53 protein-coding genes (2 of these 53 cut by a window edge) are annotated in these 56,197 nt (G+C 49.8%); 29 read left to right on the forward strand and 24 right to left on the reverse strand.

Annotated features, from left to right (window positions below):
* The 4 genes from GVJ32_RS13650 to GVJ32_RS13665 form a co-directional block, all read left to right on the forward strand.
* Positions 1-332 carry the 3' portion of an MAPEG family protein gene (locus tag GVJ32_RS13650; protein WP_159240648.1) on the forward strand. 55 nt of this gene lie to the left of the window's left edge, so only the last 332 of its 387 coding nucleotides appear in the window; its start codon lies off the left edge, out of view; the stop codon is at positions 330-332.
* A gap of 5 nt (positions 333-337) precedes the next feature.
* Positions 338-3,091 (forward strand): CehA/McbA family metallohydrolase, encoded by a 2,754-nt coding sequence (locus tag GVJ32_RS13655; RefSeq protein ID WP_159240649.1) that lies wholly within the window; start codon positions 338-340, stop codon positions 3,089-3,091.
* Positions 3,092-3,250: 159 nt separating this feature from the next.
* Positions 3,251-3,919: an OmpA family protein gene (locus GVJ32_RS13660; protein ID WP_159240650.1), complete on the forward strand. Its 669-nt coding sequence runs from the start codon at positions 3,251-3,253 to the stop codon at positions 3,917-3,919.
* Between the two features lie 80 nt (positions 3,920-3,999).
* Entirely contained in the window at positions 4,000-4,473 is a 474-nt protein-coding gene (locus GVJ32_RS13665; RefSeq protein WP_159240651.1) for an LEA type 2 family protein, read from the forward strand.
* 47 nt (positions 4,474-4,520) lie between these two features.
* Here the strand turns inward: GVJ32_RS13665 and GVJ32_RS13670 are convergent, their stop codons facing one another.
* Positions 4,521-5,321 carry a ParA family protein gene (locus GVJ32_RS13670; protein WP_159240652.1) on the reverse strand — a complete coding sequence of 267 codons (801 nt, stop codon included), beginning with the start codon at positions 5,319-5,321 and terminating at the stop codon, positions 4,521-4,523.
* Between the two features lie 100 nt (positions 5,322-5,421).
* Positions 5,422-5,688: a DUF1145 domain-containing protein gene (locus tag GVJ32_RS13675; protein WP_159240653.1), complete on the reverse strand. Its 267-nt coding sequence runs from the start codon at positions 5,686-5,688 to the stop codon at positions 5,422-5,424.
* A gap of 122 nt (positions 5,689-5,810) precedes the next feature.
* On the opposite strand from GVJ32_RS13675, the gene GVJ32_RS13680 reads away from it, so the two are divergent.
* Entirely contained in the window at positions 5,811-6,425 is a 615-nt protein-coding gene (locus GVJ32_RS13680) for a riboflavin synthase subunit alpha (protein WP_159240654.1), read from the forward strand.
* Positions 6,426-6,466: 41 nt separating this feature from the next.
* Here the strand turns inward: GVJ32_RS13680 and GVJ32_RS13685 are convergent, their stop codons facing one another.
* A complete protein-coding gene (locus GVJ32_RS13685) occupies positions 6,467-7,597 on the reverse strand; it encodes a nitronate monooxygenase (RefSeq protein WP_159240655.1) in 1,131 nt (376 codons plus the stop codon).
* 228 nt (positions 7,598-7,825) lie between these two features.
* On the opposite strand from GVJ32_RS13685, the gene GVJ32_RS13690 reads away from it, so the two are divergent.
* Both GVJ32_RS13690 and GVJ32_RS13695 read left to right on the forward strand, forming a co-directional pair.
* On the forward strand, positions 7,826-8,026 hold the full coding sequence (locus tag GVJ32_RS13690) for a YdcH family protein (protein ID WP_159240656.1): 201 nt from the start codon (positions 7,826-7,828) through the stop codon (positions 8,024-8,026).
* Between the two features lie 274 nt (positions 8,027-8,300).
* Positions 8,301-9,080, forward strand: a complete 780-nt coding sequence (locus GVJ32_RS13695; protein ID WP_159240657.1) for a methyltransferase domain-containing protein — start codon at positions 8,301-8,303, stop codon at positions 9,078-9,080.
* Between the two features lie 3 nt (positions 9,081-9,083).
* On the opposite strand, the gene GVJ32_RS13700 is transcribed toward GVJ32_RS13695, so the two are convergent.
* The 4 genes from GVJ32_RS13700 to GVJ32_RS13710 all read right to left on the reverse strand — a co-directional run bounded on the left by GVJ32_RS13700 (position 9,084) and on the right by GVJ32_RS13710 (position 11,477).
* Positions 9,084-9,545, reverse strand: a complete 462-nt coding sequence (locus GVJ32_RS13700; RefSeq protein WP_159240658.1) for a DUF962 domain-containing protein — start codon at positions 9,543-9,545, stop codon at positions 9,084-9,086.
* An 89-nt stretch (positions 9,546-9,634) separates the two neighbouring features.
* Positions 9,635-10,003 (reverse strand): PPOX class F420-dependent oxidoreductase, encoded by a 369-nt coding sequence (locus tag GVJ32_RS13705; protein WP_159240659.1) that lies wholly within the window; start codon positions 10,001-10,003, stop codon positions 9,635-9,637.
* 319 nt (positions 10,004-10,322) lie between these two features.
* Positions 10,323-10,448 carry a hypothetical protein gene (locus GVJ32_RS18415; RefSeq protein WP_286187618.1) on the reverse strand — a complete coding sequence of 42 codons (126 nt, stop codon included), beginning with the start codon at positions 10,446-10,448 and terminating at the stop codon, positions 10,323-10,325.
* A gap of 288 nt (positions 10,449-10,736) precedes the next feature.
* Positions 10,737-11,477: a glycerophosphodiester phosphodiesterase family protein gene (locus GVJ32_RS13710; RefSeq protein ID WP_159240660.1), complete on the reverse strand. Its 741-nt coding sequence runs from the start codon at positions 11,475-11,477 to the stop codon at positions 10,737-10,739.
* 163 nt (positions 11,478-11,640) lie between these two features.
* Here GVJ32_RS13710 and asnS point away from each other — a divergent pair, with 163 nt between their 5' ends.
* Positions 11,641-13,035 (forward strand): asparagine--tRNA ligase, encoded by a 1,395-nt coding sequence (asnS, locus tag GVJ32_RS13715; RefSeq protein WP_159240661.1) that lies wholly within the window; start codon positions 11,641-11,643, stop codon positions 13,033-13,035.
* Here asnS and GVJ32_RS13720 read toward each other — a convergent pair.
* Positions 13,032-13,502 (reverse strand): Rrf2 family transcriptional regulator, encoded by a 471-nt coding sequence (locus GVJ32_RS13720; RefSeq protein WP_159240662.1) that lies wholly within the window; start codon positions 13,500-13,502, stop codon positions 13,032-13,034. The genes asnS and GVJ32_RS13720 overlap by 4 nt on opposite strands.
* A gap of 93 nt (positions 13,503-13,595) precedes the next feature.
* Here GVJ32_RS13720 and GVJ32_RS13725 point away from each other — a divergent pair, with 93 nt between their 5' ends.
* Positions 13,596-13,952: a group I truncated hemoglobin gene (locus GVJ32_RS13725; RefSeq protein ID WP_159240663.1), complete on the forward strand. Its 357-nt coding sequence runs from the start codon at positions 13,596-13,598 to the stop codon at positions 13,950-13,952.
* Positions 13,953-14,038: 86 nt separating this feature from the next.
* Here the strand turns inward: GVJ32_RS13725 and GVJ32_RS13730 are convergent, their stop codons facing one another.
* Positions 14,039-15,928, reverse strand: coding sequence for a VacB/RNase II family 3'-5' exoribonuclease (locus tag GVJ32_RS13730; protein ID WP_159240664.1), 1,890 nt, complete (start codon positions 15,926-15,928; stop codon positions 14,039-14,041).
* Between the two features lie 355 nt (positions 15,929-16,283).
* On the opposite strand from GVJ32_RS13730, the gene GVJ32_RS13735 reads away from it, so the two are divergent.
* Together GVJ32_RS13735 and GVJ32_RS13740 are read left to right on the forward strand one after the other, a co-directional pair.
* Positions 16,284-17,669 (forward strand): PhoH family protein, encoded by a 1,386-nt coding sequence (locus GVJ32_RS13735; RefSeq protein WP_159240665.1) that lies wholly within the window; start codon positions 16,284-16,286, stop codon positions 17,667-17,669.
* Between the two features lie 155 nt (positions 17,670-17,824).
* Positions 17,825-18,073 (forward strand): hypothetical protein, encoded by a 249-nt coding sequence (locus GVJ32_RS13740; RefSeq protein ID WP_103684370.1) that lies wholly within the window; start codon positions 17,825-17,827, stop codon positions 18,071-18,073.
* Between the two features lie 14 nt (positions 18,074-18,087).
* On the opposite strand, the gene GVJ32_RS13745 is transcribed toward GVJ32_RS13740, so the two are convergent.
* The 6 genes from GVJ32_RS13745 to GVJ32_RS13770 form a co-directional block, all read right to left on the reverse strand.
* The gene (locus GVJ32_RS13745; protein ID WP_159240666.1) at positions 18,088-18,471 is read right to left on the reverse strand and encodes a gamma-butyrobetaine hydroxylase-like domain-containing protein; all 384 of its coding nucleotides are present in this window, start codon (positions 18,469-18,471) and stop codon (positions 18,088-18,090) included.
* A 69-nt stretch (positions 18,472-18,540) separates the two neighbouring features.
* Complete coding sequence (gene hslU / locus GVJ32_RS13750; protein ID WP_159240667.1) at positions 18,541-19,857, reverse strand: ATP-dependent protease ATPase subunit HslU; 1,317 nt, start codon at positions 19,855-19,857, stop codon at positions 18,541-18,543.
* Positions 19,858-19,883: 26 nt separating this feature from the next.
* The gene (gene hslV, locus GVJ32_RS13755; RefSeq protein ID WP_103684373.1) at positions 19,884-20,423 is read right to left on the reverse strand and encodes an ATP-dependent protease subunit HslV; all 540 of its coding nucleotides are present in this window, start codon (positions 20,421-20,423) and stop codon (positions 19,884-19,886) included.
* 99 nt (positions 20,424-20,522) lie between these two features.
* Positions 20,523-21,125, reverse strand: coding sequence for an SPOR domain-containing protein (locus GVJ32_RS13760; protein WP_159240668.1), 603 nt, complete (start codon positions 21,123-21,125; stop codon positions 20,523-20,525).
* Positions 21,126-21,129: 4 nt separating this feature from the next.
* Positions 21,130-22,884, reverse strand: coding sequence for an arginine--tRNA ligase (gene argS / locus GVJ32_RS13765; RefSeq protein WP_159240669.1), 1,755 nt, complete (start codon positions 22,882-22,884; stop codon positions 21,130-21,132).
* 104 nt (positions 22,885-22,988) lie between these two features.
* Positions 22,989-25,172, reverse strand: coding sequence for a primosomal protein N' (locus tag GVJ32_RS13770; RefSeq protein WP_159240670.1), 2,184 nt, complete (start codon positions 25,170-25,172; stop codon positions 22,989-22,991).
* Positions 25,173-25,385: 213 nt separating this feature from the next.
* On the opposite strand from GVJ32_RS13770, the gene rpmE reads away from it, so the two are divergent.
* Together rpmE and GVJ32_RS13780 are read left to right on the forward strand one after the other, a co-directional pair.
* Entirely contained in the window at positions 25,386-25,604 is a 219-nt protein-coding gene (rpmE, locus tag GVJ32_RS13775; protein WP_159240671.1) for a 50S ribosomal protein L31, read from the forward strand.
* 341 nt (positions 25,605-25,945) lie between these two features.
* On the forward strand, positions 25,946-27,193 hold the full coding sequence (locus tag GVJ32_RS13780; RefSeq protein WP_159240672.1) for a malic enzyme-like NAD(P)-binding protein: 1,248 nt from the start codon (positions 25,946-25,948) through the stop codon (positions 27,191-27,193).
* Positions 27,194-27,278: 85 nt separating this feature from the next.
* On the opposite strand, the gene GVJ32_RS13785 is transcribed toward GVJ32_RS13780, so the two are convergent.
* On the reverse strand, positions 27,279-28,178 hold the full coding sequence (locus tag GVJ32_RS13785; RefSeq protein WP_159240673.1) for a LysR family transcriptional regulator: 900 nt from the start codon (positions 28,176-28,178) through the stop codon (positions 27,279-27,281).
* 126 nt (positions 28,179-28,304) lie between these two features.
* Here GVJ32_RS13785 and GVJ32_RS13790 point away from each other — a divergent pair, with 126 nt between their 5' ends.
* From GVJ32_RS13790 to GVJ32_RS13810, 5 genes are read left to right on the forward strand one after another with little or no spacing between them, the layout of a single operon-like run.
* Positions 28,305-29,525: an acyl-CoA dehydrogenase family protein gene (locus GVJ32_RS13790; RefSeq protein ID WP_159240674.1), complete on the forward strand. Its 1,221-nt coding sequence runs from the start codon at positions 28,305-28,307 to the stop codon at positions 29,523-29,525.
* A 27-nt stretch (positions 29,526-29,552) separates the two neighbouring features.
* A complete protein-coding gene (locus tag GVJ32_RS13795) occupies positions 29,553-30,368 on the forward strand; it encodes an SDR family oxidoreductase (RefSeq protein ID WP_159240675.1) in 816 nt (271 codons plus the stop codon).
* A gap of 7 nt (positions 30,369-30,375) precedes the next feature.
* Complete coding sequence (locus tag GVJ32_RS13800) at positions 30,376-31,446, forward strand: phosphotransferase family protein (protein ID WP_159240676.1); 1,071 nt, start codon at positions 30,376-30,378, stop codon at positions 31,444-31,446.
* The gene (locus GVJ32_RS13805; protein ID WP_159240677.1) at positions 31,446-32,147 is read left to right on the forward strand and encodes a histidine phosphatase family protein; all 702 of its coding nucleotides are present in this window, start codon (positions 31,446-31,448) and stop codon (positions 32,145-32,147) included. Before GVJ32_RS13800 ends, GVJ32_RS13805 begins: the two co-directional genes overlap by 1 nt.
* Positions 32,148-32,176: 29 nt before the next feature.
* Positions 32,177-32,923: an SDR family oxidoreductase gene (locus GVJ32_RS13810; RefSeq protein WP_123181508.1), complete on the forward strand. Its 747-nt coding sequence runs from the start codon at positions 32,177-32,179 to the stop codon at positions 32,921-32,923.
* Between the two features lie 54 nt (positions 32,924-32,977).
* On the opposite strand, the gene ggt is transcribed toward GVJ32_RS13810, so the two are convergent.
* From ggt to GVJ32_RS13825, 3 genes are all read right to left on the reverse strand, one after another.
* Entirely contained in the window at positions 32,978-34,735 is a 1,758-nt protein-coding gene (gene ggt / locus GVJ32_RS13815; protein WP_159240678.1) for a gamma-glutamyltransferase, read from the reverse strand.
* A 150-nt stretch (positions 34,736-34,885) separates the two neighbouring features.
* Positions 34,886-35,983, reverse strand: a complete 1,098-nt coding sequence (locus tag GVJ32_RS13820) for an NAD(P)-dependent alcohol dehydrogenase (RefSeq protein WP_159240679.1) — start codon at positions 35,981-35,983, stop codon at positions 34,886-34,888.
* A gap of 86 nt (positions 35,984-36,069) precedes the next feature.
* Positions 36,070-37,086, reverse strand: coding sequence for an AraC family transcriptional regulator (locus tag GVJ32_RS13825; RefSeq protein ID WP_235035135.1), 1,017 nt, complete (start codon positions 37,084-37,086; stop codon positions 36,070-36,072).
* A gap of 195 nt (positions 37,087-37,281) precedes the next feature.
* On the opposite strand from GVJ32_RS13825, the gene GVJ32_RS13830 reads away from it, so the two are divergent.
* Positions 37,282-38,340 (forward strand): AraC family transcriptional regulator, encoded by a 1,059-nt coding sequence (locus GVJ32_RS13830; protein WP_159240680.1) that lies wholly within the window; start codon positions 37,282-37,284, stop codon positions 38,338-38,340.
* Here GVJ32_RS13830 and GVJ32_RS13835 read toward each other — a convergent pair.
* Genes GVJ32_RS13835 through GVJ32_RS13845 form a run of 3 tightly spaced genes read right to left on the reverse strand, consistent with a single transcriptional unit; the run spans position 38,301 to position 41,153 of the window.
* Positions 38,301-39,413, reverse strand: coding sequence for an acyl-CoA dehydrogenase family protein (locus tag GVJ32_RS13835; RefSeq protein ID WP_159240681.1), 1,113 nt, complete (start codon positions 39,411-39,413; stop codon positions 38,301-38,303). The genes GVJ32_RS13830 and GVJ32_RS13835 overlap by 40 nt on opposite strands.
* 55 nt (positions 39,414-39,468) lie before the next feature.
* The gene (locus GVJ32_RS13840) at positions 39,469-40,668 is read right to left on the reverse strand and encodes an acyl-CoA dehydrogenase family protein (RefSeq protein ID WP_159240682.1); all 1,200 of its coding nucleotides are present in this window, start codon (positions 40,666-40,668) and stop codon (positions 39,469-39,471) included.
* 2 nt (positions 40,669-40,670) lie between these two features.
* Positions 40,671-41,153, reverse strand: a complete 483-nt coding sequence (locus GVJ32_RS13845; protein WP_159240683.1) for an acyl-CoA thioesterase — start codon at positions 41,151-41,153, stop codon at positions 40,671-40,673.
* Positions 41,154-41,507: 354 nt separating this feature from the next.
* On the opposite strand from GVJ32_RS13845, the gene GVJ32_RS13850 reads away from it, so the two are divergent.
* From GVJ32_RS13850 to GVJ32_RS13890, 9 genes are all read left to right on the forward strand, one after another.
* Positions 41,508-43,064 carry a long-chain-fatty-acid--CoA ligase gene (locus GVJ32_RS13850; RefSeq protein ID WP_159240684.1) on the forward strand — a complete coding sequence of 519 codons (1,557 nt, stop codon included), beginning with the start codon at positions 41,508-41,510 and terminating at the stop codon, positions 43,062-43,064.
* A gap of 259 nt (positions 43,065-43,323) precedes the next feature.
* Positions 43,324-43,827 carry a TlpA family protein disulfide reductase gene (locus GVJ32_RS13855; RefSeq protein ID WP_159240685.1) on the forward strand — a complete coding sequence of 168 codons (504 nt, stop codon included), beginning with the start codon at positions 43,324-43,326 and terminating at the stop codon, positions 43,825-43,827.
* Position 43,828: 1 nt separating this feature from the next.
* The gene (locus GVJ32_RS13860) at positions 43,829-44,041 is read left to right on the forward strand and encodes a DUF4266 domain-containing protein (RefSeq protein ID WP_159240686.1); all 213 of its coding nucleotides are present in this window, start codon (positions 43,829-43,831) and stop codon (positions 44,039-44,041) included.
* 11 nt (positions 44,042-44,052) lie between these two features.
* Positions 44,053-45,252 (forward strand): DUF3570 domain-containing protein, encoded by a 1,200-nt coding sequence (locus tag GVJ32_RS13865; protein WP_159240687.1) that lies wholly within the window; start codon positions 44,053-44,055, stop codon positions 45,250-45,252.
* Positions 45,253-45,297: 45 nt separating this feature from the next.
* Entirely contained in the window at positions 45,298-46,197 is a 900-nt protein-coding gene (locus GVJ32_RS13870; RefSeq protein WP_235035136.1) for an FAD:protein FMN transferase, read from the forward strand.
* Between the two features lie 294 nt (positions 46,198-46,491).
* On the forward strand, positions 46,492-47,136 hold the full coding sequence (locus GVJ32_RS13875; RefSeq protein WP_159240688.1) for a DUF2971 domain-containing protein: 645 nt from the start codon (positions 46,492-46,494) through the stop codon (positions 47,134-47,136).
* Between the two features lie 121 nt (positions 47,137-47,257).
* Positions 47,258-48,094 (forward strand): DUF2971 domain-containing protein, encoded by an 837-nt coding sequence (locus tag GVJ32_RS13880; RefSeq protein ID WP_159240689.1) that lies wholly within the window; start codon positions 47,258-47,260, stop codon positions 48,092-48,094.
* A 166-nt stretch (positions 48,095-48,260) separates the two neighbouring features.
* Positions 48,261-48,761, forward strand: coding sequence for a DUF2505 domain-containing protein (locus GVJ32_RS13885; RefSeq protein WP_159240690.1), 501 nt, complete (start codon positions 48,261-48,263; stop codon positions 48,759-48,761).
* A gap of 230 nt (positions 48,762-48,991) precedes the next feature.
* On the forward strand, positions 48,992-51,451 hold the full coding sequence (locus GVJ32_RS13890) for a hypothetical protein (RefSeq protein WP_200841422.1): 2,460 nt from the start codon (positions 48,992-48,994) through the stop codon (positions 51,449-51,451).
* Positions 51,452-51,579: 128 nt separating this feature from the next.
* Here the strand turns inward: GVJ32_RS13890 and GVJ32_RS13895 are convergent, their stop codons facing one another.
* A complete protein-coding gene (locus GVJ32_RS13895) occupies positions 51,580-53,625 on the reverse strand; it encodes an NADPH-dependent 2,4-dienoyl-CoA reductase (protein ID WP_159240691.1) in 2,046 nt (681 codons plus the stop codon).
* A 341-nt stretch (positions 53,626-53,966) separates the two neighbouring features.
* Between GVJ32_RS13895 and gdhA the strand changes: the two genes are divergently transcribed.
* Entirely contained in the window at positions 53,967-55,322 is a 1,356-nt protein-coding gene (gene gdhA / locus GVJ32_RS13900; RefSeq protein ID WP_159240692.1) for an NADP-specific glutamate dehydrogenase, read from the forward strand.
* A 117-nt stretch (positions 55,323-55,439) separates the two neighbouring features.
* Here the strand turns inward: gdhA and GVJ32_RS13905 are convergent, their stop codons facing one another.
* Positions 55,440-56,197, reverse strand: partial view of a hypothetical protein gene (locus GVJ32_RS13905; protein WP_159240693.1) — the 3' portion only. Its footprint extends 232 nt past the window's final position; 758 of the gene's 990 nt are visible here — the last part of the coding sequence; its start codon lies beyond the right edge, outside the window — the gene reads right to left on this strand; it ends in the stop codon at positions 55,440-55,442.

The raw sequence follows: 56,197 nt of genomic DNA on the forward strand, positions 1-56,197 counted from the left end.
CGTGGGCCTGTGGGTACTTCCGCGGTAAGCAGTTTGGAAAAATAGACAATAAGCATCCTCGTGCACAGTATGCGCAGCTAGAGGGGGCTGGGGCTCGGGCTTATGCTGCGCAGCAAAATGCATGGGAAGCCTTACCTGTGTTTACCGCTGCGGTGCTAGTTGCACATTTGGCGGGGGTTGATCCAAGCAAGTCGGCGATGGCGGCCGAAATATTTATTGTTGCGCGAATTTTGTACCCTATTTTTTATATAGCTAATAAAGATGCGCTTCGTTCATTGGCATTTATTGTTGGCTTGGGTGCCTGTATCGCATTGTTTATTATGGCGGCTTAAAACGAATGATTGCAGTGATGCAAAAGCAAATACGGATATTGTGTTTGTTGCTGGGCTTGGTTCTGTGCGTTAACGCAATGGCGAAAACGGAGCCAGAGCCAGAAGACGACGACGGTTTAGCCGGTTCGGAGGAGTTTTTACCGATAGAAGAGCCGCCACCACCGCCGTCATTGTTACGCGCAGAGCAAATTAAACCAGAAACCTTTGATAGCTTTCCTCGCGGTGGCCCCGACAGTATTGCGGGGCTTGGCGACTGGTGGTTATCTAACGGCAAGATTTGTGTGGTGGTGAGTGACGTTGATCATCACGCAGGCATTGTTGCTGGCGGTGGAACGCTTATTGATGTTGGTCATTGTGAACGCGGTAATGATCAGTGGACTTACGCGAATATTTTAACGGGTTTGGCGAAAGATACCGCTATTCCGGTTTCAAAGGTCAGTGCCGTGATAGACGGCGATCATGCAGATATCATCACTGTGGGTGAGGGCGATGGTATCCGTCAAACCGTCACTTACCGTTTGCTGGAAAATGGTGAGTCCCTTGATATTGATGTGAAGATTGAGCGCATAGGCAAGGGGCGAGAAGTACAAATGAGTGGTTTGTTTACGCTCTATTCTCAGCGCGCCCTAACGCCGTTTAGTTTGTCTAGTTACATGCCTGATGCAACGCTGGGGTTTCAGCATCCTGCTATAGATCGTAATAAAGTGTCGTCGCTATTGGGCGGAATGATGCCTAGCGATTGGAATATTTTGGTGGGTGCGGACACCTACGATTCCAAGATTAGTTATGGCGTGCAGCTGGGTTCGGCCGAGTTAATTAAGGCCAATGGCAGCCGCCAGCCGCTGCCGAGGTTTCTTGCGGTATTTCCTGATTACAGCTTGCATGGCTGGATGACACGCCCCTTGTGGTTTCAAAGCGAGCGGCTGACGTGGCTATCTTTGCTGCAAAATCAGTTTATGGATTTAGAAAAAGGCGAGCAGATGCTTGCCAAATTTAAAGTTTTGCTGGGCGATCGTGCAGATGTTGCTTCGGTTACCGACCAAATTTATAGCGGCCCGCAATTACGGGGTTATGTGAACAATGCTGATGTGTCCGTGGCGGTGTGGGATCAGGACGACCGCCCCGTAACCCAGAGCCGAGTGGCCGCTGATGGCAGTTTTAATATCCGTCTGCCAAAACATGTGCAATGGGTAAAAATGCAAACCACCGCGCCTTGGGGGCAAAAGATTACCCGTGAACTATCGTTGGCCGATGCGCGCAACGACAGCGGTCGCTGGGTGTTTCGCAAAAATGGTGCGCTGCGTTTACCGCGTGGCATCCCCATGAGTATGTATTTCTTTGGTTTTGGCGACACCGCAACCCCTGAGTTTGGCAATGATTTACTGGGGTTTACCGAGCAAGGGGTGTCCTTACCGGGAATGCTGCGTCGTAATCGTATTGATTTGGCGGGGGTGGATTCAGATTTAGAACAAATCGATTTACCGCCCGGGCAATATCGCGTGCTAACCGCGCGGGGGCTGGAGTTTGATGTAAAAGAATATTTGCTCACGGTTGTTGCCGGTAAAACTAGCCAGCTACCCGTTATTCCCTTGAAGCGAATTTGGCATGGCGGTGATTGGCATTCCGCCGACTTGCACGTTCACAGCGGCGCCAGCTTTGACTCGATACTACCCTTCGATGAGCGCCTGCGGAGTTTTGTCGCACAAGGGGCGGAGGTGCTGGTGGCTAGCGAGCATAATCGTTTGATTGACCAGCGCGGTCGGGTGGCTGCAATGGGCTTAGAGGGTAAAGTACAGGTTATTACTGGCGGCGAATTAACAGGTATGTCCCGTACCGAAAACGCGCCAATGACAGTGGGTCATAGCAATGCGTTTCCCCTAGTCGCGAAGCCGATGGAGTTTGCTGGCGGTATCCCGCCGGTAGAGCGCCGCGCTTTGCGAGAAGTTATCGCGGGGGTGCGTGAGCAAGCGCCAGATGCACTATTCCAATTAAATCACCCTCGAGCAGCTAATCCGCTTGATACTGATTTGGCGTTTTTTGATCATCTTTCGGTGGGTAAGAACTATGATCCGACGCAGCCTTTAGATAGTGAGAATAATGCCAGTTTGCTGGTGACCGATGCGGTATCAGGTTTCCGCGATATCGATTTTGATGTGCTGGAAGTGCTCAACGGGGCTGAATTCGCGGTATATACCCAGATTCGCGATGATTGGTTTTCTTTGCTAAATCAGGGTGCACGTCGTGCGGCCACCGGTAATAGTGATTCCCACGGCCTTCGTAGCGTAGTCGCAGCGCCGCGTAATTATGTTTATATTCCTAACTCGAATAAGCAACTGCCATTAGATGAGGCCGCCTTTGTTAATGCTGTGCGAGCAGGGCACAGCTTTGCGACAACGGGCCCATTACTGGCGGTAACCTTGCGAGACGAATATTCAGATGTCGGTATGGGCGATACTTTTTCTGGGCGGCATGGCGAGTTGCATGTACAAATTGATGCGGCGCCTTGGGTGTCGGTTGATACCATGACAATCTGGGTAAATGGGGCGATATATCGGCAGTTGAATGTCGCATCGGGTGACCATAAAGTTGTTGAACTTATTGTAGATTCTGATTCTTATGTGGTTGTTGAGGTTAGCGGTGAGCCTAGTCCGGTATACCGAGCCCTGATGCCTGATTTAATGCCACTGGCCTTGAGTAACCCGATATATATCGATGCAGATGGCAATGGGAAGTGGCGGGCACCCAAGATAATGAACTAGTCTAAGGCTGTGATTGTCATAGTCGACAAATGCTAAATGTGAATTATGGAAGCGCGTTGACCATTTAATGCTGTGAATATTGGCATGTTTTTTTTGATAATAGCTGTGTCATGATTGTCTCAGGACACAAAGATTGATGACGAACGAGGGGACTCACCAATGAATATTTCTATTAACGTTAGCCGTTGGACTACGCTGCTGGTTGCGGCAGTGTTTGCAACTGCATGTAGTATCGATCCGTATACTGGCGAAGAAAAAACAAGTAATACGGCTAAGGGCGCTGGCTGGGGTGCCTTGGGCGGCGCAGTGTTAGGTGCTGCGGTATCTAGTAAGAGCGACCGTAAAAAAGGCGCGCTACAGGGCGCGGCGGTTGGCGCGGCGGCTGGCGGTGGCTATGGCTACTATATGGATCGTCAAGAGGCCAAATTGCGCGCACGTCTTGAAGGGACTGGTGTAGGTGTTGAGCGTGTTGGCGATACCATTAAATTGATTATGCCAGGCAATATCACTTTCGACACGGGTAGCTCAGCCATTAAAGGCGGTTTTACCAACGTATTGGATAGCGTTGTACTAGTTGCTAAAGAGTTTGATAAAACCTTAATGCAAATTAATGGTTTTACAGATTCAACGGGTAGCTTCCAAACTAACCAGTCTTTGTCTGAGCAGCGCGCTGGTAGCGTTGGTCGTTACTTCATGAATCAGGGTGTAGCGGCAAGTCGTATTCGTACGACTGGCTATGGTCCACGCGATCCTGTTGCAGACAATAGCACTGCATCTGGTCGTGAGCAGAACCGTCGTGTAGAAATTGAGATGTTGCCAACTCAGTAATACATGCAGTTAGTTGTAGAGGGGCGTCATTAGTGACGCCCTTTTTTTGTCTAAAAATTGCCTAAACACGGGGCTAAAAAATGATAAATAATATCTATAGATTGCTACTTGTATGCATGGCCGCGTCGGTGCTTGCAGCCTGTGCCTCATTCAATCCCATTGAGAAGCCGAGAGTGGCAATCACAAATCTCAATATGGCGCCGGGCAATGGTTTCCAGCAAAAGCTGCTGGTTGGGTTGCAGCTAGATAATCCTAATTCTTTTGCGGTTAACCTTGGGCGCTTGCGATACACCTTAGAGCTGCAAGGGCAGTCGCTGGCTGGCGGCAGTTTGAACGAAGCGATAAGTCTGCCTGCAAACGGCCAGACGCAGCTCGTGGTACCCGTAGAAGTGAATCTGCTTAGTGGTATTGGGGTGTTAAGTAAGATCTTGGGGAATTTGCAATCTGATCTTGATTACAAACTTAGTCTTACTGCTGCGGTCACCAATTTTGGGCTCGGCGATATCACAATTAATAAGGTGGGTAAGGTCGGTATGGGTACGTCTGCGCCATAAAGTCTAGTTAAAGCCTTGTGGCGGGGGCGCCGCCACAAGGCTTTAACTTAGGCGCTTTTGGCTGCGGCCTTGTCTTTCGTTTTGCCGTCTAGGCTGTCGTGAAGGCTTAGAAGTTGCTGGGTTAATTTATGCGACGGCGCATAGTGAATCAACGGTATTTGCCTGCTGCGAGACTCTTTCATTTTTACTGAACTGCTTAAGTACTGATCAAAAATAGGTAGGCCATCGGCTTTCATATTATCAATGAGTTGGGTCGGCAAGCTGGCTTGGGCCTGGAACTGGTTTACAACAATGCCTTCTAATTTGAGCGCTGGGTTGTGGTCTTCGCGAATTTCTTCGACGGTCTCCATCAAGCCCATAAGTGCGCCCTGAGAAAAACTATCGCAGTCGAAGGGGATTACTAGGGAGTCTGCGGCAATTAGCGCTGAGCGGCTGTAAAAATTCAGTGCTGGAGGCGTATCAATGTATATATGCTCGTATTCCGCCTGGAGTTTGTTTAGCGCATCGCGGAGCTTGTAAATCTTGTGACGGGTTTCTAGCTCCCGTTCGATTATCGCGAGCTCTGGATGGGACGGCATTAAATACAAATTTTCAAATTCGGTTTCGTAGATGCAATCGCTAGCTTCTTTGCTTTTACCGAACAGGGAAAGCTTCTGTTTAAAAAAGTCGGCGGCGTTATCTTCTAGTTCGCGAAACTGAGGGCCGATGAGATATTCACTGCTATTGCCCTGAATATCTAAGTCGATTAGCAGGGTTTTATGTCCCTTCCATGCACTAATTGCGGCCAAATTACAGCTAATGCTCGTTTTACCGACGCCGCCTTTTTGATTGAAAATAACCCGCTTCATAGCTCTGCCCTGACGAAGTGTTACTGGGAAAAGGCAATCCTAGCAGCTCTCGTGCCAAGGTGCTATGGCCGCGCTTGGCACGGCGTTATGGGGCGAGATATCAAGGTGTTGAGCTGGGCTTTTTGCCAATCCATTCACCTGTGCGCAGCACGCCAAACAATAAGACCACCACGTAACCTTCAAGTGGATTACTGTATTCACGGTGGATGTCTTTGCGGAAAACAATGCACTCTAGCGCGTGGGCACTAAGAATGCCGATGCCGCCCCACGTTAACCAGTAACTGTTTTCACCTAATAATGGGTATGCGAAGTTGATCGCGAAGGCGACCCAAAATGCGAGTTGAGCAATTTTCAAAATCGTCGTCATAAACTTTGATCTCTTCGTTATTATTCTAAGTGTAAAGATAATGCAGTATTGATTTCAGGCCTTCAAGTACTGTTACAATCTTGTCACTTTAATTTTTCATATTGAATAGAGACGATCAATTTATGTATACGGGAATTGTGCATGGTGCGTATCCGCTTGCAAAGGTCGTACGTAAAACCGGCCTGCATCAGCTGCTTATCGACTTGCCGCCTCAGCTGCTTGAGGACTTGGTGATCGGCGCGAGCGTTGGTTTAGACGGTGTTTGTATGACCGTGACCAGCATAGATGGCGTGCGGGTGGCCTTTGACGCCATGCAAGAAACTTTGTCCTTAACAACGCTTGGCCAGTTAAATGATGGCGATAGTGTGAACGTTGAGCGTTCAGCTAAACAGGGCGCCGAGATTGGCGGTCACAATATTTCTGGTCATGTAGACGGCTGTGCCGAAGTTATCGGTATTGAAACCTCAGAGAATAATTGCACCTTGCGATTTCGTCTGCCGCAGAGTCTGAGTAAATATGTGTTTAAGAAAGGCTTTATTGGTGTGAGTGGCTGTAGTTTGACGGTAGCAGATTACCAGCGTGAAGCGGCCGAATTTACGGTGTGCCTGATTCCAGAAACTTTACGTGTGACAAACTTTGCGCAAAAACAATTGGGTGATCGGGTCAATATTGAAGTGGATCGGCAGACTCAAGTTATAGTTGATACCGTTGAGCGGGTGTTGGCCGAGCGAGGATAGTGGTGTTTGCCCCAGAATATGCATTCTGGGGCATCGTATGATTACGCCTCCTCGGGCATCAGGTTGTTAATTCGCTCTAGGGCGTCAACGTATTCGGTGACCAAGCGGAATATCACGGCGCGGGTTGATTCAACGTGGTTGATTTGCCCAACAACTTGGCCAACGGGATTGAATGCCACTTTCTGGCAGTCGCCCACTGAGGCATATCGTGATGTGCGGCGTATACCGTCGCCACTTACCATACCTTGTAGTGGCATGCCCAATGGGCTCGGTGCATCAGCGCGTTCCCACGCTTCGGTCCACTCATTTTTAAGCATGCGGCAGGTTTTACCAGTCCATGAGCGCGAGCGCACGGTGTCTTCGCTAGAGGCGTTAAGGAGTGATTCTTTTTGAGCTGGCTCGGCGTGAGCTTCTTCTACCGTTAACCATAACGATCCTGTCCATACCCCTGCGCAGCCCATACTCATTGCAGCCAACATTTGCTGACCATTGCCAATACCCCCCGCGGCGAGTACGGGGACCGGCGCAGCGGCGGCAACAGCTTGTGGCCATAACACCACAGAGCCAACATCACCGGCGTGACCGCCACCTTCACCACCTTGGGCAACAATAAAATCTAGACCGGCTTCTTTGTGCGCTTTGGCTTGTTTAACACGACCACACAATGCGCCGACCAAACGGCCGCTGTCTTGAATCATTTTGATTTTATCGGCAGGAGGTGTGCCTAATGCATTGGCGATGAGTTTGCACTTGGGGCGAGTGAGTGCCTCCATTAAAAGTGGTGTTGCGGTTGCTTCGGTCCAGCCGAGTAAGCCCATATTAGTCGTGCCGTCTGGCCATTCAGGTACGCCAGCGTCCGCCAATAATTTTTGCGCAAAGTCGATGTGCTCCTGTGGCACCATTTTCCACAATTCTTTTTCAAGGTCTTCTGGGCTCATATCGCCCATGCCTTCATATTTTTGCGGAATGACAATATCTACGCCGTAGGGCAGGTCGCCAATATGCTCGTCGATCCAGTCTAATTCGGCTTTTAACTCTTCGGGAGAGAAGCCAACCGCACCTAACACACCAATACCACCGGCTTTACTGACGGCAACCACCACGTCACGGCAGTGTGTGAATGCAAAAATGGGGTATTCAATGCCGAGTTTTTTACATATTTCGGTATACATTATCGGGCCTCTGACTAATTGCGGCGCGAAACACACGGCGCCATGAGTTAACGAGATCAGTATTGCGGACACCCTCGGTGGCGACAATGGCGTAAGTAATCAATCGCCATTGACTAAAAAGATCAGTATTCTTTGTGTAAGCCTGCCTTTGGGCTTGTGCGCTCGAGCCGCACAGAGTAAAAAGTGCTATGAATTTTCGTAAATCCCTTATAGGAATTTGGCTTTAAAATGGACAGAATTCCCTCCGCAAGCGCACGTATTTTGCTTTTACAAATTCGTCATCGTGCTCTGGATACGGAGATAACTGAGCTGGCTTTGAATCCCTACCAAAATCAGTTGTTGCTGCAACGTTTGAAGAAGGAAAAGCTGCGCATAAAGGATGAAATAGCGTGGCTAAAAGACGATTTAATACCTGATTTGGACGCTTAGCGGCGACTGGACAGTATGCTTGTGAGATATGTCTCACATAGCATGCTGCTATTGTCTGCTTTTACTTAGTTAGTAAGTGCCCATAATAGGCACCGTCAGGAAGACTTCAGCATTCAACGGATTGGGTGCGACATAGGATGTCAAAATTTTTAAAAAGCCGGAGCGGATGCTCCGGCTTTTTTTTGCATTGAGCTTTTGTTCCAGCTTGCTTAAGCTGCGGCCTTTTTGGGTAATCCTTTCATGATGTCATTTTTATGGTCGGCAGGTTTAAGCAATGACAGATCGTAACTTTGACGGTATCGCTGCGCGCTTTAAAAAAAATATCTACGGAAACGCAAAAGGCGAATTGCGACTGGCCCTGTGTTGGCGAGAGCTTATCGACAAATTGCCGGCGCTAAGCGACGGACAGCCACAGGCAGTATGGGACGCGGGTGGTGGCTTGGGACAAATGAGTATCCGTCTTGCCGGCCACGGACACTCGGTGCTGCTCAACGATATTTCTGCAGAGATGCTAGACGTGGCGCGTAGTGACATTACGCAGGCCGGTTTGATGTCGCGGCTAGATATTCGCCATGTCGCTATTCAAGAGATCACTACCGAGGAACGCAATCAGCAGGCTTTCGACTTGGTGCTTTGCCACGCGGTATTAGAGTGGGTGGCAAATCCAGAACAAGTGATTGCGGCTTTAGTCGCTGGAATGCGTCCTGGGGGCCATTTGTCACTGATGTTTTACAATCTTAATGCGCTTATTTTAAGCAATATGGCCAAGGGCAATTTATATAAATTACGGGATAGGGATTTTGCCGGACACCCCGGTGGTCTTACACCGCCGTCGCCGCGCCAACCACAGTATATTATTGAGCTGTTACAGCGAGCGGGTGTGGAAATTGTTGCAAAGCGCGGTATTCGTTTGGTCTACGACTTAATGCCGAGAGCGGTGCGGGCTGAACGGAGCATTGATGATGTGCAGGCCCTTGAATGGCAGTACGGCGCAGATGAGCCCTTTTGGTCCTTGGGGCGCTATGTGCACCTGCTGTGCCGTTTGCCGGAGTAAAGCCTAGGTGTTGCGAAAGCGGATGCCGAGTTTGTCGTACGCTGCGCCAAGAATCCAAAGCGGTCCAATCAATAAAAATAAAATATCGGTAAAGAACGATGGCTTCTGTGCCTCTTCTTTATGGCCGACAAACTGAAAAAACCAAGCGATAATCCAAATTGCAGCGGCGGGAATCCACAACGGGAAAGCCACATAACTTTGGTAGGCCATAATGCCAGCGGCAATCAAAATGACAAAAGGCAGCATGCCTAGCGCGAGTCGCCCTGACAGGTAGCCGTAAAAAAACATCGCAGCTATTAATATCACTTGCCCAAGATTCACCGGCGTTGCGGGAATTTGTACTAGCCAAAGTAGTGCGACAGTGCACACTGCAATCGCGGGTACACACCAATAATGAATGCGCTTATTCCGTGGGTTTTGGTGGGAGGCACTATATTCGTCCAGCCATTGAGTCAGGGTGCGCACAGGTGTTCTCCGCTGCTATTCCAAACGTCTTACGCTAAGCGATCTGCGCAAGTGGGTCAATGACTGGGCTGACATGAGGAGCTGGTATTTTAGGTCAGGTCGATGCGGATAAATGCACGAGTTTTTTTGCGGCCACCTAGGCTGGCACCTACATCTAGTAAGCGCATTTGCAAGCCGTATTTTTTTACGAGCTGGCGGTGCGCTAGTTTGCTTTCGGCTTCGTCAATTAAGTAGGCGTTGCCTGTAACATTGTCGCCAAGTGGTTTACCCGTGACGGTGCAGGGGGCGATTTTACATTCGCTAAAATTGCGTACGCGCTTGACTTTGCCCGCTTGCCCAGCAGAAAAAATATAGAGTGTTTTTGCGTCGCCAGCACACCAAACAGGCGTTGCTATAAAACTGCCGTCGCGCTTTTTGGTGCTAAATAAAATATAGCTGGCTTGGTGTAAAGAGCTCATGATGTTAAATCCAAAGAATAAACAGTGTTCGCTAGTGTGCGCGGCGAATGTGCTGCTTGCAATATCGGGATATAAGTCGTGGTAATTGAGCTGTGGTGGGAATGAATTTGCCGCCGATGACTGGCGGCAAATTTTACTTCATATCTGAGTGTGGAGATGGTTGTTAAGTCACTCAGAAGAGTGTGGCGATGCAGTAAAACAAGCCCGTGAAAACGATGGAGATCAGACTAAATTTTGCGCCCTGTTGAGCAATGTCACTAATCGTACACGCCTTGTCGGTGTGCGAATTCATTTTAAAGTCCTCTTAAGTAGATTGCTATTAGATCAAGCTAACAAAGCAAGATGCGATGCCGACAGCAACAATAGTTAGCAGGCTGTATTTGGCAACTAATTCGCCGATTACGTTAGTGTCTTGGTTTAGTACTGCTTGTTGTAATTGAGTCATGGTAGTGCTCCGTCTATAAAGTTTTGTGTGTGTCTTGATGACGGAGCCAGTATACGAAGAATCAATAAATATTTGGGTTACATAGGGTGTGTCATAACACGCTTAAAATATTGCTTTTACACGCTTTTTTAATCATTTGGATAGAATTGCAGAGAAGTAAAAACAAGGACTTAGCGCTTCTATTACCGAATATTTAAGCAATGTTTAAGTGGGTGTAATGATGGCGCGGGGGTTAAATAGTTGTAATAACTGAGAAAAGCCTCTGATTACGATGCCTTGTTGAAATAATTAAGTGATCCCTAAATTGTATTCTTTGAGTAGCTCGCCAATTAAAAAGCTTTCAACCGCGACCGCGCCACGGGCAAACCAATCGTCCGCTTCGGGCTTGCTTCCTACTTCGTAAATAAGGATGGGCCACGGCAGGGTGCGTAGGTCGACGTCTATGGGTACACAATTGCGGTCGCAAAATAAAACTTCAGGCTGTAGTTCGACCAGTGCAGCTGACTGGGGATCTGGCCACGCATCAAATACCGCGCCAAAGCGCTGCCAGCCTTCGTGAAGTGCAAGCTGAAGGGCGCTAAGTTTAAAGCTAATGAGGATGCAGCGCGACGCGACGGCGCGCAGAGTATTGATAACGGCATCGACAACAATTTTTTCACCAAACTGAGTAAGACTCTCTTCTTTAATTTCAACGTAGGCATTCACTGCGGGGTTGGCTTGTAGCAACGCAGCAATGTCGCTGAGTCGGCACATAGGGTTGTTCGGAAATGCATTGCCTAGGCGATAGCTTTCGGTGGCAAACAACGTATCTAGCTCAGCGGCGGGATAATCCCAAATTAATCCTTCGCACTGGCACATACGCATTAAATTGGCGTCATGAAAAACATAGGGAACGTGGTCGGCGCTCAGTTGAATGTCGAGCTCAATGTTTACTGCGCCAGCCTGTATGGCTTGCTCAAAGGCGAGAAGGGTGTTCTCTGGGTAGTGCTGGCGCCAGCCGCGATGGGCAACAAAGTTTTCTGCTTGCATAGGAATTTCACCGCGAATGGAATTTTATAACAGTATCCAATTTATCGTAGTCGGAATAAAGTGCAGGGCAATTGTCTGATCAAAAAACCACGTCGGCAATGACTACTGCTATCGGGTTTGCGAGCCTATAATGCGGGCTTGGTTTATATTTTTTGGAGAACATATGTCTGTGGTATCGATAAAAGCCTTGTTGGCAGGACAGCGTGAACCTGGCTGTGAAGTAACTGTGCAGGGCTGGATTCGCAGTCGTCGAGACTCTAAAGGTGGTTTTTCATTTTTGGCCGTGCATGACGGCTCGGCGCAGTCGGCTATTCAGGTGGTCGCCCCCGGTGAGCTCATGAATTACGAGGCGGAGATTTTGAAGTTAACTGCTGGCTGCTCAGTTATTGTCAGTGGCGAGCTGGTGGCGTCGCAGGGTAAGGGGCAGAATGTTGAAATACAGGCAAGGCAGATTGAAGTCTGCGGCTGGGTCGATGACCCCGATACCTATCCCATCGCAAAAAAGCGCCACAGCTTTGAATACTTACGTACGGTGGCGCATCTGCGACCGCGTACTAATACCTTCGGCGCGATCACGCGGGTAAGGACCGTATTGGCAAATGCAGTGCACCGTTATTTTTATGAGCGCGGTTTCCAATGGATTAACTCGCCGTTGATTACGGCCAGTGACTGCGAAGGCGCAGGCGAGATGTTCCGTGTTAGCACCTTGGATTTAATGAATTTGCCCCGCACTGAGAGTGGTGGAATTGATTTCAGCGAAGATTTCTTTGGTAAAGAAGCTTTTCTTACCGTGTCTGGCCAGTTAAATGCCGAGGCTTATTGTTTGGCCATGTCTAAGGTTTACACCTTTGGGCCGACGTTTAGGGCTGAAAATTCGAACACCAGTCGTCACCTTGCCGAGTTCTGGATGGTGGAGCCTGAAATTGCGTTTGCCAATTTAGACGACGATGCGGCGCTGGCAGAAGATTTTTTACGGTATCTGCTCTCAGAGGTTTTAGAGAACTGCGAAGATGACCTTGCTTTTTTTAATCAGTATGTTGATGACGGTGTACTAGCCCGTTTGCAGAAAGTGGCGAACACGAGTTTTGAGCGCATGGATTACAGCGATGCGATTAAAATTTTAGAAAAGTCGGGCAAGAAGTTTGAGTATCCCGTGCGCTGGGGGCTAGACATGCAGTCCGAACATGAGCGTTATTTGTGCGAAGAACATGTCGGCGGCCCGTTGATCGTGACCAATTACCCTAAAGACATCAAAGCGTTTTATATGCGCATGAACGACGACGAGAAAACCGTCGCGGCCATGGATGTGTTGGCGCCCGGTATTGGCGAGATTATTGGCGGTAGTCAGCGCGAAGAGCGCTTAGATGTTCTCGAACGTCGTATGGCTGAGCAAGGTTTAGACGGGCTGGAGTGGTATCGTGACTTACGGCGCTATGGCACGGTGGCGCACGCGGGTTTTGGTTTGGGTTTTGAGCGTTTACTGAATTACATTACCGGCATGGAAAATATCCGCGACGCTATCCCCTTTCCGCGTACCCCTAAGCACGCTGATTATTAAGTCGGGGGATTCGATGCGTCGGTGTGTGAGCCGGCGCCTGTTTCATCTTCTAGAAAGAGGATAGCTCGCGTCTCGCCATCTAATAGATCGGCCAAGGTATATGTCGTCAATGCGGTCAGAAAAGCCTCAAGTGCGTTATCTAATAAGCCTTTTAATTTACAACTACTGATAATTCGGCAGGGTTGCTCGTTACAATTAATTGGTTTGAGAGTGGTTTCAAAATGTGTCACCACATCTACGAGTGCAATTTCTTCGGCTGATTTACTCAGCCGAATACCGCCACCTTTTCCTCTAGTAGCCTCTACATAACCTAAGCGAACCAAATGCATAACCACCTTGGATATGTGGTTTGCCGAAATGCTGTAATAGTCGCAGATATGCTGGATAGTGCTTTGCTCGCCGGCTGGCAGATGCCCCAAGAATATGAGCGTCCGAAAGGCGTAATCTGTCTGTTTGCTTAATTTCATCGTTAGAGTATTGCGTAGAAACAAAAGATGCGAGTATTATACACCTTTTAAACATGTATAAAAAATGCATATTAAATTACGAGGATTGATGATATGACAACATTGTATGAGCGTATTGGTGGTGAGCCCGCAGTGGACAAAGCAGTAGACATTTTTTACGACAAGATTATGGCGGATGGGCGTATAAGCGCGTTCTTTGAAAATATTGATATGTTTGCCTTGGCCCGTAAGCAAAAGCTATTTTTGACTATGGTGTTTGGTGGTCCAAGTGAATACAGCGGTGAGGATATGCGTACCGCTCATGCGGGGATGGGGATAAACAATGAGCACTTTAATGCGGTGGTAGAAAACCTCGCCGGAACATTGAGTGAGCTTGGTGTTGGTGCTGATGATATTGCTGAAGTCGCAAAAATCGCAGATAGCGTTCGTGATGAGGTGTTAAACCGATAATTGTGTGGATATAAATAACGCGACTCGATTTAGCGGTAAGACTGCCTAAAGCTGAGTCACGTTATTTACCAATACAGCGGTTTGAATTAAACCAATAAGAACATCAGTTTGCGTTGGAAGTCATCTAGCTCTGAGGTTTTTACTTTTACTAGTTGGTCGAGTTGGAATGACTGCTTGTCGTTAAACAGGCGTAAGGTATCGGCGTCGAAGCTCAATTTTTCGGGAATGGTGCGTGCTTCTACAAAGCCGCTAATTCCGGTGTCGAGTAATTCAACCGTAAAGCCGCCGCCGTTAACGTGGGCGATTCGCGCATCGTAATCAGTGTCAGTGGTATTGCGCGCCAGATACTGGTATTGCAGCCATTGTTCCATCTGCTTGCTTGCCTGTCGGCCATTGCGAATGCCTTCTAGCAAGGTACTTAGTTCGTCTTCATTCGGCAGTATTGGCGTCTCGTTATTTAGTTTGGCGCGAATACAGCGTTGCACTAATAAATCGCTGTATTTACGTAGCGGCGAAGTAAAGGTGGTGTAGCGCTCTAGACCAAGTCCAAAGTGCGGTTTGGCTTCAGTGCTAATATCGCCAGGCTGTAGCATACGGGCAAAAACACTGCGCAACGGCAGGGGTGATTCGCTGCTTTCGCAGGCCTTAATTAATGCTTTATAGCCAGGCAGTGTTGCGATGTCGCAGTCTACTAAGCTGGGGATTTCTTTACTTATTACGGTGCGCACATTGTCGTAGCGATCTTCACGTAAGCCGGCGTGGCAGACATACAACGCAGGGGAGTCGGCGAGCCATATCGCGGCGCTGCGGTTGGCGGCCAACATACACTCTTCTACTAGGTGGTGAGCATCGTTGCGCTCAATCTTGCTAATACTTTCGATTTTACGTTGCTCGTTGAGCTGGAAATAGAAATCCGGCTGCTCGGGCATAATGATGTGATGCTCGCTGCGGTACTTTTTGAGGGCCAAGCTCGCTGCGTATAAGTCCTTTAGACAGGCTTGGTCTAATTCCATTTCATTGTGGAGGTGAGCGTGGACATCGCTGTAGTTAAGTTTCGCTTTAGAGCGAATAAGCGCCTCGCTGAATTGAATGTCGCTAATCTCACCTTCTGCGCTGACTTGTAAGCTACACACGATGGCGCAGCGATCCTCATCGGCGACTAAGGAACAGCTACCTTGAGATATTGGGTTCGGTAGCATGGTTTGGGTGAAACCAGGCAAATACACGGTGTTGGCGCGTTGCTGGGCTGCGCGATCTAGGGCGCTGCCGGGAGTGATAAACGCGCCGGGATCGGCAACGGCAATGTGTAATTCCCAGCCCTTGTCATTGGCTTGCGCCCACAGCGCGTCATCGATATCGCGGGTTTCTGCAGAGTCTATAGTAACAAAGGGAATGTCGCGAAGGTCCTTGCGAGCCTCAGCGCGCAGGTCGTCACCGATGCTGCAGTCTTTAGGCCAGTCTTTGGGGAGCTTGAATTTGCGCTGGGTGTATTTACCTTCAATACCCGCGGTGTCGGGGCTGCCGATATTTTCTAAAACTTTGACCTGTGATTTGCCGTCTTTGAAGGGGTGCTGTGCGACCTGGCAATAGAGGAAGTCGCCTTCGCTACATTTTTTGCGCTGCGATGGTGGAATAAACAGCAGTTTATTAAAGCGCGGTAAATCGGGTTCGACAAAATGACCCTGCCCGCGCACCACGTAGCGACCGGTAAAACAGTCTAAAGGGCTTTCTAACAGCTTTTCTAATTCTGCTTTGAATTTGCCTTTGTCGTCGGTGAGGACGTTGATACGCACTCTATCACCGGGGAAAACCCGCTGCATATCGTCGGGAGCAAGAAATACGTCGCGACCATCGTCTAAGCGCACAAATCCAAAGCGTCGCTGGCTGCCGCGAACTTCGCCGTCGCCTTGATCTTTAGAATCTATGATTTGGGTTTTCAGCTGGTTTAGCTGTAGCAGGGCATTTTTGTCGAGCATGGATCGATGGTACCTGTGTTCGGGTCACGAAAAAGGGGTACAGGGTAGCGGAAATGTGTGGCGGAGTCTTCCGATATCACAGCGATAACGGTTGACAATGATGGTCATCGCTTTTAATAATCAAGCTACGCTGTGTTGTATGGAGCGGTCTATTGCCGTCATGCTTTCAATGCCTTCGGGCTTACGGTTACAAACCTTCTGCGCGCTGTATTCGTTCAGCTTCGCGACAACAGCCCTACGCTCCGCGAGCTGGCGTTTTCCTCCCTAATACCTTCCTTATTTGGTTCTCAAAACGGTCTTTTCTTGGTCGCGTTGAGCGCCGGTTTTCTTTTATGTTGTTAACAGAGAGTGTCCTATGGAAAAAATCTTTGTTCTTGATACCAACGTTTTGCTGCATGACCCCATGGCGTTAAACGCCTTTCATGAGCATCGGGTGGTGATCCCGATGACGGTGTTGGAGGAGTTAGATCATATCAAGGACAGGCGCGACAAAGACGTGAGTCGCGAGGCGAGGATAGCAATAAATGCGATCGATAAAATTTTATTCAATGCCAGTCCTAAGGCAATTCAAGAGGGGGTGCCGATTCCTAATGCGCGTGGCGGCGACGAAAACGGCAGTTTGGCTATTTTCCCCGACCAGCTAATAAACCACGATGTACCCGCGCCCTATTTAGATGGCAGTCAGCAGCAGGCCAACGACAACCGCATTATTAATGTTGCTCTGCATTTGCAGGTTAAAAATCCCAAAGCCTACGTCTGTTTGGTAACGAAAGACATCAATATGCGTTTGAAGGCCAAAGGCTCTGGGCTGGAGAATGTAGAGGACTACCGTAAAGACCGTGTACTTGAAGACATTCAATACATGGCAAAGGGCTACGAGCACTTGCCGGGTAACTTCTGGAGTCAGGTAGACAAGGTCGATACCCTAAGAGAGGGTGGGCAAACCGTACATGTGTTGAATCGCGACGTGCTGCCTAAAGTGCATATTAACGAGTTTCTCTACGATGATAGCGGCTTCGCCAGCATGGTGAGGTCAGTCGATGAAGACAAACTTGAGCTCTTAGATTTAAGTCGAGATCAGCTCATGCATCAGCGCATGTGGGGGTTGAGTCCACGTAACTTTGAGCAGGCCATGGCCTTCTTCTTGATTTCCCGTCCGCACATCGATATGACGGTGCTGACGGGGCCGGCTGGCTCTGGAAAGACCCTCATCGCCCTTGCTTATGGTTTACATGCTATTTTGGAAGAAAAGCGTTTCGATAAGATGATAGTGGCGCGTTCTACGCCGCCGATGGCTGAGGATATTGGTTTTCTTCCCGGCACCGAAGAAGAAAAAATGGCGCCGTGGTTGGCGGCATTTGAGGATAATCTCGAAGTTTTGCATGGCACTGACGAGTCGCCTTACAGCAGCATTGAGTACGTGAAAGACAAGGCGAATATTCAGTTTAAGTCACTGAATTTCATGCGCGGGCGCTCCTTTAATAACGCCTATATTGTGATTGACGAGGCGCAGGGGCTCACCCAGTTCCAGTTGAAATCAATCATCACACGGGTGGGTGTAAACTCCAAAATAGTCGTTTTGGGCAACCTTGCGCAGATCGATAATAAATACATATCGCCGCTAACCTCGGGTCTTACTTATCTTGTAGAAAAGAGTAAAAACTTTGAACATGCCGGCGTGATGCATGTGAACGGTATAGAACGATCGCGCTTAGCGGCGTTTGCTGAGGAAAATTTATAGGCAAGTATGGCAGAAGAAAAATCTTGCGGCGTTAGCTCGCGCTTTCGCTGCTAGTACCGAATCTTGATGTTTGTCAATACGGTGATGTGCGCCTGTGAGTTATATCACTCTAGGCGTATGGTGCTAGTTTCAAATACCAAAATTACGGTGTAACTATGACTCTCATTCAGGAACAGCGCGATGGACGCCCAGCGATTCCTGAGAACGCGCTAGAATTACTGACAGATATGCAAAAAATTGCTCTGCGTCGAATCGAAAATTTTGGCTGGACGCTTAAATTTATTCGTCAGCCAAGTTTTGAGCCACCGCTAGTCGTGGTAGAAAACTCAACGGGTGTTAATATCGGCGTATTGGAAGAAGATGGCGGTGTAAATTTAAGCCCGCGCATTGTGCTGCGCGAGTAATTTGGCCGTGGGCATTAATTGAAAAATTTAACGACCTGCTCGTCGGGGTCGCGGCTGGCTTTATTGTCATCGAGCTTTTGCAGGTAGTCCTTCCACAGCGTATCTTGCTGTTCGCACAGTTCCCGTAAATACGTCCATGAATAAATTCCGCTGTCGTGCCCGTCGCTAAAAACCAATTGCAAAGCGTAATTGCCAACGGGAATCAGCTCGGTAATTTGTACCTTGAGTTTGCCCGTTTGCAGGGTTTCCTGCCCTGCTCCGTGACCGCGCACCTCCGCTGACGGTGAGTGCACCCGTAAAAACTCACTATTTAAAGCAAACTGCTCGCCACTGGCATAGCTAAGCTCCAGCTGCTGAGATTGTTTGCGGAATTTAATGTCGGTGGGTGCTTGGCTCATGGTGTGATTTCTGCCTATGTAGTGATTTTGAGCTGGGCATGCGTCGGACGTCTGACGTCCGACGCGGAGCTAAAGAATAAACCTGCTCAAATCTTCATCCTTCGCCAATTCACCGAGTTGATCAGAAACGTATTCGGCGTCAATAGTGATCGAGTGGGTATCGCCAGCGTCGAAAGAAATACTTTCCAATAAGCGCTCCATCACTGTGTGCAAACGACGTGCGCCGATGTTCTCGGTGCGCTCGTTTACTTCCCAAGCGGTTTCGGCAATGCGACGAATCCCGTCTTTGCTGAACTCTATTTTTAAGCCTTCGGTGGCGAGCAATGCTTGGTATTGCTCGGTTAATGAAGCGTGGGGTTCGGTGAGAATGCGTTCAAAATCATCGGGGGTCAGCGCAGACAGTTCAACACGGATCGGCAAGCGGCCTTGCAACTCGGGGATCAAGTCTGAGGGTTTACTCAAATGGAAGGCGCCGGACGCCACAAATAAAATGTGGTCGGTGCGGATAACGCCGTGCTTGGTGCTCACGGTGCAGCCTTCAATTAGGGGCAGTAAATCTCGTTGCACACCTTCGCGTGATACATCAGCGCCGCCGGTTTCCTGACGTTTTGCAACCTTGTCGATTTCATCAATAAAGACAATGCCGTTTTGCTCGGTGGCTTCTAGCGCGCGGGTTTTCAGGTCTTCTTCATTGACCAATTTAGCGGCTTCTTCATCTTGAGCTTGTTTTAGCGCAGCTTTAACGCTCATGCGGCGGGTTTTCTTTTTGTCGCTGCCCAACTTAGAAAACATGCCCTGCAGTTGACTGGTCATTTCTTCCATGCCCGGTGGTGCCATGATTTCGACACCAACAGGTGTAGCATTTAGTTCAATGTCGATTTCACGTTCATCTAGTTCGCCTTCGCGCAGTTTTTTACGGAATAGTTGGCGGGTATTGTCGCTGCGTTCTTCGCCATTATTCTCTCCGCGTGCAGGTGGCAGCAGTATGTCGAGTATGCGTTCTTCTGCGGCATCCGCAGCGCGGTGGGCGACTTGCTCCATAGCTTGTTCGCGGTAAAGCTTTATAGACACATCTACTAGGTCGCGAATAATGGATTCGACATCACGACCTACGTAACCCACTTCGGTGAACTTGGTGGCTTCTACTTTAATGAACGGCGCATTAGATAATTTTGCTAAGCGACGAGCGATTTCGGTTTTACCGACGCCGGTGGGGCCGATCATTAAAATATTCTTTGGGGTGATCTCGTTGCGCAGATCTTCTTCTAACTGCATGCGGCGCCAGCGGTTGCGCAGGGCAATGGCCACGGCGCGCTTGGCGTCGCTCTGGCCAACAATGTGTTTGTCGAGTTCGTGAACAATTTCACGGGGTGTCATATTAGACATCAGATACTCCGAGGGCGCCGAGGCGCTTAGTATTCTAGTGATTCGATGGTGCGACTGTGGTTGGTGTAAATGCAGATATCGCCCGCAATTGTCAGGCCTTTTTCTACAATATCCCCAGCGCTTAACTCAGTATTGTCCATCAGGGCGCGGGCCGCTGCGGTGGCGAAGGAGCCGCCAGAGCCGATGGCGATCATATTGTCTTCGGGTTCGATGACGTCACCGTTGCCACTGATGACGAGGGTGGTTTCTTTGTCTGCAACAATGAGCAGTGCTTCTAGCTGGCGTAATGACCGCTCGCTGCGCCAGGCTTTGGCGAGCTCTACAGCGGCGCGAACTAATTTGCCAGAATGCTTCTCAAGTTGGGCTTCAAATAATTCAAAGAGGGTAAAGGCGTCGGCGGTGCCGCCGGCAAAACCTGCCAGAACTTGATCTTTATAAAGGCGGCGGACTTTGCGGGCGTTGCCCTTCATGACCGTATTGCCCATGGTGACTTGGCCGTCGCCGCCGATGACAACTTGATTGTTGCGGCGAACGGAGAGGATTGTGGTGCCGCGAAACTGTTCCACGCGGGACTCCTTATCGTTAATAAAAATGCGGTGGGGTTCGATATGGTAGGTGGGGTCGCCCCTGAGGATTTCAAGGGCGGCTTGCGTCTTAACTTGGCGCTATTTCTTTTGGCGGATAACCAGTGTGTCGATGCTTTCGTTGATAAGCTTGCTGCGTGCGTCGCTGAGGGTGTTGTGAGATTGAAACGGCCCCACGTATACCCGATGCCAGCGGTCGCCATTGGCTTCTACCGATTCTACTTTGGCGTCTAGGCCAAGAAGCAAAATTTGAGCTCGGCGACGGTCGGCATCTGCACCTTGACGGAAGGAGCCGGCCTGCAAGATGTAGCGCTCGCCGCTGATATCGGGTTTTTCAACCGGCGGCTTGTCTACTTGCTTGATGGCGTTGCTTGGCTTCTTCGGTGCTGGCCGTGGTTCTTCGGTCACGATCACTTCGCGCTCAGGCAACACGGTAAAGAAGTCGAACTTGGTATTGCTGGTAACGTCTTTACGGTCTTTTTGTGCCTTTTCTTGTGCGGCAGCGGCCTTGCTTGCCGCTAACTTCGCTTCGCGTTCGGGGTGTTTGCTAATAACGGTAGAGTAGACCAGTACCGAGCAAATAATACCGGCAATAAAGCCCGTGCCGAGTAATGCTGAGGCGGGAAGTCCCTTACGCTCTGGGCTGCGAGTCGCGCCGCGAGTTGTCTTCTTTTGTGTTGCCATGCTGTTACATTTCCTCTGGGGCAGACACCCCCAGCAGCGTCAATCCATTGTGTAAGACCTGCTTGACTGCGCATGCCAGCGTAATACGGGCATCGCGCACTGCGGTCTCCACGCCCAACATTTTGTGGGCGTTGTAATAAGTGTGAAAATCGCCCGCTAATTCTCGCAGATAGTGTGCGAGTGAATGTGGCTCAAATTGTTCAGCCGCGCTGAGCAGTATTTCTGGGTAGCGAGACAATTTAACCAGTAAATCCTTTTCAACTTCGTGACTCAGTTCTGACAATTGGGCAAGGCCGGCGTCCGGCGTCCAAGTTTCACCCTGATCAGCGAGTTTGCGCACAATGCTGGCCACCCGCGCGTGGGCGTATTGGATGTAATACACCGGATTGTCTTTGCTCTCTGACTTCGCCAGCTCTAGATCGAAATCGGTTGCTTGATCGGCTTTGCGCATAATATAGAAAAAGCGCGCAGCGTCGTTGCCCACGTCTTCCCGGAGTTCTCGTAAGGTAACGAAAGAGCCAGAACGAGTAGACATTTGTACTTGCTGGTCGCCGCGATACAGAGACACAAACTGTACCAACTTCACTACCAACTTTTCTGGATCTAGGTTCAGTGCTTGTAGGGCTGCTTTTACACGGGCGATATAGCCATGATGGTCTGCGCCCCAAATATTCACAACGGTGTCGAAACCGCGCTCAAATTTATTGAGGTGGTAGGCAATGTCCGAGGCGAAGTAAGTGGTTTGGCCGTTATCGCGTTTTACGACGCGATCTTTGTCGTCGCCGAAGCGGGTAGACATAAACCACAGGGCGCCGCTGCGTTCTTCAATAAAGCCGTTGTCTTGGAGTTTGCGAATAGCGCGGTCAACCTGATCGGGGTCTTGGGTTAAGCTGCGCTCAGAAAACCATTCTTGGTATTCAATACCAAATTCGGCGAGGTCGCTGCGGATGTCACCAAGAATTGCATTTAAACCCTTATTAAAGGTAATGCTGTAATTGTCACCAAGTAAGTCTTTTGCGCGGTTGATTAAGTCGTCGATGTGTTTTTCTTTATCGCCTTCTGGTGCGTCCGCACGTATGTTTGCAAACACATCGCTGGCGCTGTGGTGCAAGATTTTGCCGTGCTCTTCTAATAGTTCGCGGCCGTAGTCGGCAATGTAGTCGCCTTGGTAGCCATTGCTGGGAAAGGTGATGTCTTCGCCGCAGGCTTGTAAATAACGTAGCCATACACTGGTGCCAAGGATGTCCATTTGGCGACCGGCATCGTTTACGTAGTATTCGCGGCAAACGCTATAACCAACCGCTTCCAGCATATTGGCCACACTTGCGCCGTAAGCGGCACCACGGCCGTGGCCGACATGCAGTGGGCCGGTTGGGTTGGCCGATACAAATTCAACTTGCACCGATTTTTCGCGGCTAGCTTGGCGACCAAAGTTATTTCCTTGGGCGAAGATGTCGTGCAGCACTTGAAAATTGCTCTCTTCATTCACGAAGAAATTAATAAAACCGGGGCCGGCGATTTCAACTTTGACGATATCGCTGGTGTCGGGCAGGGCATCGACAATTTGCTGGGCAATCGCGCGGGGGTTAGATTTTAAGGGCTTTGCTAGCGTCATCGCGATATTGCTGGCGAAATCGCCATGGGCTTTGTCGCGGGTGTGCTCTACCTGAATAGTTGTCACCACCTCGTCTGGCCACGACTGGGCACTGCGTAGGGTTTGCAGGGCCTGTTGGATATGCTGGGCGACTTTCTCTTTCATGGTGTGGCAAAAGCTCTTAGGTCAAAAACAAGGTCGCGTATTATCACTGTTTACGCGCCATGCTGCCAGTGCTGGGGCGATTTGCTGTGAACTGAGTTGGGGGCCTAAAAAAGGTCGATAGGATCAACGTCGACGGACCAACGCAGGTTTTGTGGTTTGTTTAATTGGTCGCCGATATGGCAGGCGGTATGCAAGTGTTGGTGCAGCAGGCTGCGGCGCTCAGCCTGCAAAATAAGTGCGGCGCGGAATCTGCCGGCCTTGCGGGTCATTGGCGCGGGTAGCGGGCCAACGATGCTCCACTGAGTGTCGCCAATTGGTAGCGCAGTCCTAATTTGTTCAAGAAATGCCTCTGCGCCCTGTAGCGATGTGGCATCTGCGCGAATAACAGCGCTAAAGCTGATCGGCGGCAGTGAGAACAGCCTGCGCTCGGCAAGTAGTTGCTGGGCAAAAGGCTGGTAGCCCTTATTGACCAGAGCTTCTAGCGCGGGGTGTTCTGGGCAGTGGGTTTGAATATACACCGTGCCGAGTTTGTCGGCACGACCAGCGCGGCCAGCGACTTGAATCAATAGTTGGCCGCTGCGCTCAGGGCCGCGAAAGTCTGCGCTGAATAAGCCGCCATCAATGTCGACAATCCCCACTAGCGTGACATCAGGAAAATGATGGCCTTTGGCCAGCATTTGGGTGCCGACCAAAATGCAGGGTTTGCCGGTGTGGATGTCGTCGACCAGCGACTGCATGCTGCCCTTGGCAGAAGTGGTGTCGCGGTCAATACGGATCACTGCGACGTCTGGAAAGTGCCGCTTTAAGCTCAGTTCCAAGCGTTCAGTGCCTGGACCTTGAAAGATGAGTTGATGGTTGTGGCATTGTGGGCAAATACTCGGCAGGGCTTCGCTGGCATCGCAGTGGTGGCAGCGGAGTTCGCGGCGGCCAAAATGCACCGTCATTTTAGCGTCGCAGGCTTGGCAGTTTGCCAGCCAGCCGCAGCTATGGCATTGCAATTGGGGCGAAAATCCTCGGCGATTTAAAAAGATGAGCGCCTGATTACCAGCGTTCAAAGTGCGGGTAGTCGCATCGAGTAGCGATTTGCTAAGGCCTTCATCTAGGGCCTCATTGCGAATGTCGAGTAAACGTACACTGGGCGCGCTGGCACCGCCGGCTCGCTCACGTAATTCCAGCAATTGGTAGCGATTTTGCGCAACATTATGCAGGCTGTCGAGGCTGGGTGTTGCGCTGCCTAGCACCACGGGGCAGTGATGGTCTGCGCCACGTTTTACGGCAATGTCTCTTGCAGAATAGCGCCAGCCGTCTTGCTGTTTGTAGGAGGCATCGTGCTCCTCATCAACAATGATCAGTCCTAATTTGTTAAAGGGTGTAAACACCGCAGAGCGGGTGCCAAGCAAGATTTGGTGTTTGCCAGATTGAATATTTTGCCAGTTTAGTAGGCGTTCGCCGTCGCTGAGTCCAGAGTGTAGGGTGCTTACTTGTTTGGGGAAGCGCTGCTCAAAACGCTGAAGGGTTTGTGGTGTTAGGCCGATTTCTGGAATCAGCACCAGCGCTTGCTCATCGCGAGCGAGACAATTTTCAATGGCGCGAAGATAAACTTCGGTTTTGCCGCTGCCGGTTACCCCATCGAGTAAAAAGCGCTCGAAGCGGCCAAGCGCGCTCGAAATAGCATTTACGGCTTCGTCCTGTTCGCTGTTTAAAACGGGTTTATTCGCTTGCTGGTCTTTTCGTTTGACGAGAGGGGCGTCCGCTTTGCATAAGTAGCCGCCATTAATCAGGGTATTGAGAACGTTGTTGCTATAACCCAAGTCTTTAATTTGTCGGCGCGAAAGTTGCCCAGACTGCTCGATCACTGAGAGTAGGCTGCGCTGCTGATGTGCCCGCGCTGACAAGGTCGGCAATTGGTTTATTTGCTCGCTGCACTGCCAATATTGGGCGGGCTTTTCTTTCGCGGGCTCTGCTTTGCGAAGGGTTACAGGCAGCATTTGTTGGATGCAGTCGCCGATGGGGTGATGATAATAATCAGCGGCCCAGCGCCCTAGCTCAACGAGATATGGGGAAAGTGTTGGTTTACTGTCTAGCACTTTAAGCACTGCTTTCATTTTGCTGCTGGGGATGTCGCTGCTGACATCGGTGGCAATAATGACACCGACTAGTCTCCGTGACCCAAAGGGAATGCTCACCCTCATTCCTAGTTCGGGCTCTTGCTGCAATGCGTCCGCCCACAGGTAGTCGAAGCCTCGGCGCAGGGGGCAGGGAACGGCAATGGTGACAAGTTTCGGCATGAAAAAGCGGTTTCGCTATGGCAAAGAGCCACAGTGTATAAGAAATAGCGTGGCGGTAAGAGTCTCGTTTTTAGCTCATGGCGCGTCTTGCTTGCTTATTGAGCTATTTCTGTTAATATTCGCCGCCTGAATTTCAAGCTATTTTTTGAGCTTGTCAGCCCTGCGCGGTGCCCGGCAAAAGATCGGGTGGCGGCGACCATTGAGGAAAGACCCATGAAAGCAGATATCCATCCGAATTATGTTGCTATCAACGTAACGTGCAGCTGTGGTAACGCCTTTGAAACGCGTTCTACCCTTGGCCAAGCACTTCATGTTGACGTATGTGCATCATGTCACCCGTTCTACACCGGCAAGCAAAAAATGCTGGATACTGGCGGCCGTGTTGATAAGTTCCGCAAGCGTTTCGGCAGCCGTGGTACCACTACAGCGTAATATCGCAGTAGTGCTTGGTGGTCTGCTAGATGCAGCCACACTAAGAAAGTGCCTGGTTAAGTATTTGACCGGGCATTTTTGTTTTATAGCTTTTGATTTTGCAAATGTTTCAAAGTGTCACGGTGATGGCTGATACTTTTCACACGTCGAATCGCTAGTGCAAGCAACGACGATGTATCCGCTGCTGGCCAAAGAGCACAGCTGGATGTTGTCAACGAACACTCGAGTCTTCTTCATTTAGCTGCAATGCAGCGTTGTCATACAACTGTTATTGTTAGCGCTAATACTTTTATAACGGCTTTTGCACCCTCTGTGGAAAAGCGAGAATCGGGAAATAAAGAATGTCCAAAGATGTGAAACAGGCGGCTCTGGATTACCACTCTCTCCCAACCCCGGGCAAAATTGGCATTATGCTGACTAAACCGGCCGAAACCCAATACGACCTGTCGCTGGCGTATAGTCCGGGTGTTGCTGAGCCTGTGCGTGAAATCGCAAGAGACCCTCTTAACGCGTATAAATACACTAGCAAGGGTAATTTGGTTGCAGTAATTTCGAATGGCACGGCAATTTTGGGGCTGGGTGATCTCGGTCCGTTGGCCAGTAAACCGGTTATGGAAGGCAAGGCACTATTATTTAAACGTTTTGCTGATATTGATTCGATTGATATTGAAGTTGATGCCGAAGACAGCCAAGCCTTTATCGACACGGTTAAACGTATTTCAATTACCTTTGGTGGCATCAATCTAGAAGATATCAAGGCACCCGAGTGTTTTGAAATTGAGCGCGTATTAAAAGAAATTTGCCCAATTCCTGTTTTTCACGATGATCAGCACGGCACTGCAATCGTTACTGCAGCGGGCATGTTGAACGCGCTAGAGATTCAAGGCAAAAATCTTGAGACCGCAAAAGTGGTTTGCCTTGGTGCGGGTTCTGCCGCCATTGCCTGCATGAAGTTGCTGGTAAGCTTGGGTGCGCAATACCAAAATATTTATATGATCGATCGCCGGGGTGTTATTTATCCCGGTCGTGCGGGTTTAAACAAATATAAAGAAGAATTCCAAAACGACACCGACGCGCGCACCTTGAGTGACGCAATTAAAGATGCAGATGTGTTCGTTGGTTTGTCTGGTGCAGATTTACTAAGTGCCGATATGCTGCGCTCCATGGCGCCAAAGCCAATTGTATTCGCGTGCTCAAACCCCGATCCAGAGATTCAACCTGAGTTGGCTTGGTCGGTGCGCGATGACATTATTATGGCCACTGGCCGTTCTGATTACCCTAATCAGGTAAATAATGTTTTGGGTTTTCCCTTTATTTTCCGTGGTGCCTTAGATGTACGTTCAACGGCGATAAACGAAGAAATGAAGATTGCCGCGGTTCACGCCATTCGTGAGCTGGCAAAAGAAGATGTACCGCAGGCGGTGATTGATGCCTGTGGCGTGGGTGAGCTTTCATTTGGCCCAAACTACATTATTCCCAAGCCGGTTGATCGTCGTCTATTAGGCAAGGTGTCTGCAGCGGTTGCGCAGGCAGCGGTCGATAGCGGTGTAGCGCAATTACCGTATCCGGCGCATTATCCCTTGAGTTAAGCCTTTTGGTTTAATTCGAAAGGCCGCCTAGCACTATGTGCGGGCGGCTTTTTTTATGGCCTTGGTTTGAACTTATTCAACGGCTTTACGTGTTGCCGTTTTGCGCAATAATTTTGTGAATGCTGTCCCGCAGCCATTCATGAGCGGTGTCGTTACTGGCGCTACGATGCCAATACATCATCATTTCTAGTGCTGGAATTTTGAGTGGTAGCGGCATGGTCGCTAGCGGCAGAAACTGCTGAAAGCGCTGGGCTAAATGCAGGGGTAGGGTGAGCAATAAATCTGAAGTGGCAACAATATGGCTTGCCGAGTAATAACTTTGGCCACGCAAAATAATATGTCGGTTCAGCCCCTTGCGGTTTAGGGTGGCATCTTCAAGGACCGCGCCTCGACTGCGACCTGACACGGTAATGTGCCCTGCATTTAAATACTGTTTTAAGCTAAGTGATTGTCCGCATAATGGATGGTCTCGGCGCATTAGCACGCATAAATTATCTTTAAATAAAAATTGCTGCTGAATGCTGTTGTCGACGGGCTGAGGAATATCTATTGCCATCGATACTTCGCCGCTGATGAGTTGGCGGCTTAGTTGGTCGCGCACTAAACGCTGGCTTTGGAGTTTTACTCCTGGGGCGTGCTGCTGTAACAAGGTAATCAATTCTGGCAAGGCCACAAACTCTATGGGATCACCCATACAAATAATAAATTGACGCTGTGAGGTGCCAGGGTCGAAGTCCTGACCTTTGTGCAGGCTTTCTTGCAAGGTCATTAATGAGTTTGCGATATCCTTGGCAATACTGTCGGCCAGTGGCGTTGGCGCAATGCTGCGGCCGCGCCGTACAAATAGGGGGTCGTCAAAATGTTCACGCAACCGCGCGAGGGCGTTGCTCACTGCCGGCTGGGTGATGTGCAGGTCTTTGGCAGCCTCTGTTAATGAGCTTGCGCGGTAGACGGCATCAAAGACTTTGAATAGGTTTAAATCCATGCTTATTATTAATACCTGTTGCGTTTTATACATTCATAGCTGTGATTATAGATCATTTATATAATAAATTAGACTGATGTATTGCTGGGGGCTATCTTTGATCAGATAACCACAGGAGAGCAAACCATGGATTTTAGCCACAGCCCACGTTGCCAAGACCTTATCGATCGCGTGCGCGCATTTATAAAAGACCGTATTGCGCCGGTAGAGGCAGATTTAATGCCTGAATTGTTGGCGGGTAATAGTGGTAGCGACTGGACACAGTGGCGAGTTGACCCCCGTGTCGAAATGCTTAAGGAAGAAGCCAGAGAGCAGGGCTTGTGGAATTTATTCCTGCCCGACGAAGAGCGTGGCGCAGGATTGACAACTTTGGAATACGCGCCGCTTGCTGAAGAGATGGGCCGCTCCCATCTTGCTCCGCAAGTATTCAACTGCAATGCGCCAGATACCGGCAATATGGAAGTATTGTGGAAATACGGTAGTGACGAGCAAAAGCAGCGGTGGCTAGAGCCTTTGTTAGAGGGCGAGATTCGTTCAGTATTTTTTATGACCGAGCCGGATGTAGCATCTTCTGACGCCACCAATATGGAAGCGACCATTATCGAAGATGGCGATGATCTTATTCTTAATGGTAAAAAATGGTGGTCTAGCGGTGCCGGTGATCCGCGCTGTGAAATCGGTATATTTATGGGCGTGAGTAATCCCGACGCGGCTCGTCATAGTCGTCATTCTATGGTCTTGGTTCCCATGAATACGCCGGGCGTTACTATTAAGCGTATGTTGCCGGTCTTTAATCATTTCGATGCACCTGAAGGACATGGCGAAGTGTGGTTCGAGAATGTTCGTGTGCCCAAAACGAATTTAATTTTAGGCTTGGGGCGTGGTTTTGAAATTGCTCAGGGGCGTTTAGGACCCGGTCGTATCCATCATTGCATGCGGGCTTTGGGAGCGGCTGAAAAAGCCTTAGAGTTATTAATTAAGCGCGGTACATCCCGAATTGCATTTGGTAAGCCGATTATCAATCTTGGTGGTAATCAAGAGCGGCTTGCTAATTTTCGTATCGCTATAGACCAAGCGCGGCTGCTAACACTGTATGCGGCGTGGAAGATCGACTCTGTGGGTGCGCTGGGCGCATTAACCGAAATTTCAGCGATTAAAGTGGTTGCGCCGAATGTACTGCAAGACGTGGTAGACGCCGCGATACAAATTCACGGCGGCGCGGGTGTCTCTAACGACACACCACTGGCGAATATGTTTGCGATGGCGAGGGTGCTGCGTTTAGCTGACGGCCCAGACGAAGTGCATCGCGGATTAATTGCCAGAATGGAATTAGCTAAATATAAATAATAAATTTAATTTTTCGGAGCAGATACGATGGGATCTAAGCGAGTTTTTATCACTGGTGGTGCCTCTGGGTTGGGGCGCGCTTTAGCAAATCGTTTTGCAGATGCGGGCTACTCGGTATGCATTGGAGACGTGGATGATGGTCGTGGTGCGGAAGCACTTGCGGAGCTAAAAGCTAAAGGCAAGGCACATTACGTTAATTGTGATGTGACTAAGGAGCATGCCCTTCAAAGTGTGGCTGATTGGTTGTTGACCAATTGGGGCGGCGTCGATGTTGTCATTAACAATGCCGGCGTGGCGTCTGCGGGTGGTATTGCTGAATTCTCGATGGATGATTGGGAGTGGGTTGTAAATATTAATCTGCTCGGTGTTGTTCGTGGCTGCAAGGTGTTTGCGCGTTTAATGCGCGACCAAGGCGGTGGCCATATTGTGAATATCGCGTCGCTGGCGGGACTAGTTTATCCACCCAAAATGGGTTCGTATTGCGCAACTAAAGCCGCTGTAGTGGCGCTATCCGAAACCATGTCATTAGAGCTTGATGCTGACAATATAAATGTGTCGGTAGTGTGCCCCAGCTTTTTTAGAACAAATCTGGCCGAGTCGGCCCGTGCTTCAGATGCAGATAGCCAAGCTGCAACACAGCGTTTGGTAAATAAGGCGAAGCTCGGTGCGGATGAAATTGCGGGGCGAGTTTTTAAAGCAATAGAGAAAGGTGATTTCTATATTCTTCCTCACGCCGAAGGGCGCGCGGTCTGGCGTTTGAAACGCCTGTTACCGTTTAAACGTTATCGCGCCATGATGTTGAAGCAAACGGCGCGGATGATGACGAATAAGCGTAAAGGTTGATCGGACAATGGAAAATAAGGCTGTGATCGACGTAGCGGGTAATGTACGCAATGGCGAAGAATTAGACATTGCCGCTGTGGATGCATGGTTAAAACCGAGGATAGAGGGTTTGTCCGGTGATCCCATTGTCACACAATACAGCGGTGGCGCATCTAACTGGACTTACCGCTTGGAATACCAAAGCCACGATCTTATTTTGCGCCGACCGCCCAAGGGAACCAAGGCAAAATCGGCTCACGATATGGGGCGGGAATTTAAGGTGCAGTCGGCGCTCGCGCCGGTATTCCCCTTCGTGCCAGACATGCTTGCCTTCTGTGATGATCCTTCGGTAATTGATTGTGATTTTTATGTCATGCGTCGGATCGAAGGCCTAATCCCTAGGGCCAATATGCCAAAGGGATTACAGCTTTCGCCTGAGCAAACCCGCGACTTATGTTTGTCGGTAGTTGATAAATTAGTGGCCTTGCATCAGGTGGATTATAAATCTGCTGGATTAGCGTCATTGGGTAAGGGCGACGGTTATTGCGAGCGACAAGTGCGAGGTTGGAGCGGCCGCTATCAAAAATCCAAAACATGGAATGTGCCCAGCTTTAAAAAAGTAATGACGTGGTTGGACGCGAACACACCAAAGGATGTGCAGACCTGTGTGATTCACAATGATTTTCGTTTTGATAATGTGGTGTTAAATCCTGAAAACCCTGCGGAGGTATTAGGAATTCTCGACTGGGAAATGGCAACGCTTGGTGATCCTCTAATGGATTTAGGGAGCGCGCTGGCGTATTGGGTGCAAGCCGATGATGACAAGATAATGCGTGCGACGCGGCGTCAACCGACCCATCTACCGGGAATGCTAAGCCGTAAAGAAGTTGTATCCTACTACTGCGAAAAAATGGGTTTGAGTACAGACAGCTGGGCGTTCTACGAAGTGTTCGGCCTGTTTCGTTTGGCGGTTATTATTCAGCAAATTTACTATCGCTATCATCATAAACAAACGAATAATCCAGCCTTTAAGAACTTCTGGTTGATTGTGTGGTATTTAGATCGTCGCTGCCGGCGAATTATTCGGGAGCAAGGCTAATGCCGGCTTTGTATTTAATTCGTCACGGTCAAGCTTCATTCGGGGCGGAAGACTACGATCAGCTATCTGAGTTAGGCATGCGTCAGTCGCAGCATCTGGGCGAGTTTCTTGCGGCCCAAGGGATTGCTCCCAATGCCGTCATTTGCGGGGGTATGAAACGTCACCGTCAAACTGCTGAGGAGTGTTTGAATGCGATGGGTTTAGGGGCGCAGCTTGTGGACGACGCGTCGCTATGGTCGACAGATTCTGATTGGAATGAATACGATCATCTGCAAATACTTGAAGCCTACACCGCGTTGCCGGGGGTGGGTGATCGCATGGTTGAGGATATGGCTGGGGAGAATCCTAAGGCCGGATTTCAGAAACACTTCTCGCTTGCGATGCAGCGCTGGTGCGATGGTAAATACGATAATGAGTATAGAGAAACTTGGTCGGCATTTTGCGGCCGGGTAGAGCGCGGTTTAGCTACGGCGGCCAGTGCGAGTGGTAATGTGTTTGTATTTACTTCTGGTGGTGCGATCTCTGCGGTGAGTCGCCAGCTATTGCAGCTAAATGATATGAAAGCCCTGTCGCTTAGTTGGACGCTAGCGAATGCTGCTTACAGTAAAGTGTTGGCAGGTAAAAATGGTGTCGTACTAGCGAGTATGAATGAGCACAGCCATTTAGATGGTAAGTGCCGCGATCTTTTGAGCTACCGATAAGCGTAAATGATTTTTAAATGGGAAATATTATGCGTAAAAATATATTAATTACCGGCGCCAGCTCAGGTCTTGGCGAAGGTATGGCTAGACAGTTTGCCGCAAAAGGCTGCAATCTTGCGCTGTGTGCGCGGCGCATGGAGCCGATGCAGGCATTAAAGGCTGATATTGAAGCGAGCTACCCTAATGTAAAAGTATTTATTCGCGAGTTAGATGTGTGCAATTACCCACAGGTATTTGAGGTGTTTCGCGCTTTTCAGCAAGACATGGGCAGCATCGATCGGGTGATCGTGAATGCGGGTATGGGAAAAGGTGCCTCGCTGGGGACAGGATACTTCGAGGCAAATCGTCGCACCGCTGAAACCAATTTTATTGGCGCGCTAGCACAGTGTGAGGCGGCATTAGAAATATTCCGCGAACAAAACAGTGGTCACCTCGTCACCGTTTCGTCAATGAGTGCAGTGCGCGGTATGCCCCGTGCTATTAATATTTACGCTGCTACCAAGGCTGGGTTGCGAACCATGAGCGAGGGCATACGCGCTGATGTATTGGGTACGCCAATCAAAGTAAGCTGTATATTGCCTGGTTTTATTCTTACGCCAATAAATAAAGATTTGAAGAAGGCACCATTGCGTGTTGATTTAGAGACCGGCTGTAAGGCCTTGGTAAAGGCGATAGATAAAGAGCCCGCCGAAGCTAAAGTCCCAGCGTGGCCCTGGGTGCCAATGGGTGTCGTAATGAAGTTTGCGCCATTAAAATTTATCGCCAAAATGACTTAAATATTCCTGCTTTCCCGCCTGCATTATATTTATAGCAGGCGGGTTGAGTGCGTGCTAAAAGCCTAGTGCTTGTCCTTCTCTGCGGGGGTCCGCGGCGCCCTTTAATTTTTTGTCTTCTATTAAAATTCCATGTAAACCACTGGTTTGATCACGCTCTTTAAACTGGTGTCCGCGCGCTTTAAGCTGATTCTTTAGCTCGCTGGTGAAGCGTCCAATTTCTAATTCGCTGGTGTCACCCATAGCGATGATGTGGCCGCTGCTAATGGCTGCTGCAATGTCTTGTTTTTCAACAAGAATGCGGTAAAGGCTCACGGCGACGTAATCTATGATCCTTGCGCCGCCGGGTGAGCCAATCGCAAGCAGTGGTTTATTATCTTTGAATACAATTATTGGCGACATAGATGAACGGGGACGTTTGCCGGCTTGAATTCGGTTTGCGATTTTGCTGCCATCACTATTCGTAGGTGTGAATGAAAAATCACTTAGCTGATTATTCAGTAAAAAACCGTCAACAAAAATTCGCGAACCGAAGGCGGTTTCAATGCTAGTGGTCATGCTAAGTACATTGCCCTCAGTGTCAACAATGCTGAAATGGCTGGTTGATGGAAGTTCGGGCGATGTACTTGTAATACGCTGAGGGGCTAGCGGCGGCTTGCCAGCCTCGGTCTGTGGGGTGCGCTGATCAAGCTTAATCAAGCTCGCACGCTTGGCTAAGTAAGTTGAATCAACTAGGCCAGCGGTAGGCACGCTCACAAAGTCAGGGTCGCCTACATAGGTATTTCGATCTGCAAAAGCGAGGCGCGATGCTTCAATGAAGGTGTGTATAAAATCGGCTTCTGTAAATGTAGATTTATTTTTTTCTACTTCCTCAATCATTTTTAAAATAGCGATGACGGTTGTGCCGCCGGAGGAAGGCGGTGGTGCACCGCAAACTTGGTAAGTATGAAAGGCAGCACATACCGCGGCCCGCTCCTTGCTCTGATAGTTCGCTAAATCGGCGGCGCTTAACAAACCCGTGCGGTTTGGGTCGCTGTGAATTGCTTTGACCATATTCTTAGCGATAGCGCCTTGATAAAACGCTTTGCTACCACCTTTCGCAATTTTCTTTAAGGTGGCGGCGTAGTCTGGGTTTTTAAGCAATGTGCCAATCGCCTTTGGGGTAGTGGCGTCACTAAAGAAATACGCACTGATAGCCGGGTTAACCGCCACCTTTGGCATTTGAACTAGTAATGTATGTAAACGCGGTGAAATGGCAAAACCGTTTTCGGCGAGTGTAATTGCCGGAGAAAATAAATCTGCCCAAGGCAATTTGCCGTGCTTTTTATGTGCAGCTTCTAGCATCGCAATAACGCCGGGAACGCCCACGGAATGTCCGCCGACCACCGCGTCAAAAAAACTCATTGGCGCGCCATTAGGTTTCAAAAAATAATTTTCGTCGACGGCCTGAGGTGCCGTTTCGCGGCCATCCCAGCTACTTAATTGATTGTGCGCAGCGTCCCAATGCAGCATGAAAGCGCCTCCGCCGATACCGGATGATTGGGGTTCTACCAAACCCAATACGAGTTGAGCAGCAATGCCAGCATCGACGACAGAGCCGCCCGCCTTGAGTATTTTTACAGCGGCCTCGGTGGCATAGGCGTTTGCTGTAACCGCCATTGCCGATTTAGCTTTAACGGTGTGTGAGGCCCTAAAGCCGCTGGCGGCCTCGGGTACGATTACCGGATCACTGGCAAACGTAGCGCTGCAAAACACGACCAAGCTAAAGGCGAAAGTTGTTAAAAAAAGCGGCTTTTTATCGGCAATAGAAGACATAAGGGATATCACTAGAAAGGACATGTCTTGCAGCTTGCCACGCTAAAAACGAATGCGCAAATACCCCGCTAAAGCGCTGGGGAATAACAGCGCTGTAATGGTATTAGCTTTGGAGCCTGATATTCATCGCGGCTGGTAAGAGCAATGCCGCTAGCTGCTCATGCTTAAAACCGGCTTAATCACTTTGCCACTCAAGGTGTCGGCAACGGCTTTATTAATGTCTTCGAAGGCATAGCGCGTAACGAGCTTGTCTAGCGGAAGCTGACCGGCGCGGTAATATTCAATCATACGGGGAATAAAATCTCGGGGTACTGCGTCCCCCTCTATGGCACCGCGTATTTGTTTGCCGGTGGCCATAAGCAGGCCCATATCGATATTGAGTTTCGCGCCCGGCTTACCCACGCCAACGCAGACCAAACAGCCACGCGGTTTTAGGGTTTGGAAAGCTGCGTCGGCAACCGCTGGCGCGCCGGTGGTATCGAGGGCGTAGTCGATTCCACCGAGCTTTTGCAGCGCTTTTTGCAAGGATTCCTGATCGCCGCGAATACAGTGTGTTGCCCCCAATTCGCGGGCCATGTCCAGTCTGCTGTCCATTATGTCGACGGCTATAATTGGGCTGCAGCCCGCTATTTTCGCGGCAGCAATAGCAGATAGACCCACCGTGCCGCAGCCCAGTATACAAATGCTGCTGCCACTTTCAGCGGCCATACTTAGCAACACTGAGCCCATGCCGGTCTGCACGCCGCAAGCCAGTGGCGCCATTAAACTCGGGTCTAGGTCGTCTGCCAGCGGCACCATATTTTGGGTGGCGGCAATAGCGTGAGTGGCGAAGGACGATTGTGCAAAGAAGTGGCCGGTGATGGCTTTGCCCTGTTGGCTTATGGGTGAGCTACCGTCGCTGCGAGAGCCAAGTACCTGATATACCAAGCCTTGGTCGCAGTACCCCGGTGCTGCGCTGCGGCAATTCTTGCATTGGCCGCAACTGCCAAAGCTCATAAGTACACGATCACCAACGGCGAATTCGCTTACGCCTTCGCCTAATTGCAGTATGCGACCGACGCCTTCGTGGCCGAGCACCGCAGGCAGTGGCACCGGCATATATTGGTCGCGGGCGGCGATATCGGTATGGCAAATTCCCGTTGCTTCCACTTCTACCAAAACCTCATTGGCCTTGGGTGAATCTAGCTCGCAGTTTTCAATACAAAATGCCCCGCCCTGTTCCTTTACTACTGCGGCTGTTATTAGCATTTTGCGATTACCTCTAAGCTGATTGTGTTGTTAAAAAAATCCCCGCCGAAGCGGGGTAGGCAGGGATTGTCTGTATAAAGTCGGTATTAGCCAACCGCGAGCATGGTGATGCGGTAGCGGCCTGGGGCTTGCCCAAACCAACGTTTAAAGGCTTTCTGAAAAGCACTTTGATCACTGAAGCCCAGTTCTGCAGAAATATCTAACAGCCCCATGTCATGGTCGGCTATAAGCTTGCGAGAGCGCTCTTTTCTGGCCTCGTCGACTAAACATTTAAAGTTGGTGTCAGTGTGATTTAGGCGGCGCTGCAGAGTGCGGGGCGCAAGGCTAAGATCCGCCGCAACATCTTCTAGGCGCGGTACACCCTCGGGAAGCTGGCGAACAATACAGTCCATCACATCGCGAATAACGCGGTCTTCCAATTGTAAATTAGCCAGCTCTGCGCGGGCGGCTTGTACCAGCGAGCGGTGAATAGCGGTGTGTGGAAAGCGGGTTGGGCGGTCCAAAAAGTGACTGTCGAATTCTACGCAGTTGCTGTGGCTGTTGTAGTGTACTGGGGCTTCAATAATACGGGCGATTTCTTCGGAATTCGCTGGGCCTTGGTGCGTAAAATGAATTTCACGCTTGCTGCACCAGCGGTCTAACAGGGGTTTATTAGCGCGGTACCAGCTGGTAAAGAAAAATTCTATTACCTGCCGAGAGGGTGCTTGGCGCGGTGGCAACTGCCAGCTTAGGCGGGCCAAGTCATCGTTAATGGGATTGAAGTCGACGTCGCCGTGGTCGATAAGTAGACGCGAAAAATCGACTACCGCGTTGACTGCCTCACGGGTGCTTGGTGCGCTCATACCCAAATAGTTGACCATGCCCCAAGCTTGCTTAGAGCTGTGGGCGCCAGCGTGGGCGCCAAAATAATAGTCGTTTAGCAATTGGCTGCCGGCATCTAATAACATTTCAAACAGGCGCAGTGGGAAGCGGCCATTGTCGGTAAGGTGCTCATCTGGTGTATGGCGCATCACCGCATGTAGCTGTTGCTTGGTGATACCTTTGCTCGACAGATACTCTAGGGTGCTTTGCAGATACTCGTTGCAGACGGTGGGTGTGCGCACAAAATTCTCCTGTGACGCACCGCATTGGCATATGCGCATTGGCATATGGCTACGGCGCATTGTTATTGTATGAGCGGCGTCACGCTGCCGATGGGCTGTACATTAGCAGCAATAAACTGTCCTTAACGACTGTTCGGTATCATTATCGGCCACAACTGCTTATCATTAGCGGCCAGATAATAATAAGGTGAGAAAGTGCAGCTGTTCGAGCTGGAACATATGGGGCGGCGGCGCTTGGCGGCGCTGCGGGATATTTTGCAATCTCGTTATCCCCAAATCGATAGTCGTCAGATCGCAATGGACTGCGGTATTAAATCCGATTGGTCGCAGGCGACGAGTGAAAATCGCAGCCTACAAGCGGCGCTGCGCGCACTGACGCAACTGCGTGAGGGGCCGGTGTCAGATATTGCTTTGCAGCTTGGTGATCAAGCGCAAATTACCGATTCTGGATTATTAGGCTACGCCGTCTTAACTGCGCCCACGGTCTTGCAGGCGGCGCGTATAACAAGCCATGCCTTGAACCAATCAAACTATTTATTGCGCAATAAAATAGTGATGTCTGGGGAGCATGCGCGCACAGTGTTTACCGTAGCGGGCACGGCGCGGAGTCAGAGCGAACAGATATTGGAAATGAGCATGATTGCAGTGTGGCGCTGCATACAGGCGATTATTCCCAGTGGTCGCGCTGTCACACCAAGCTACGTCACCTTTAATTTTCCGGCGCCGCCGTATAAAGACCGCTTTACTGAATTGTTCGCCTGCCCAGTTGAATTCAATAGCTCCCATTCGGTTTTGGCGATGCCAAAGTCGCTGGTGCACGTGACCATCCCCTCAGGCAATGCCGAGTTAATACGCACATTTTCTAGCGAGTTAAAGCAGTTACTTGGAGATGGATATCGGGGTAATAGTATTACGGCGCGGGTGAGGCGAGCCCTGATCGAAAATCCTCAATCTTGCGCCTATTCTCTTGAAGGTACTGCCAAACAATTAAATATAGCGCCGCGTAGTTTACGGCGCTATTTATCCCAGAACGGACAAAGTTTTCGCCAGGTCTGCTTAGAGGTGCGTATGCAGCTCGCACAGCAGTATTTGCATAGCAGTAATATGCCCTTAAAGGCCATCGCGTATCAGTTGGGTTATAAGCACGCCAGCAATTTTAACCGTGCTTTTTGCGATTACTTTGGCGCGCCGCCAGAAACCCTACGTCGTCGCCGTCAGGAAACCAACTCCAACTCTGCCAATTTGCCTAAATGATAATCCTGCTGGCCGCAGAGCAATTCCATTACCGTAAGCCGTTTAAAATAGGCGCCGACATTGAGTTCGTCGGTCATACCAATACCGCCATGTAATTGCACGGCTTGCTGCCCCACATAGCGGGCACTTTCGCCAAGCTGTACTTTTAATTGCGCTGCTGACTTTTCTTGATTGTTGCTGCCTAGTTGTTGGCAGGCGGCCCACAATAATGAACGCAACTTTTCGGCGACAATCACCATGTCGGCAAAGCGATGCTGCAATGATTGGAACATCGCCAAGGGCATGCCGAATTGCTTGCGGGTCAGCAAATATTCCTGAGTAATGACTAACAATTGATCTATGGCGCCGATTGCTTCTGCGGCCATGACAACTATCGATTCGGATATCGCGGTTTGCAGCAGGGCTTCCGCTTGGCTAGCGCTTGCGATTATCGCACTTGCGGGAAGCTCAACATTGTTAAATTCAAGATCGGCGGCGCTATTGCCGTCGGCCAGCAAATAGCAGCGTTGCGTAATGCCGCTGTGTTTGGCGTTTAGTAATAAAAGTTGCAGATCACCGCCGCTGTCTCGTGTACTCACAATATAAAATTGGCTTTCCGCTGCCGCCAATACCGCCTGCTTTTTGCCGTTTAAAACATAGCCATCGGCACGGGTGATAAGTGTGCATTGAGTTAGGAGGGGATTGCCCCGCGAGCTAGATTCTTCCCATGCCAGACTCACTAAGCTCTCGCCTGAAATAAGCGCAGCCAAGTGGGATTTAGCGTCGTCGTTATTTGATGCTGCGAGCAAGCGGCCGGCGACGGTTACCGGCAACACGGGTTCTAGCACTAGGCCGCGCCCAATCTCTTCGGCAACCGCCATCAAGTAGGGGAAGTCTAAATCTAGGCCGCCGTCGGCTTCTGAAAAAGGTAGGCCCAGTACACCGAGCTCGGCCAGTTGTCGCCAGTAGCCGGTATTGAATACCTCAGATTTTTCGACGCGTTGACGCCGTGTTTCGTAATCGTAATGATCTTGCACAAAGCGACGCAGGCTGTCTCTAAAGGCGTTTTGATCTTCGCTGTATTGATAAAACATAGTGTGTTCCTGAATATTCCGGGTGCTTAGGCGCTATTCTTTAATGTGATTTGTGTCAGACGCCCATGACCGCTTTGGCTAGTAAGCTGCGTTGAACTTCATTAGAGCCGGCATAAATCGAGGCGGCTCGTGTGTTTAAATAATAGGGCATGGCTAACATATCGGCTTCGCTGCCCATTGCCGCTATTCCACTTCCCACATGGAGGGCGGAATGTTGTTGGGCAAGCGCGTCTACACCAGAAATTTCTAATTGCAACTCTGAGTACTGCTGCATCACTTCTGAGCCGAGAATTTTTAGCAGAGAGGCCATTGGGCCGGGATTCTCGCCGTGCTTTAGATTGGCGTTAACGCGCTTCTCGGTGTGCTCAACGGCGCTAATATCCACCTCAAGTTTGGCGAGTTTACGCGCAATGCTAACATCGTCTATTAGCCGCACGCTGCTTTCATTGCTTTGCTGACAGCGAGCGCGCAGGCGTTCAAATGCCGGTGTTAGCCACGCGCCAAAGGTGCTGCCGCCGCGTTCAAATTCCAGTACGTATTTGGCAACGCTCCAGCCCTTGTTTTCTTCGCCAATCCGGTTGGCCTTGGGAACGCGTGCATCGGTGAAAAACACCTCGCACTGCTCTGGCTCGCCGTCTAAGCCGATGATGGGGTGCACTTCAATGCCGGGGGTGTTCATATCTAGTAGCAAGAAACTAATACCTTGCTGGGGTTTGCCTTCGCTGCTGGTGCGCACTAGGGCAAACATTTTATTGGCGTGATGGCCGTAGGTTGTCCAAGTTTTAGAGCCGTTTAAAATATAGTCATCACCGTCACTGTCGGCGCGACACTTTAGCGATGCTAAATCAGAACCGGCACCGGGTTCGGAATAGCCTTGGCACCAAAAGTCGTCGCCGGACAACATGCCCGGTAGGTACTTAGCTTTTTGTTCTTCGCTGCCAAAGCCGATAACAGCTGGGCCTACCATTTGAATGTTTTGCGGCAATACCGGTGGCAATTCCAAGCGGTTACATTCTTCAACAAAAATATAGCGCTGATGAATAGTCCATCCAGTCCCGCCGTATTCCACCGGCCATGCCGGTGCGACCCAACCTTTGTTATAAAGTATTTTCTGCCACGCCATCGCCTGCTTAAACGGGGCAAACACACTGGTGGTTTTACGGCCGGCTTCGCGAATTTCGTCGGTGGCGGCGCTCTCAAGAAAGTCGCGAACTTCACGGCGAAAGGTGTCGAGTTCACTCAACTGATTAGACATCATCAATTTCCTACGAGCTTAGAATTTCGAATTAATTGGAGTCCGCCGCCGTGGGCAGCGGATCGGGGTTCGTTGATGCGAAGAAAGCGCAGTACTTCGATTTCAAAATACTGGCGTAAATCATCTTCTAATGGCTGCGGATTCCGAGTTTGTGTATTCACGTAATTGAGCAGCGCCTTACCTACCGCCCGCAACTTTTGGTCTTGGTAAAAGCGGCAGCCCAGTTCAATGCTATCGGCTTGCACTTCAAGTACCGAGACTTCAACGTAGAAGTCTTGGCTGATGCGGGCGGCGGATAAAAAATCTAATTGCATCGACGCCGCATGCCACATTCCCTTGCGTGCCTCAGGCGTCGCTAGGGCCGCGTTAACCTCTGCCAAATAGCGAAGGCCAGCCTGTTCAAAGCAAATCGACAGCAGCGTATTGTTTAATCGCCGTCCCTCAGTGTCTTTAAAATCAGACTGCGCGAAGGTAAAGGTTTTCATAGGTGTTTCCTCAAGCCGGCAGTGCGTTTAGCGTCGCCATGATTAGTTTGCGCTCACCATGCCCGCTAGGCGTAGAGCAATGATGGCTTGGCGATAATCTCGGTCCCACCGGGCGTCATTTTTCAGCAGAGGGCAAACACTCCTGCTACTGCCTGTGCACTCTAAGCAAATGCCGCCGAGGCAGACAGGTCGGTGCGCGACAATACTTGTCCAATGGCGTCAGCGGACAGAAAACGGCCCCAGAGTCCGCACTGGCGCCCTGCGACAAGCCTTGGCGCAGCTCACCAATCCTCAATGCCAATAGCATTGCAGAATGAAACGCTGAAAATAAAATGAGCTGCGCAGAGGCTGACGATGCTGATCCACCAAATGATTGAATATAACGCCCAGAACTATCCTGCGCTGATTGCACTGCGCTTTGCGGGCGCGACCATCACTTATGGGCAGTTCAATGCCCGTGCGAGATCACTTGCAGCCGGTCTTCAAGAGCTTGGTTTAAAGGCGGGAAGCCGCTTGGCGCTGCTGGCAAAAAATAGTCTTGAGTATCCATTATTACTGTTGGCTTGCTTAAAAGCGGGCATCACCTTGGTTCCGCTAAACTATCGGCTGGCGCCAATGGAGTTGAGTTATATCCTCAGTGACAGCAAGAGTGAAATACTGGTAGTGGGCGATGCGGAATTGTTGAGCGCTGCGGCGCAATCAGAGGCAGTTGCGGCTATCGCGCATCGTTTTTATTGCGGTGGCGCCGAGGGTGATTGGCGTGCCTTGACGGAGTTAGAAATTGATCCCGCTAAGTTGTCTCCGCATCACGGCAGTGAGCAGGACACGGTTTTACAGCTTTATACCAGTGGCACCACGGGTTATCCCAAGGGCGTGATGATTGGTCATCGCCAACTGAGTGACGGTTACATCATGACCAACCAAATTACACCGCGTGCTCAGGTGGCAGACAGCGGTATTATTCCTCTGCCCATGTTCCATGTAGCGGGTATGGCGGCGACTTTGTATTGGTTGTGCAATGGCATGACTGTTGAGCTAATGGCTGACTTTATTCCCCAGCAGGTGGTGGACGCCATTATTAGCAATGATCGCTGCGATATTGTCTTAGTGCCCGCAATGATTCAGGCGATCTTAGCCTTTGTGCCAAATATTCAGGACTACGATTTCTCGTCTTTAAAACGTATTACTTATGGCGCGTCGCCTATATCTTTAGAAACGTTGCAGACCGCTTTAAATATTTTTAAATGCGATTTTGTGCAAGGTTTTGGTATGACCGAACTGAGCTGCATGGTGCTGTGTTTGCAGCCTAGTGACCATGAGCGCGCCTTGGCGGGGGAGCCGAATTTGCTGCGTAGCTGCGGTCGGCCTTTGCCCGGCGCGGAATTAAAAATAGTAGACGAACAGGGTAATACCTTGGCCCCCGGCGAGACTGGTGAATTACTCGTGCGCTCATCAACGACCATGCAGGGCTATTGGCAATTGCCAGAAAAAACCGCCGAGACCATTGTTGATGGCTGGCTGTATACCGGCGATGCCGGTTATTTAGATGAAGACGGTTTTTTTTATATTCGCGACCGGGTGAAAGACATGATCGTTTCCGGCGGTGAAAATATTTACCCAGCGGAAGTAGAGAATGCCTTGTTTAGTCATCCCGCGATCCAAGACGTTGCTGTCATCGGCGTTCCCGATACTAAATTTGGCGAAGCGGCATTGGCGGTGTGCGTATTAAAAGCGGGTGAGGCGGTAGACGGCAATGCCCTCGTCGAATTTTGTAAAACCCGCTTGGCAAGCTACAAAACACCGCGTCAATACAGCTTTGTTCAGGAGCTGCCGCGTAATCCCTCGGGCAAGGTATTGAAGCGAATTTTGCGCGAGTCTTATTGGCAAAATGCCGAGCGTCAGGTCGGCTAGTAATATTTATTCTTCGTTGATCCGCAGGTGGTGGCTCGCAAGGTCTACAATGCACATGTCTCCTCTCAGGGTAAGCAAGGGTCGCGGTTTTACGGTAGTGCTCACAGATGTCGAAAGACGCGCTATTATTGAGTACTTGAAGACACTTTAACGCCCTGCGTGCCAGACTTGGCATGTGCGGATAATCAGCGGCCTCTACGAACACAGGGGCCGGCTTAGCAGCTGTTAGGCTGCCAATAAAATAAACTAATAAAACGCCATGACTGATCTTCGTTTAATACTAATTAGCATCATCTTATTTCTCTCTGCGGGCGCGGCGGTGGCTGTGATGGCGGGAGATAAAGCCCCTGAGTTTAGTCGTGTCGATATGCTTGATGGTCAACGCCACAACTTGACGGACTACGCGGGCAAGGTGGTGTACGTTGATTTTTGGGCCTCTTGGTGTGGCCCTTGTAGGCAGTCGTTGCCAAGTTTAGAGGCGCTTTATAAAGAACTGGGCGAGCGTGGTTTTGCTGTGCTAGCTATTAACGTAGATGCCTACAGCCAAGACGCCAGCAGCTTTTTAAAAGCCTACCCAGTGACTTACCCAGTGCTGCGTGATCCTGACAATAGCTTGCCCGCCGCCTTTGGCGTGAAGGGTATGCCGACCGCATTTTTGCTAGACAAAAAGGGGCTGGTGCATCGTGTGCACGAGGGCTTTCGCCCCGGCGATGCCGAGCGCCTGCGCAAAGAAGTGCTGGCACTCTTAGAAGAGGAATCTTGAGATGCGTCTGGTTTTGTTACTACTCAGTTTGTCGGGCTTGGCGGCGTGCGCGGTGGAGCCGGTGGAGGCGTGGGAGCGCGATTTTCTGGCGCGGCCAGAAATGGCCTGGGACCCAGATGCGCTGGGCAGCTCCTATCGCAACCATGTGCATTTTAGTAAAGAAGCCAGTAATGGCGGCGCCTCCGCTGGTGGCGGCGGCTGCGGTTGTAATTGAAGGGCGGTGATATGAGTCAAAACCTAAAAAATAAACGCGCTCTTGCCGCATTAACCAGCGCCGCATTGGCTATTCCTGGTATGAGTGCGTCGGTGCAGGCCGCTTCCGTGCTGACGGAAACCGTGGTGCAGTACAAGGCCTCGGCCTACCGTGAAGCAGATTTAGACAGCAGCAAACTTTCCGGTGGCTCCCTTGAGCGCTATGAGATCGACACCCAACAAGTTCGAGCGCAAATGCCGCTGGGTGAGAAAACCGACGCCAGCATCGAATTTATGTATGAAACCATGAGTGGTGCGTCGCCGTGGTTTATTCTGCCGGGTCAAGATGGGCCGGTGCAGGTAATGAGCGGCGCCACCATTCACGAAGAACGCAAAGACCTGCAGGCTAAGGTTAATCATCTGCTCAACGACAAAACCGTAATTTCTTTGATTGCCGGTGTGTCGGATGAAAAAGATTATTTCGCGGTGAACGCGGGGGTGGAGGCGCTTTATGAAATCCCCGATACCCAGCTCACCCTAACGGCTGGCTTAGGTTATAGCGACGACGAGTTAGAGCCGACCGACGGCGCTATATTACCAGATCGCATTGAACGCGCGACCAGAGACAGCACCACTGCTTTTGTCGGGCTGTCGCAAATTCTAAGTAAAACCACCGTGGTGCAGGGCAGTTTGACTTACAGCCTACAGCGGGGCTTTTTATCTGATCCCTACAAAAAAGTTTGGATAGACGATCAAGCCACTACCATGAACGATAGCCGGCCAGACGACAGGAATCAGTTTGTTGCCCAAGCGAGGCTGCGGCATTTTTTGCCGGACTTAAAAGCAGCCCTGCATTTGGACTATCGTTATTTTGAAGACGATTGGGAAGTTGCCTCTAGCACCATAGAGGCAGCGTGGTATCAAAACCTGCCCGGGGGTTGGGTGTTCACACCGTCGCTGCGTTACTACACCCAAAGCCAAGCTTTCTTCTATGCGCCGTATTTCTTTTCGGCGCGCAATGATGGTTTTGGCTCTGCGGATTATCGTTTGTCGCCCTATGGGGCAATCAGTGTAAAACTGCGCCTCGAGAAGCGTTGGCAAAGTTTTGACCTGCATGCCGAGTGGGAAAGCTACGAAGCCAGCGCAGATTATTCTTTAGATTCCGTCGATGTAGAAAACCCTGCCTTGGTAGAATTTGATATTCTCTCCGTGGGACTTAACTGGCGACTCTAAAATGCGCGCCGGCATGCTCCTTAAATTCTAACGGAGAGACAGCGCGTGCAGCTTTACCACTATCCTTTCACCGCAATGGCCAGTCCCTGCGAACTGCGTTTATATGGCGAATCCCAAGCATTGGCCGCTGCCGCTGCGGAGGCAGCCAAAGCCGAAGTTATCCGTATTGAACAAACCTACTCCCGCTACCGCGACGACAGCGTGGTGGGCAAAATCAATGCCGCCGCTGGCGGTGACCCCATCGCTGTTAACGAAGAAACCTGTGCCTTAATTAATTACGCCACCACCGCTTATACCGAGAGCGGCGGCCTGTTTGATATTAGCTCGGGCGTATTGCGCGAAGTGTGGAATTTTAAACTCGGCCAACTACCCAGCCCCGCCGCCGTCGCATTTTGTTTAAAGCGGGTGGGGTGGAATAAAGTGCACTGGGAGGCCCCTAATATTTCTTTGCAGCAAGGAATGGAATTGGACTTTGGCGGCTTCGGCAAAGAATACGCCGCCGATCGCGCCGCCATCATTTGCGAAGAACATGGCATCAGCTACGGCCTAGTGGAACTGGGCGGCGACATCCGCGTAATTGGCCCCCACCCCGACGGTAGCGCTTGGCAGATTGGTATTCGCAACCCCCGCGATCCCGAAGTGGCGGTTGCGGTCATACCGCTAAAGACCGGCGGCCTCGCCAGCAGCGGCGACTACGAACGCTTTATGGTGATAGACGGCAAACGCTACAGTCATATACTTAATCCCCGCACTGGCCGCCCCGTCGACAAACCGATGGCCGGTGTCACCGTTGTTGCACCGCTGTGCTTGCTTGCGGGAACCGCCGCAACCGTCGCCATGTTACAGGGTGAGAAAGCAGCGCCGACGTTTTTGAATGACCTAGGATTACCGCATTTGTGGATTGATCAAGCGGGAATGCTGGGGGGAGATCTAGTGCCGCACTAAGGTGCTACTCACTGCTTTTTAAGTTTGAAAACAGCAGAGTCATTTTCACTATCTGCGTGAAGAGCGATTTAACACATTGTACTTTGTCAAAACCGCGATATGATCGAGGAAAAGGAGTGTTTGGCAAGATTAAAGGGAGTTTTCGTCGTTTGAGCGGTGTTTACTAATAGAGAGTCTGTAATTTCTTTGAATTTCCTTTTTTATTCCATGCTGATGCTCCAGCTTTGGTAAGGTGACCAAAGTTATATATGGTCTGCTTCGATATAGAAAAAATGTTAGGAAGTAGGTATTAGCGTGAGAGTTTATCATTTCTTAAATGAGCGATATGGTTTAGAGGCCATTTCCAATAAAACGCTTAAGGTTTCAAGATTAAAGTCATTGAATGACCCCTTTGAGTATTATCATATTGATACTGAAAACTATGGTACTCGGAGTATTTTAAAAGAGCGGCTGAATCACGCAAATAGAGAGCTAGGAATTATTTGCTTTAGTCGAAACTATACAAGCCCAGCCCAGTGGGCACATTATGGAGATTCCCATCGCGGAATCTGCCTTGGGTTTGACATACCTGACAGCGAATTGTTTGATATTGAATACGTAGAACGCCGCACGGAGGGGAAAGAGTTCAAAAATTCTCTAGACCTTAAAGGGATGCAGTATATTAAGTACATGCTTTCGAAAAAGCATGAGCACTGGAAGTATGAGCAAGAAGTAAGAATGTTAGTTCCCTTTCCCGAGAAAATAATGGATGAGCGTCTAATGTTCGTACCTTTCGCTGAAAAGTTCTCCTTGCGTGAAATAATGCTTGGCGTTCGATGTGCTACGAGTGCAAAAAAAATAAAGTCCTATCTTGGTCAGGGAAGGGGTTGCGTTCAAGTATATAAAATGGAAATGTCTAAAACTGAATATGAAATTCAGTTACCTGAAGTACTGTCCTAACAAGAAAGTTTCGTCGCCTGAGATTGGGGGGAGCCCTCGGAGTCCTCCCATTTTTAGCTGATGCCTCATGTTAGGCCCAAACCGTGGCGTTACATTTATCGGTGCCACATAGGGAGTTAGGGTGAATACATATAAATACTTGGGGAGTAGATCTGCGGAGTGTTTCCTCAAAGACCAAATAATAAGATTTTCTCAACCTAAAGCATTTAATGATCCGTTCGAGCTACAACCAGAGTTTTATGTATTGGATGATGGGGTTATTGAAGGTGAAGAACTGCCATGTCAGTTTGTTCTACGTGGACATCAATCTGCTTATGAGAAGTATATTATTACGAATCACACAGCAGAAATTCAATCACGAAAATTAGATGGGAAGAATATCTACTCACAACTGAATGAGAAAATTGGCATTTTGTGTCTTACACAAGCTGAAACACTTATGCCAGTCAATTTCCTAATGTGGGCACACTATGCTGAGTCACACCAAGGCATAGTGATTGAGTTTAAGTCAGATAGTGAATTCATCCAAAATTCTAGTTTAGTGCACTATCTACCTCATAGGCCAATTATTGATGCGAAACTTTTGTATGAAAATAAGTATGTGGCTATCGAAGATCTGTACTTTAAATCTGATATTTGGTCCTACGAAAATGAAATTAGGATAACCAAGGCATTATCTGGATGTAAAAACTTAAATATCAAAGATGCTTTGGGAAATGAAATATACGTTTCCGAAATTCCACTTGATAGTATTAAGTGCATCTATCTAGGTTGTAATTCGAGTGATAGCTTGAAGTCAGCAGCTATTAAACTTCACCAATCATCGGGTACTAATGTTGTCTTCTTAAAGGTACATGATGAAGAGTATAAGCTTGTACCATATACCAATCTTGGTGGTACTTTGTCAGATGTTTACGAAACCAGCGAACAGCTTCTTTTAGATAGAGAAAAAATGTGATAAGCGTCGTTGAAATATAATAAATGGCAAAATCAATAACACTATTTATTTGATCGCGAGTACACTTTGGCAGCGCTTGCCACGGGTATTGCCACCACAACTCAATTATATGAAACTGCAGCACAATAGCTGATTTATCAATAACGCATAATTAGAAGAAAACACCATGAATTTTGTAGAAGAACACATTTTTGATGTCCCCCTTGAAGTCGTCGAGCGCATGTATTTTGACACAGCATTTTGCCCTCGTAAGTATGAAGAGCTGGGGCTTGAGAATATCAAGGTTGTGGGCAGTAGCGACGATCCAGAACAGTATTTTGTCGACTGCAGTTTTGTTATGGAGCCCTCTTTGCCACTGCCGGGTTTCATCAAGAAATTTCTACCCGGTGGGGAAAAAATTAGCGTTCGTCAGATTGATCGTTGGAATACTAAAACTCGGAAGGGCGAGCTCGAAATTCAGCTCCAGGGGCTAGAAAAGGTACACATCCGAAGCGTAATGACACTAAAGGCTCACGAGCGCGGTGCCGTCAACGTTATGCAGTGGACCGTGGAATGTAAAATTCCTTTAATTGGCAACAAGCTTGCCGATTTTCTTGGCAAAGATATTCGTAGCAAGGCAGCCAATGATCACGCTGCGAGTCTCAAGATTCTGCAAGACTATCTATAGCCTAGCTTGCGTTTCATAAGCGATGCCCAAGCGTGTCGCTACATCCTTTTCTACCTTGTGCTCTTTGGGCTCAGCAGATGGCACCCAAATTTGGTTTGGCTCGGCCGGACAATGAGTGGCACGGCTTACCAATATGGACGATTGGCGGGTGGTGCATACTGGGCTATAAAATAAGTTCAGTTTGCCTCGTTTTACGCCGTATTTGTTGGCGGGGGCCTCAGGAGTGCCGCATGCGCCGTTTTCGTCTAGCAAATAGTTTACTCATCTCAGGCTTGTTATCGCTTGCCGCTTGCGGCGGTGGTAGCAGCGGCAGCCCTCAGGGTGGCGGCGGTGGCACTCCGAGTGCCGGCAATAGCGGTTCGGCAGAAGAGTTCTTTCAAACCCGTTTGCAAACTTCGTCTGGCTTTTGCCGTACCTGCCATATTCCCGATGGAGTAGCGGATACCGCCGACGGCGATGGTTTGATGTTGTCTAGCAATGCCGCCGATGATTTCCGTTTGCTGCGAGCGTCTTGGGAGACCCTTGGTGGCGGGGTGGAAAGCAATCCTTTATTAATTGAGCCCAGTGATCCTAGTGAGCCGCACAGCGGTGGTAAGCCGTGGCCGGTGGGAAGTCAGCCTTATGAAGCTATGCGAACGCTATTGGCTTGTTGGGACAATCCGGATAGCTGTGCGTTGAGCGGCGGAGGTAGTGGCCCTGCGCCAAATTTAGAGCCTTTGCTGGGCAGTGCGCGGGGCGGCCACGTTTGGTTTGATTATTGCGGTGCAGACGATAATGGTAATCCGAGACCTGACAGTGCGCTGTTACCGCCTGATCCGCGTTCGATGGTGCAACCTGGCATAAGCAATGGCAAAGCGGTGGCATTTAATGCCTTTTGGAAAGATTGTCATATTGATCCTGAGTTAGTCGGCGAAAAGCCTCATCCAGAAACCTGCGGTCAATTGCGTGAGAGTTACGCAATGGGGGCGCCAATCATGGAGGGTAATGGGCAGCTGGGTGCAGCTACTACTTTTGCCGGGCAACAGCCTCACGGTCTGTCGGCGGTGAGTGCCGATCAATACAATATGATGTGGTTGCTTTGGGGCCTGCCAGGTCGGCCAGATAATTTTGATCAGCTAGTGGCAGAGCGCCACGGCTTCGGTCCGGTTTTGAGTGGTCCCGATGCGTCTCGTAACCCCTACCCTCTACAGGGCGAAGATCCAAATCTAACGAATGGTGGCTCTGGTGTTCTGCCACAGGGTTTGACGCAAACACGTAATAATGACGGTACATACAGCGGCTATATTGCGGCCAACTGCCAAGGTTGCCACAGCACGCCGGTGGAAACCGCTGATGGGATTGAATACCACTATGGTGCAGGTGGAGGTTTGTTGGATGCAAGTACCTCTGCGCGTGACTTTGGCGCCTTGGGTGGCGCGGGAACTTTGTTGATTGATCGCGCTGGTTTTGGTGGGCGAGTTCGGGGCACTAACAATGCGCAGTTTGCCAATGTGCTGGCACTACTGGGTAGCTTTGAAAACGCTGATCCAATGTCGTTTGGGCAAATTCTTAATAATGGTTCGACTGCTACCGGAGACACGCCTGCCTGGTGGAATGTTGGGCATCGGCCAGTCAAGTTTGTTGATGCCATGTTCTCTGGCGACGCGGTGCGAGTGGATTTTGCACTTTATTATCCACTGCTGGATAAAAACCCGTTGATCGATGGCGAAGCCCCTGGGGTTTTTGATATGGAGCGTGTCGATCAATGGATGAGTGAGAATGTACAGTACGGCGACCACTGGATTATGGCGCAGAAATCACCCGAGTATCCGGGAGAGATTGATGAACCTTTGGCCGAGCAGGGCGCGGTGTTGTTCCACACCAAAAACCTGTGGGCCGCAAACGTTAATAACCCCGTGCAACAGCCTAGTGAAGGCAATGGTAGCTGTGCTGGATGCCACGGCGCTTATTCACCGCGCTATGTGAACGATCCAAGTTATTTGGCAAGTCCAGCCTTGGAAGGTATGGCTAGCTACATCACGCCTATTGAAATTATCGGGACTGATCGTGTTCGTTTAGATACGTTTAATGAAGGCACGAATCAAGGCTTATCTGGAACGTTTGTGGGTTATCCCGAAACTGCCGGTACTGCGCAGGATTGCCGAGTTCAGAATATGGAGTCATTACGTGACGGTCGCCCCAAGGGGTATGCTGCGCCGCCACTTTACGGTATTTGGGCAACTGCGCCTTATTTACATAATGGCTCGGTACCAAATATTGCTGCCGTGTTGGATTCGTCGGCACGCCCAGCAATTTGGCGCAGAGTGTCTAATTCCGCTCGGGCGGATCAGCAGGGCCAAGTGGTGATGGGCTTTGATTATAATTTTGCGCGTGCCTATGACCAGCAAAACGTAGGTTGGGATTACGAAGAACTAGATTGCGGCGGAGATATTAGCTTGCCGTATTTAGATTGCACGCCGCTTGATCCGCTGGTGGATGCTATTTTGCAAATTCCTGTGAATGCGCTGTTTTCTAATCTTTTATTGGCTTGGAATATCACCAATCCACCTATATTGAGCAATCAGGATGTGGAGAGTCGGAAAATTTATAACACAGCTATGTTTAGTCAAGGTAATGGCGGGCATGTGTTTAGTGATGTATTAAATGACGCCGAGCGCAAAGCGATTATTGAATACTTGAAAACCCTTTAAGGTTTTTGCAAACGAAGAGGCAGAATAATGACAGTGCTTCGATTTTAAAAAATAAAAAGCCATTTAGTTAATCGCTAAATGGCTTTTCTCTAAAGTTAGCCAATGTATGGCGTTACATCCCCGCGCGTTTACAAGCGTGCCGCGAGTTCTGCACCTTCACGTATTGCGCGCTTGGCATCTAGTTCCGAGGCGATATTCGCGCCACCGATGAGATGGTAGCGCTGGCCTTTCGCGCCTTGTTCAGATTCCGAATTGTAAAGCTCGCGGAGCGGCTCTTGCCCAGCACAGATAACAATGTGGTCTACCTCTAACAGGCGCTGTTCGCCATCTTGACTGATATGCAGGCCTTGGTCGTCTATGCGGTCGTAGTTGCAGCCAGCCAGCATGTTGACGCCTTTATTTTTGAGCGTGGCGCGGTGTACCCAGCCGGAGGTTTTGCCTAGGTCTTTACCCAGTGCAGTGGTCTTACGTTGAAGCAGGAATATCTCCCGCTGTGAAGCTTGAGGTTTACCCGCTACGAGCCCGCCGCGTTCGGCGCTGCCTTGGTCAATACCCCATTCGGCAGACCAGCTGACGATGCTTTGCGGGAGTTCAGTGCTGTGGTCGTGGGCGAGGTACTCCGCTACGTCAAAACCGATGCCACCGGCGCCGATAAGGGCAACGCGCTTGCCGATTGTGACCGTACCTTTTAATACGTCTATGTAGGAAACCACCTTGGGGTGGTCGATACCTGGAATACTCAGTGCGCGCGGGCTGACGCCAGTGGCAATGACGACTTCATCGTAAGCGCCACTGATAAGTTCGGCCTTTTCGACGCGATGGTTAAGTGTGAGTTTGACCCCTGATCGCTCTATTTGCGTACCAAAGTAGCGCAGGGTTTCACCGAATTCTTCTTTGCCGGGAATGGTTTTGGCTAAATTAAATTGACCGCCGATCTTGTCTGCTTGATCAAATAAATGCACTAGGTGTCCGCAGTCTGCTGCGGCAGTGGCGCAGGATAGCCCTGCCGGGCCAGCGCCGATAACGGCAATTTTTTTGGCCTTGGCTGTGGGCTTAAAGATCAGTTCAGTCTCATGGCAGGCGCGGGGGTTTACCAAGCAACTGGCGCGTTTCAATTGAAAGGTGTGGTCTAAGCATGCTTGATTGCAGGCGATGCAGGTATTTATTTGCTCGCTACGATTGCTGGCCGCTTTGTTTACCCACTCGGCATCGGCCAGCATAGGTCTGGCCATCGACACCATATCGGCTTGGCCGTTCGCCAAAATGTGCTCGGCAATATCCGGCATATTAATACGGTTGGAGGCGATAACAGGAATGTTGACCGCTTGTTTTACAGCTGCGGTGGCTTCGCTGAATGCGGCGCGGGGCACCGAGGTGACAATGGTGGGTACGCGCGCTTCATGCCAGCCAATACCGCTGTTTATCAAGGTTGCGCCGGCGGCCTCAATCTCTTTGGCGAGGTCTATTATCTCTTCTCTAGTGCAACCGTCGGGCACTAAATCGAGCATTGATAAGCGGAAAATAATTATAAAATTAGGGCCGACTTTCTTACGGGCGGCGCTGACAATTTCCACGGCAAAGCGGCGGCGGTTTTCGGGACTGCCGCCATAGCGGTCTTTGCGCTTGTTAGTGGCTGGTGCCAAAAATTGATTAATTAAATAGCCTTCGCTGCCCATTATTTCGACACCGTCGTATCCGGCTTTTTGGGCCAGCTGTGCGGTGCGGGCAAAGTCGTTGACTGTGCTGGTCACGCCGCGGGTACTTAAGGCGCGAGCTTTAAACGGATTGATTGGCGCTCTGCTCGTTGAGGCAGTTTTAGAGAGTGGATGATAGGAATAGCGACCGGCATGAAGAATTTGCAGGCAAATTTTGCCTCCCGCTTGGTGTGCCGCCTTGGTGACTTTACGATGGTTGCGAATATCTAAACGGGAGTTAAACGTACTGGCACCGGGATAAAGCCAGCCACTTCGATTGGGGCTGTAACCGCCGGTAATCATAAGGCCCACGCCGCCCTTGGCGCGTTCGGCGAAATACGCGGCGAGTTTGGGGAATTGCCAAAAACGATCCTCTAGACCGGTGTGCATGGAGCCCATTACCACCCTATTTTTTAGCTGAGTAAAACCCAGATCGAGGGGTGTGAAGAGGTGAGGGTAATGCTGATTTTCTGTATTCATGGCATGGCTCGCAATGTCTAGGCGAGGTCAAGATATCTTCTGAAGTTTACAGTGTCAATATTTGGGCTAAGTCACAGTTTGTCACCGCGACACAATGATTGATATGGCCCCATCTCGCTCTGTCGCTGACGTAAATCGAGTGTAATTAATTTGCATCGGATGGATGCATTTACCACTTATCTTAATCGTTATTTTAGTGCTGTGGACTCATTAGATTCTCAGTTTTACAGTGAGCCGAGAGTGAATTTATTTTGCATCGAAAGACTCGATAACGAGTGTTGCTGGTCGTGTGCTATATCTGATATCTGCTAAGATCTAGTCCTATTTATGAGGATGGCCGCATGTCAGTGATTCAGTACATTGGTTTAGAACAATTTATGGAAGGGGTTGTTAGCCGGAATCCTGGTGAAGTCGAATTTCATCAGGCTGTCTACGAGGTTGCCGTTGATATTTTTGATTTTATACGTGACAAGCCGGTCTACCATGAAGCGCAAATTTTACGCCGTATCGCTGAGCCAGATAGAGTGGTTTCTTTTCGCGTATGTTGGGAAGACGATACTGGCAATGTCAGAGTGCAGCGGGGGTATCGCGTACAGAATAATAATTCCATCGGCCCCTACAAGGGTGGTCTACGGTTCCACAAAAGCGTTAATCAAAGTATTTTGAAGTTTCTCGCCTTCGAGCAAACCTTTAAGAATAGTTTAACCGGCTTGCCTATGGGTGGCGGAAAGGGAGGCTCTGATTTCGACCCTAAAGGAAAGTCTGATCGTGAGATCATGCGTTTTTGCCAGTCGTTTATGACCGAGCTATATCGGCATGTGGGTGAAGACACGGATATTCCCGCCGGTGATATTGGCGTGGGCGCCCGGGAGATCGGTTATATGTTCGGCCAGTACAAGCGCATAACTAACCGTTACGTTGGTGTGTTAACAGGTAAGGGCCTGGAATGGGGTGGCAGCTTGGTTCGCAAAGAGGCTACCGGCTATGGTGTGGTGTATTTTTTAGATCATATGTTTAAACAAGAGAAAACCACCATTGACGGTAAAGTTATTGCGATCTCGGGGGCGGGCAATGTGGCTACACACGCCGCAGAGAAGGCAATTCAACTTGGCGCTAAGGTTGTCACCCTGTCTGATTCCACTGGTTTTATTCACGATCCCGATGGATTTAATCATGAAAAAATTCAGTGGGTAGTTGAAAAAAAGAGTCAGGGGCGTGGAAGTTTAGCAAGTTACGTGGATATCTATTCTGGTGCTACTTTTCATGCTGGAGAAAGGCCGTGGTCAGTATCCTGTGATGTTGCCATGCCCTGCGCAACGCAAAATGAACTGAACGAGAAAGAAGCTAAAATTCTACTGAAAAATGGCGTGAAGGCGGTAGTTGAAGGCGCGAATATGCCTTGCAGCAATGATGCTATTGCGGTGCTGCGGAATGCGCGAATTTTATTTGGCCCGGCTAAGGCCGCCAATGCGGGCGGTGTCGCCGTATCCGGTTTGGAAATGAGTCAAAATAGTACGCGAATCAGTTTAAAAGAAGAGCAGTTGCAGGGGATGCTGCGCGAGATTATGGGAGATATCCATAAGAATTGTTTGGAGTTTGCCGTGCAGGACGATGGCTATGTTGATTATGCCAAGGGCGCTAATATAGCGGGCTTTAAGAAAGTCGCCAATGCAATGTTAGCGTTTGGAATATTGTGAAAATAAAAACGCCGCCAGAGATATTTTCTGACGACATTTATTGATGTGCGATATCTCAAAAAAAGGGCCAGTGAGCAATGCGCTCGCTGACCCTTTTAGGACGATATTGCTAAAAAATTATCGCGCTGCGGATAATGCACCGAGTACGCGCTTGTTAGCTTCAGTCAGCGCTGCGCTAGCTTTGACCTTATACTCGCTTGGATTGGCAGTGATATTGATATCTTTAGCGCTAGACGAGCCGCCGCTTACTGCGCCCAATACTGAGGAGAACACGTTGGCGGCTTTTTGCAGTCCGCTGGTAGAGTCTTCACTCTTACCGTAAGCCCCTGGGATAACAACTGGTGCTTGAATTAGAATTTTCCCGTTTGGATGATTAAAAGTGCTCGTTATGCCGCGCATCCAATTAATGCCTGATCCTGGAATAACTTGAAGACCTTGGCCGGCACTGACTTCGGCGGAGTATTCGGCTCCTTTTATGTCGGAGTAAGCATTTGACTTGTAGTCGGTTTCACTTCCGAAGTAGACAAAGTGTACGGCGTACTCGACGTTTATAATTGGCAATTGCACTTGGTTAGCGGCGTCATAGGCTGCGTAGGGTAGAGAGTCGGAGATGTCTTTCTTAATTAGGCTGCGTCCGCTGGGCGCGAATGTGGTGTCTTCGCGGCTGCCACCTGTGATTATTTTTAATGACGATGTGGTCTTTTTTGGACTGTCTTCATATTTAAGCGATTGCCAAGCTGCGTTGTTGCTGAGAGTACTTTGGTCAGCAATGGTATAGCCGTTGGCTGTGAGACCTGCGATAAAATCTTGGTAGGCGGCATCGGTAATACTTTGCATGACATCGTCTGGTACGCCGACTAATTTAGCGCGCATGC

This window comes from Zhongshania aliphaticivorans, from assembly GCF_902705855.1.
GTDB lineage: Bacteria > Pseudomonadota > Gammaproteobacteria > Pseudomonadales > Spongiibacteraceae > Spongiibacter > Spongiibacter aliphaticivorans_B.

Excerpts from the sequence above, each read along its gene's own strand:
- argS (WP_159240669.1), bottom strand. The coding sequence starts at position 22,884 with ATGAAAGAGAAAGTCGCCCAGCATATCCAACAGGCCCTGCAAACCCTA.
- GVJ32_RS13810 (WP_123181508.1), top strand. The coding sequence starts at position 32,177 with ATGCGTAAAAATATATTAATTACCGGCGCCAGCTCAGGTCTTGGCGAA.
- GVJ32_RS13890 (WP_200841422.1), top strand. The coding sequence starts at position 48,992 with ATGCGCCGTTTTCGTCTAGCAAATAGTTTACTCATCTCAGGCTTGTTA.
- gdhA (WP_159240692.1), top strand. The coding sequence starts at position 53,967 with ATGTCAGTGATTCAGTACATTGGTTTAGAACAATTTATGGAAGGGGTT.
- hslU (WP_159240667.1), bottom strand. The coding sequence starts at position 19,857 with ATGTCTAATATGACACCCCGTGAAATTGTTCACGAACTCGACAAACAC.
- GVJ32_RS13730 (WP_159240664.1), bottom strand. The coding sequence starts at position 15,928 with ATGCTCGACAAAAATGCCCTGCTACAGCTAAACCAGCTGAAAACCCAA.
- GVJ32_RS13670 (WP_159240652.1), bottom strand. The coding sequence starts at position 5,321 with ATGAAGCGGGTTATTTTCAATCAAAAAGGCGGCGTCGGTAAAACGAGC.
- GVJ32_RS13705 (WP_159240659.1), bottom strand. The coding sequence starts at position 10,003 with ATGAGCTCTTTACACCAAGCCAGCTATATTTTATTTAGCACCAAAAAG.
- GVJ32_RS13710 (WP_159240660.1), bottom strand. The coding sequence starts at position 11,477 with ATGCAAGCAGAAAACTTTGTTGCCCATCGCGGCTGGCGCCAGCACTAC.
- GVJ32_RS13785 (WP_159240673.1), bottom strand. The coding sequence starts at position 28,178 with ATGGATTTAAACCTATTCAAAGTCTTTGATGCCGTCTACCGCGCAAGC.
- GVJ32_RS13720 (WP_159240662.1), bottom strand. The coding sequence starts at position 13,502 with ATGAAATTAAGCAAACAGACAGATTACGCCTTTCGGACGCTCATATTC.
- GVJ32_RS13675 (WP_159240653.1), bottom strand. The coding sequence starts at position 5,688 with ATGACGACGATTTTGAAAATTGCTCAACTCGCATTTTGGGTCGCCTTC.
- GVJ32_RS13760 (WP_159240668.1), bottom strand. The coding sequence starts at position 21,125 with ATGGCAACACAAAAGAAGACAACTCGCGGCGCGACTCGCAGCCCAGAG.
- GVJ32_RS13855 (WP_159240685.1), top strand. The coding sequence starts at position 43,324 with ATGACTGATCTTCGTTTAATACTAATTAGCATCATCTTATTTCTCTCT.
- GVJ32_RS13865 (WP_159240687.1), top strand. The coding sequence starts at position 44,053 with ATGAGTCAAAACCTAAAAAATAAACGCGCTCTTGCCGCATTAACCAGC.
- GVJ32_RS13780 (WP_159240672.1), top strand. The coding sequence starts at position 25,946 with ATGTCCAAAGATGTGAAACAGGCGGCTCTGGATTACCACTCTCTCCCA.
- GVJ32_RS13860 (WP_159240686.1), top strand. The coding sequence starts at position 43,829 with ATGCGTCTGGTTTTGTTACTACTCAGTTTGTCGGGCTTGGCGGCGTGC.
- GVJ32_RS13795 (WP_159240675.1), top strand. The coding sequence starts at position 29,553 with ATGGGATCTAAGCGAGTTTTTATCACTGGTGGTGCCTCTGGGTTGGGG.
- GVJ32_RS13800 (WP_159240676.1), top strand. The coding sequence starts at position 30,376 with ATGGAAAATAAGGCTGTGATCGACGTAGCGGGTAATGTACGCAATGGC.
- GVJ32_RS13745 (WP_159240666.1), bottom strand. The coding sequence starts at position 18,471 with ATGAGCCAAGCACCCACCGACATTAAATTCCGCAAACAATCTCAGCAG.
- GVJ32_RS13740 (WP_103684370.1), top strand. The coding sequence starts at position 17,825 with ATGACTCTCATTCAGGAACAGCGCGATGGACGCCCAGCGATTCCTGAG.
- GVJ32_RS13895 (WP_159240691.1), bottom strand. The coding sequence starts at position 53,625 with ATGAATACAGAAAATCAGCATTACCCTCACCTCTTCACACCCCTCGAT.
- GVJ32_RS13885 (WP_159240690.1), top strand. The coding sequence starts at position 48,261 with ATGAATTTTGTAGAAGAACACATTTTTGATGTCCCCCTTGAAGTCGTC.
- GVJ32_RS18415 (WP_286187618.1), bottom strand. The coding sequence starts at position 10,448 with ATGACTCAATTACAACAAGCAGTACTAAACCAAGACACTAACGTAATC.
- GVJ32_RS13790 (WP_159240674.1), top strand. The coding sequence starts at position 28,305 with ATGGATTTTAGCCACAGCCCACGTTGCCAAGACCTTATCGATCGCGTG.
- GVJ32_RS13695 (WP_159240657.1), top strand. The coding sequence starts at position 8,301 with ATGACAGATCGTAACTTTGACGGTATCGCTGCGCGCTTTAAAAAAAAT.
- GVJ32_RS13690 (WP_159240656.1), top strand. The coding sequence starts at position 7,826 with ATGGACAGAATTCCCTCCGCAAGCGCACGTATTTTGCTTTTACAAATT.
- ggt (WP_159240678.1), bottom strand. The coding sequence starts at position 34,735 with ATGTCTTCTATTGCCGATAAAAAGCCGCTTTTTTTAACAACTTTCGCC.
- GVJ32_RS13725 (WP_159240663.1), top strand. The coding sequence starts at position 13,596 with ATGACAACATTGTATGAGCGTATTGGTGGTGAGCCCGCAGTGGACAAA.
- GVJ32_RS13805 (WP_159240677.1), top strand. The coding sequence starts at position 31,446 with ATGCCGGCTTTGTATTTAATTCGTCACGGTCAAGCTTCATTCGGGGCG.
- GVJ32_RS13655 (WP_159240649.1), top strand. The coding sequence starts at position 338 with ATGATTGCAGTGATGCAAAAGCAAATACGGATATTGTGTTTGTTGCTG.
- GVJ32_RS13685 (WP_159240655.1), bottom strand. The coding sequence starts at position 7,597 with ATGTATACCGAAATATGTAAAAAACTCGGCATTGAATACCCCATTTTT.
- GVJ32_RS13770 (WP_159240670.1), bottom strand. The coding sequence starts at position 25,172 with ATGCCGAAACTTGTCACCATTGCCGTTCCCTGCCCCCTGCGCCGAGGC.
- GVJ32_RS13840 (WP_159240682.1), bottom strand. The coding sequence starts at position 40,668 with ATGTCTAATCAGTTGAGTGAACTCGACACCTTTCGCCGTGAAGTTCGC.
- GVJ32_RS13660 (WP_159240650.1), top strand. The coding sequence starts at position 3,251 with ATGAATATTTCTATTAACGTTAGCCGTTGGACTACGCTGCTGGTTGCG.
- rpmE (WP_159240671.1), top strand. The coding sequence starts at position 25,386 with ATGAAAGCAGATATCCATCCGAATTATGTTGCTATCAACGTAACGTGC.
- GVJ32_RS13665 (WP_159240651.1), top strand. The coding sequence starts at position 4,000 with ATGATAAATAATATCTATAGATTGCTACTTGTATGCATGGCCGCGTCG.
- GVJ32_RS13820 (WP_159240679.1), bottom strand. The coding sequence starts at position 35,983 with ATGCTAATAACAGCCGCAGTAGTAAAGGAACAGGGCGGGGCATTTTGT.
- GVJ32_RS13680 (WP_159240654.1), top strand. The coding sequence starts at position 5,811 with ATGTATACGGGAATTGTGCATGGTGCGTATCCGCTTGCAAAGGTCGTA.
- GVJ32_RS13835 (WP_159240681.1), bottom strand. The coding sequence starts at position 39,413 with ATGTTTTATCAATACAGCGAAGATCAAAACGCCTTTAGAGACAGCCTG.
- GVJ32_RS13735 (WP_159240665.1), top strand. The coding sequence starts at position 16,284 with ATGGAAAAAATCTTTGTTCTTGATACCAACGTTTTGCTGCATGACCCC.
- GVJ32_RS13845 (WP_159240683.1), bottom strand. The coding sequence starts at position 41,153 with ATGAAAACCTTTACCTTCGCGCAGTCTGATTTTAAAGACACTGAGGGA.
- GVJ32_RS13850 (WP_159240684.1), top strand. The coding sequence starts at position 41,508 with ATGCTGATCCACCAAATGATTGAATATAACGCCCAGAACTATCCTGCG.
- asnS (WP_159240661.1), top strand. The coding sequence starts at position 11,641 with ATGTCTGTGGTATCGATAAAAGCCTTGTTGGCAGGACAGCGTGAACCT.